This is a genomic window from Pseudonocardia zijingensis (assembly GCF_042657305.1).
Taxonomy (GTDB): Bacteria; Actinomycetota; Actinomycetes; order Mycobacteriales; family Pseudonocardiaceae; genus Pseudonocardia; species Pseudonocardia zijingensis.
The window spans coordinates 1-42,333 of the sequence record NZ_JBHSKO010000042.1; the positions used below are offsets into that span (position 1 = coordinate 1).

General features: G+C 72.9%; 41 protein-coding genes and 1 pseudogene. 13 read left to right on the plus strand and 29 right to left on the minus strand.

The features are described 5' to 3' along the window. Positions 1-189: 189 nt before the first annotated feature. Genes ACFPL3_RS40180 through ACFPL3_RS40195 form a run of 4 tightly spaced genes read right to left on the minus strand, consistent with a single transcriptional unit; the run spans position 190 to position 3,474 of the window. Positions 190-486 (minus strand): hypothetical protein, encoded by a 297-nt coding sequence (locus tag ACFPL3_RS40180; RefSeq protein WP_343943616.1) that lies wholly within the window; start codon positions 484-486, stop codon positions 190-192. Between the two features lie 25 nt (positions 487-511). Further along, the gene (locus ACFPL3_RS40185; protein ID WP_343943617.1) at positions 512-1,783 is read right to left on the minus strand and encodes an MFS transporter; all 1,272 of its coding nucleotides are present in this window, start codon (positions 1,781-1,783) and stop codon (positions 512-514) included. Between the two features lie 56 nt (positions 1,784-1,839). Continuing rightward, positions 1,840-2,592 carry a creatininase family protein gene (locus ACFPL3_RS40190; protein ID WP_343943618.1) on the minus strand — a complete coding sequence of 251 codons (753 nt, stop codon included), beginning with the start codon at positions 2,590-2,592 and terminating at the stop codon, positions 1,840-1,842. Positions 2,593-2,640: 48 nt separating this feature from the next. After that, complete coding sequence (locus ACFPL3_RS40195; RefSeq protein ID WP_343943619.1) at positions 2,641-3,474, minus strand: MurR/RpiR family transcriptional regulator; 834 nt, start codon at positions 3,472-3,474, stop codon at positions 2,641-2,643. Between the two features lie 145 nt (positions 3,475-3,619). Between ACFPL3_RS40195 and ACFPL3_RS40200 the strand changes: the two genes are divergently transcribed. Beyond that, positions 3,620-5,557 carry a WD40 repeat domain-containing serine/threonine protein kinase gene (locus ACFPL3_RS40200; protein WP_343943620.1) on the plus strand — a complete coding sequence of 646 codons (1,938 nt, stop codon included), beginning with the start codon at positions 3,620-3,622 and terminating at the stop codon, positions 5,555-5,557. Between the two features lie 23 nt (positions 5,558-5,580). Here the strand turns inward: ACFPL3_RS40200 and ACFPL3_RS40205 are convergent, their stop codons facing one another. The 6 genes from ACFPL3_RS40205 to ACFPL3_RS40230 form a co-directional block, all read right to left on the minus strand. Further along, positions 5,581-6,381 (minus strand): methyltransferase domain-containing protein, encoded by an 801-nt coding sequence (locus ACFPL3_RS40205; RefSeq protein WP_343943621.1) that lies wholly within the window; start codon positions 6,379-6,381, stop codon positions 5,581-5,583. A gap of 167 nt (positions 6,382-6,548) precedes the next feature. Next, positions 6,549-6,950, minus strand: coding sequence for a hypothetical protein (locus ACFPL3_RS40210; RefSeq protein ID WP_343943622.1), 402 nt, complete (start codon positions 6,948-6,950; stop codon positions 6,549-6,551). Positions 6,951-7,079: 129 nt separating this feature from the next. Continuing rightward, entirely contained in the window at positions 7,080-7,913 is an 834-nt protein-coding gene (locus tag ACFPL3_RS40215) for a universal stress protein (RefSeq protein WP_343943623.1), read from the minus strand. After that, positions 7,910-8,824, minus strand: a complete 915-nt coding sequence (locus ACFPL3_RS40220; protein WP_343943624.1) for a universal stress protein — start codon at positions 8,822-8,824, stop codon at positions 7,910-7,912. Before ACFPL3_RS40220 ends, ACFPL3_RS40215 begins: the two co-directional genes overlap by 4 nt. A 36-nt stretch (positions 8,825-8,860) precedes the next feature. After that, complete coding sequence (locus ACFPL3_RS40225) at positions 8,861-9,835, minus strand: fumarylacetoacetate hydrolase family protein (protein ID WP_343943625.1); 975 nt, start codon at positions 9,833-9,835, stop codon at positions 8,861-8,863. A gap of 18 nt (positions 9,836-9,853) precedes the next feature. Beyond that, positions 9,854-10,549, minus strand: coding sequence for a response regulator transcription factor (locus ACFPL3_RS40230; protein ID WP_343943626.1), 696 nt, complete (start codon positions 10,547-10,549; stop codon positions 9,854-9,856). 122 nt (positions 10,550-10,671) lie between these two features. Here ACFPL3_RS40230 and ACFPL3_RS40235 point away from each other — a divergent pair, with 122 nt between their 5' ends. Then, complete coding sequence (locus tag ACFPL3_RS40235) at positions 10,672-11,895, plus strand: GAF domain-containing sensor histidine kinase (protein ID WP_343943627.1); 1,224 nt, start codon at positions 10,672-10,674, stop codon at positions 11,893-11,895. A gap of 29 nt (positions 11,896-11,924) precedes the next feature. Here the strand turns inward: ACFPL3_RS40235 and ACFPL3_RS40240 are convergent, their stop codons facing one another. Continuing rightward, positions 11,925-13,226 carry an MFS transporter gene (locus ACFPL3_RS40240; RefSeq protein WP_343943628.1) on the minus strand — a complete coding sequence of 434 codons (1,302 nt, stop codon included), beginning with the start codon at positions 13,224-13,226 and terminating at the stop codon, positions 11,925-11,927. A gap of 241 nt (positions 13,227-13,467) precedes the next feature. Here ACFPL3_RS40240 and ACFPL3_RS40245 point away from each other — a divergent pair, with 241 nt between their 5' ends. Further along, positions 13,468-14,376, plus strand: a complete 909-nt coding sequence (locus ACFPL3_RS40245; RefSeq protein WP_343943629.1) for a beta-keto acid cleavage family enzyme — start codon at positions 13,468-13,470, stop codon at positions 14,374-14,376. 28 nt (positions 14,377-14,404) lie between these two features. Here ACFPL3_RS40245 and ACFPL3_RS40250 read toward each other — a convergent pair whose 3' ends face one another. Then, on the minus strand, positions 14,405-15,301 hold the full coding sequence (locus ACFPL3_RS40250) for a PaaX family transcriptional regulator (protein ID WP_343943630.1): 897 nt from the start codon (positions 15,299-15,301) through the stop codon (positions 14,405-14,407). A gap of 181 nt (positions 15,302-15,482) precedes the next feature. Between ACFPL3_RS40250 and ACFPL3_RS40255 the strand changes: the two genes are divergently transcribed. From ACFPL3_RS40255 to ACFPL3_RS40280, 6 genes are read left to right on the plus strand one after another with little or no spacing between them, the layout of a single operon-like run. Further along, positions 15,483-17,063: an ATP-binding cassette domain-containing protein gene (locus ACFPL3_RS40255; protein ID WP_343943631.1), complete on the plus strand. Its 1,581-nt coding sequence runs from the start codon at positions 15,483-15,485 to the stop codon at positions 17,061-17,063. Further along, on the plus strand, positions 17,060-17,950 hold the full coding sequence (locus ACFPL3_RS40260; protein WP_343943632.1) for a branched-chain amino acid ABC transporter permease: 891 nt from the start codon (positions 17,060-17,062) through the stop codon (positions 17,948-17,950). Before ACFPL3_RS40255 ends, ACFPL3_RS40260 begins: the two co-directional genes overlap by 4 nt. Beyond that, positions 17,943-19,073, plus strand: a complete 1,131-nt coding sequence (locus ACFPL3_RS40265; RefSeq protein ID WP_343943633.1) for a branched-chain amino acid ABC transporter permease — start codon at positions 17,943-17,945, stop codon at positions 19,071-19,073. The genes ACFPL3_RS40260 and ACFPL3_RS40265 overlap by 8 nt, the downstream gene beginning before the upstream one ends. Next, complete coding sequence (locus ACFPL3_RS40270) at positions 19,070-20,323, plus strand: ABC transporter substrate-binding protein (RefSeq protein ID WP_343943634.1); 1,254 nt, start codon at positions 19,070-19,072, stop codon at positions 20,321-20,323. The genes ACFPL3_RS40265 and ACFPL3_RS40270 overlap by 4 nt, the downstream gene beginning before the upstream one ends. Before the next feature lie 3 nt (positions 20,324-20,326). Beyond that, positions 20,327-21,934 (plus strand): class I adenylate-forming enzyme family protein, encoded by a 1,608-nt coding sequence (locus tag ACFPL3_RS40275; protein WP_343943635.1) that lies wholly within the window; start codon positions 20,327-20,329, stop codon positions 21,932-21,934. Continuing rightward, positions 21,934-22,728 carry a TIGR03084 family metal-binding protein gene (locus ACFPL3_RS40280; protein ID WP_343943636.1) on the plus strand — a complete coding sequence of 265 codons (795 nt, stop codon included), beginning with the start codon at positions 21,934-21,936 and terminating at the stop codon, positions 22,726-22,728. The genes ACFPL3_RS40275 and ACFPL3_RS40280 overlap by 1 nt, the downstream gene beginning before the upstream one ends. A 29-nt stretch (positions 22,729-22,757) precedes the next feature. Here ACFPL3_RS40280 and ACFPL3_RS40285 read toward each other — a convergent pair whose 3' ends face one another. Then, complete coding sequence (locus tag ACFPL3_RS40285; RefSeq protein ID WP_343943637.1) at positions 22,758-23,564, minus strand: SDR family NAD(P)-dependent oxidoreductase; 807 nt, start codon at positions 23,562-23,564, stop codon at positions 22,758-22,760. Positions 23,565-23,639: 75 nt separating this feature from the next. On the opposite strand from ACFPL3_RS40285, the gene ACFPL3_RS40290 reads away from it, so the two are divergent. Together ACFPL3_RS40290 and ribB are read left to right on the plus strand one after the other, a co-directional pair. Beyond that, a complete protein-coding gene (locus tag ACFPL3_RS40290) occupies positions 23,640-24,080 on the plus strand; it encodes a MarR family winged helix-turn-helix transcriptional regulator (protein ID WP_343943638.1) in 441 nt (146 codons plus the stop codon). Between the two features lie 128 nt (positions 24,081-24,208). Next, positions 24,209-25,246: a 3,4-dihydroxy-2-butanone-4-phosphate synthase gene (gene ribB / locus ACFPL3_RS40295; protein WP_379590847.1), complete on the plus strand. Its 1,038-nt coding sequence runs from the start codon at positions 24,209-24,211 to the stop codon at positions 25,244-25,246. 16 nt (positions 25,247-25,262) lie between these two features. On the opposite strand, the gene ACFPL3_RS40300 is transcribed toward ribB, so the two are convergent. The 16 genes from ACFPL3_RS40300 to ACFPL3_RS40375 form a co-directional block, all read right to left on the minus strand. Further along, positions 25,263-26,111 (minus strand): SDR family oxidoreductase, encoded by an 849-nt coding sequence (locus tag ACFPL3_RS40300; RefSeq protein WP_343943639.1) that lies wholly within the window; start codon positions 26,109-26,111, stop codon positions 25,263-25,265. 19 nt (positions 26,112-26,130) lie between these two features. Beyond that, complete coding sequence (locus ACFPL3_RS40305; protein ID WP_343943640.1) at positions 26,131-27,750, minus strand: long-chain-fatty-acid--CoA ligase; 1,620 nt, start codon at positions 27,748-27,750, stop codon at positions 26,131-26,133. Then, positions 27,747-28,724 carry an NADPH:quinone reductase gene (locus ACFPL3_RS40310; RefSeq protein WP_343943641.1) on the minus strand — a complete coding sequence of 326 codons (978 nt, stop codon included), beginning with the start codon at positions 28,722-28,724 and terminating at the stop codon, positions 27,747-27,749. The genes ACFPL3_RS40305 and ACFPL3_RS40310 overlap by 4 nt, the downstream gene beginning before the upstream one ends. Beyond that, positions 28,721-29,701, minus strand: a complete 981-nt coding sequence (locus ACFPL3_RS40315; RefSeq protein WP_343943642.1) for an NAD-dependent epimerase/dehydratase family protein — start codon at positions 29,699-29,701, stop codon at positions 28,721-28,723. The genes ACFPL3_RS40310 and ACFPL3_RS40315 overlap by 4 nt, the downstream gene beginning before the upstream one ends. 13 nt (positions 29,702-29,714) lie before the next feature. Then, on the minus strand, positions 29,715-30,533 hold the full coding sequence (locus ACFPL3_RS40320; RefSeq protein ID WP_343943643.1) for an SDR family NAD(P)-dependent oxidoreductase: 819 nt from the start codon (positions 30,531-30,533) through the stop codon (positions 29,715-29,717). Positions 30,534-30,561: 28 nt separating this feature from the next. Beyond that, on the minus strand, positions 30,562-31,890 hold the full coding sequence (locus ACFPL3_RS40325; protein ID WP_343943644.1) for an MFS transporter: 1,329 nt from the start codon (positions 31,888-31,890) through the stop codon (positions 30,562-30,564). 18 nt (positions 31,891-31,908) lie between these two features. After that, on the minus strand, positions 31,909-33,099 hold the full coding sequence (locus ACFPL3_RS40330) for an LLM class flavin-dependent oxidoreductase (RefSeq protein ID WP_343943645.1): 1,191 nt from the start codon (positions 33,097-33,099) through the stop codon (positions 31,909-31,911). 29 nt (positions 33,100-33,128) lie between these two features. Beyond that, on the minus strand, positions 33,129-33,926 hold the full coding sequence (locus tag ACFPL3_RS40335; RefSeq protein ID WP_343943646.1) for an alpha/beta fold hydrolase: 798 nt from the start codon (positions 33,924-33,926) through the stop codon (positions 33,129-33,131). A gap of 117 nt (positions 33,927-34,043) precedes the next feature. Next, positions 34,044-34,841, minus strand: a complete 798-nt coding sequence (locus tag ACFPL3_RS40340) for a glucose 1-dehydrogenase (RefSeq protein WP_343943647.1) — start codon at positions 34,839-34,841, stop codon at positions 34,044-34,046. Between the two features lie 10 nt (positions 34,842-34,851). After that, positions 34,852-35,652: an SDR family NAD(P)-dependent oxidoreductase gene (locus ACFPL3_RS40345; protein ID WP_343943648.1), complete on the minus strand. Its 801-nt coding sequence runs from the start codon at positions 35,650-35,652 to the stop codon at positions 34,852-34,854. 16 nt (positions 35,653-35,668) lie between these two features. Next, positions 35,669-36,310: an enoyl-CoA hydratase/isomerase family protein gene (locus ACFPL3_RS40350; RefSeq protein ID WP_343943649.1), complete on the minus strand. Its 642-nt coding sequence runs from the start codon at positions 36,308-36,310 to the stop codon at positions 35,669-35,671. Continuing rightward, positions 36,307-37,503 carry a CaiB/BaiF CoA transferase family protein gene (locus ACFPL3_RS40355; RefSeq protein ID WP_343943650.1) on the minus strand — a complete coding sequence of 399 codons (1,197 nt, stop codon included), beginning with the start codon at positions 37,501-37,503 and terminating at the stop codon, positions 36,307-36,309. Before ACFPL3_RS40355 ends, ACFPL3_RS40350 begins: the two co-directional genes overlap by 4 nt. Further along, on the minus strand, positions 37,496-38,455 hold the full coding sequence (locus tag ACFPL3_RS40360; protein ID WP_343943651.1) for an alpha/beta hydrolase: 960 nt from the start codon (positions 38,453-38,455) through the stop codon (positions 37,496-37,498). Before ACFPL3_RS40360 ends, ACFPL3_RS40355 begins: the two co-directional genes overlap by 8 nt. A gap of 73 nt (positions 38,456-38,528) precedes the next feature. Further along, positions 38,529-39,293, minus strand: a complete 765-nt coding sequence (locus ACFPL3_RS40365; protein WP_343943652.1) for a Crp/Fnr family transcriptional regulator — start codon at positions 39,291-39,293, stop codon at positions 38,529-38,531. Positions 39,294-39,330: 37 nt separating this feature from the next. Continuing rightward, positions 39,331-40,257 carry an alpha/beta fold hydrolase gene (locus tag ACFPL3_RS40370; protein WP_379590855.1) on the minus strand — a complete coding sequence of 309 codons (927 nt, stop codon included), beginning with the start codon at positions 40,255-40,257 and terminating at the stop codon, positions 39,331-39,333. Positions 40,258-40,348: 91 nt separating this feature from the next. Then, positions 40,349-41,221 carry an LLM class F420-dependent oxidoreductase gene (locus tag ACFPL3_RS40375; protein ID WP_343943654.1) on the minus strand — a complete coding sequence of 291 codons (873 nt, stop codon included), beginning with the start codon at positions 41,219-41,221 and terminating at the stop codon, positions 40,349-40,351. A 224-nt stretch (positions 41,222-41,445) separates the two neighbouring features. Here ACFPL3_RS40375 and ACFPL3_RS40380 point away from each other — a divergent pair, with 224 nt between their 5' ends. After that, positions 41,446-42,144, plus strand: a complete 699-nt coding sequence (locus tag ACFPL3_RS40380) for a CBS domain-containing protein (RefSeq protein WP_343943655.1) — start codon at positions 41,446-41,448, stop codon at positions 42,142-42,144. Next, positions 42,141-42,333: pseudogene (locus ACFPL3_RS40385) on the plus strand (AAA family ATPase); the annotation flags it as partial. The gene ACFPL3_RS40380 and the pseudogene ACFPL3_RS40385, both read left to right, overlap by 4 nt.

Here is a 42,333-nt window from a genome sequence, read left to right on the forward strand (position 1 = left end):
TTATCACCGCGGGAGAGCCGTCTAGGGTTGGACACCGACATCCTCCTGTCGTGGTTGGGACACCAAGCCCGAGCACCACAACAGGGGGATGTCCTCGTTTTCAACCACTCAGGCACTTACTAGGCCCCGGGGTGAGTTCAGGCCGCGAGGTCCGAGGAGCAGCCGGTGCACGTCCGGCCCAGGGCGCCATCACACGCCCATGATCGCCGGCTTGGCGCGTTTTCCGACGTGTCTCGTCGGGTTTTGCGCCAAAGCAATGATCATTCCTCCTTTGGAGATCACTAGCGACCATTTGCCCTTGATCGACGCCCCCGGAGCGCAAATCTGGCCCATGATCAGGGAGTTGGCGCATTCCCGTGTCGATTTCGCCCGGGAATGCGCCAAACCCGTGATCATGCCCGCGACACCGGCCGGAGGTGGCGCCGCGCGCCCACCGGGCAGGCCCTGCCTGCCCACGTGAATGCCCCGCACGATGCGCGGCGCCACCGGAGGCCCCAGGCCCGCGGCGCCTCTAGCGCTGCGCGTAGCGCGTGCGGACGACGTAGAGGCCGGTGAGGGAGATGAGCGAGACGATGATGTAGTAGTAGCTGGGGGCGGCGAGCTGTCCGGTGAGGCCGAGCAGCCAGGTGAGGACGAGCGGCGCGATGCTGCCCAGCAGCGTGACACCGAGGTTGTAGGCCACGGACATGCCCGACCCGCGCACCTCGACCGGGAACAGCGAGTTCATCAGCCCGGGGAGCGGGGCGAAGTAGAAGGTCATGATCACGCCGAGCACCGCGATCACGCCGACGAGCACCGGCATCGTGGGGAAGTTGATCACCAGCTGGAAGAGCGGCCACGCGAGCACGAAAGCCGCGACGGCCGCCACCGTCATCACCTTCGCCGGCCCGACGCGGTCGGCGAGGTTCCCGACCAGGGGCGACCCGATCAGGCCGATGGTGCCCGCCACCACGCCGCCGAGGAGCGCCGCGAGGGGCGAGATGCCCAGGTTCTTCACGGCGAAGGTGGGCATGTAGAGGATCATGTAGACCGACAGCGTGGCCACGCCGATGCACGCGGCACCCGCGAGCACCCGGCCGTAGTGGCGGGTCACCATCGTCCGCACCGGGGACGGATCGTCCTGGTTGCGGGCGAGGAATTCCTCGGTCTCGCTCATGCGGGCGCGGATCCAGAGGCCGACCGGGCCGACGAGCAGACCGATGATGAACGGCAGCCGCCAGCCCCACGACTGCAGGGCCTCCTCGCTCAGGCTCGTGGTCAGGGTGAAGCCGAACGCCGAGGCGAGCAGGAGGGCGGCGCTCTGGCTGGCGATCTGCCAGGAGCCGTAGAAGTTCTTGCGGTGCGGCGCGGTCTCGACGAGGAACGTGGTGGCGGTGCCGAACTCACCGCCCGCGGAGAAGCCCTGGATGAGGCGGGACAGGAGGATCACGACCACGCCCCAGATCGGGACCGGTGGTGCGACCGCCATGAGGAAGGTGCCGACCATCATCAGCAGCAGCGTCAACGTGAGCGCGTTGCGCCGGCCGTGCCGGTCGGCGTACGCGCCCAGGACGAGCCCGCCCAGCGGGCGGATGAGGTAGGTGGTGGTGAAGGTCGCGAACGTGAGGATCAGGGCGAACAGCGGATCCGAATCCGGGTAGAACACCGCCGCGATCGTGGTCGCGAAGGTGGCGTACACGATGATGTCGAACCATTCCAGCGTGGCGCCGATGGAGCTGGAGATCACGGCCTTGCGCGCGGCGCGCAGCTGCGCCGGCGTGGCCGTTGCGGTGGGAGCGGTCATGACGGGGATCCATTCTCGAGGTACTGCACATCTGGGGACGGACCCCATCACGAACCTCAACTTCGCGTCGTGAAGTAGTCCACCAAGGTGTCGACCCAAGCGTTCAGATGCCGTTCGCCGCGCTCGGAACTCGCGGAATGCGGGTCGCCGAGGACGCCGTTCGCGGCCAGGCTCGCGGTGCCTTCCCGGAACAGCCGTTCCGCAGTGACGTCGTCGAACGCGCCCACGAAACCGGCCTCGGCATCGTCCATGCGCACCAGCTCGGGGTGGACCGCGAGCATGATCGACGTCTCCCACTCCCCCGCGTGTGCGCCGCTGGCCTCCACCGAGATGCCGTCCTGGGCGGAGACGGAGTGGAACACGTCCATGAAAGCGGCGAGGTCGGAGAACGGGACGAACTCCGTGGCGCCGATCCGGCCGTCACCCTCCTCTGCGAGCCGGGCGAGTGGGCCGTAATTGCCGCCGTGACCGGACAGCACGAAGACCTTCTCGACCCCGTGGGCGCCGAGGCTCGACACGCACGCCGCCACCTGCTCCTGGAACGCGCGTTCCGAGACCGACAGCGTTCCGGGGAACGCCATGTGGTGGGTGGACACCCCCACCGGGAGCGTCGGGCCGAGCAGGACGTGCGGCATCCGCTCGGCGACGCGCCGTGCCGTCTCGGCCGCGACGAGCGTGTCCGTGGCGAGGGGCAGGTGCGGTCCGTGCTGCTCGATCGCGCCGACGGCGATCAGCGCCGAGCGCTTGCCGGCATCCAACGCCGACCGCACGTCCGGCCACGTCATTCCGTACAGGGACTGGGGGTGCATCCGTCACCTTCGAAGAGATGGACAGGTCTTGCATATCAACCGGGTGCCTTACCCCATGACCTCCATCTCCGTCCAGATCTGCTCCGAACGCCGGATCGCCTTCTTGGTGCGTTCCGGATCGACGAGCGCGAGTTCCGTGCAGATCGCGTTGGCCACGACGATCGCCGGCACCATCGTGGGGAAGTAGGCGCCGCCTTCGGACGGCACCGTCAGAACGTGGGTCGCGGAGCGGGTCAGCCCGGTGTTCGGGTGATCGGATACGACCACAACGGTGGCGCCCCTCTTCCGCGCCGCAGCCGCCGCCCGCTTCATCCCCTCGTAGAGCCACCAGAAGTCGAAGATCAGGACGACGTCGTCGCCACCGAGACGCGCGACCGCGTTCGCCACGCCACCGGCCTCGGTCAGGTGCGCGCACGGATATCCCGCCAGCGAGCAGTTGCTCGCGAAGATGTGCGCCACCGCACCGAAACTGCCACCACCCAGCGCGAGACGCGTCGGCGCCGCCGCGAGACGGGCCGCGATCGTCGCGCAGATCTCGGCGTCCACGTCGAGCAGGGCGAGCGCCCGGCGATCGGCTTCGATGGATCGCTGGACCGGCCCGGACGCCGCCTCCCCGGAATGCCGGTCCGCGATCTCCACCAGGGTCAAGCTGCGCAGGTACTGGGCTCGCAACTCGTCCTGCAGCCCCGGCCACCCCGAGAACCCCAGGCCTTGAGCGATCCGCGTGACGTTCGACGCGTCGATACCCGCCATCTCCGCGACCTGCGCAGCACTCGAATACGACGCCCTGTCAGGCTGCGACAGCAACGTCCGGAGGAGCTGCCGACCCGCGGGTGTCGTCCCCCGCGCCTCCAGACCCTGCACCCACCGCTCGACCGACACGGCGGCACGGTAATGCAGGGATTGCTGCGAAGACAAGATGCTATCCGCAAACGCTGCGAACCGTTGCACGGAAGATGAGGGAGATCCCCGTGCCTGTGCCACGATCATCACCGACGAAGGTGCGGCGAGGGCATCGGGGGGATGCGTGGAGCCGATCGAGGCCGGCGGGCCGGAGCAGGCCGGGCGCTATCAACTGCATGGACGGCTGGGAGCAGGCGCAACCGGGACGGTGTACCTCGGCGTCGCGCCCGACGGCGTACAGGTGGCGGTCAAGGTCGTACACCCCGGCCTCGCCCGTGACCCGCAGTTCCGGGCGCGGTTCCGGCGCGAGATCGACCTCAGCCGGCGGGTCGGCGGGCCGTGGGTGGCAGAGGTCGTCGACGCCGACCCGAACGCCGAGCCACCCTGGGTGGCCACCCGATTCGTCCCCGGGCCGTCGTTGGACACCGCGGTCCGCGCGGGCGGCCCGTTCGGTGTCGACGGCGTCCGGGCGTTCGGCCACGTCCTGGCCCGCGGCGTGGAGTCCGTGCACGCGGCCGGGGTGGTGCACCGGAACCTGAAGCCGTCGAACGTGCTCCTCGACGCCACCCACCCCCGGCTGGTCGATTGCGGCTTCTCACCGGCGGCGCTCGAGAATCCGGCGTTCACACCACCGGAGCAGCTCGCCGGGCAGGAGATCACCACCGCCGCGGACGTCTTCTCGTTGGGGTCGGTGCTGTACTTCGCCACAACGGGACGCAGCCCGTCCCGCGAGCCTGACCTGAGCGCGCTGCCCGATCCGTTGCGCGCCCCCATCGCGGCCTGCCTCGCCACCCGGCCGCAGGACCGGCCCTCCGCGTCCGAGGTCGGCCGGCTCCTCGAGCCGCCACACCCCGGACCGGTCGTCGCGCTGCCGCAACCTCCCGCGCAGCCCGCCACGCCGACCCGTTACCCGCGGCGCCGCAACTGGCTGATCGGCGCCGTCGCCGTGGCGACCGTCGCGGCAGTGGCATTCACCCTGCCCGCGGTGCTCTCCGAGCCGGCGCCACCTGCACCACCGCCGCCACCGCCCCCGCCCTCCGCATCCGCTGAAACCCTGCCGCCGCCCCAGGTGCGCGTGATCACGACCCAGCCGTTGTGGGAGCACTGGGGAGATCACGTGTTCGACCCGTCCGGCGAGTACGTCCACCTCACCTTCCCCGCCGGCCTCTCGACGACGAACGGGTGCAGTCCACCAGGGGTGCGCGGGACCTGCCTCGAGATGCGGTCGGCCGTCGGGGTGGAGCGATCGACCCCGATGTTCCTCGAAGGACTGGCGTCGATGGAGAACTCGCTCGCCATCGCCCCGGACGGCCGCCGGATCTTCCTCGCGGCGACGACCCTCTCCGAGAACCAGGTCCACGTCGCGGTCGTGGATCCGCACACCAGATCACTCACCCACCTGATCCCGACCGGCGGCGCCCCCATCGTGCCCTTCCAGAGCCTCACTCACCCCGAAGCCCTGGCGAGCGCCCCGGACGGCACCCGCGCGGCGCTCGCCCGCGGCGACACCGTGACGATCGTCGACGTCGAGACCTCCTCGGCCCGCCCCATCACGATCACCGGGCAACCGGCAGGCGGCGTCCCGAGCTACAACGGCCCCATCTCCGACATCGCCTTCACCCCGGACGGGAAGCAGATCCTCGTCGCCACGGACACGGGGCTCGAGATCATCGACGTCGACGCAGGCCGCGTGACCAGCACCGCGCTGGGCGGGACGGCCGTCGGCGTCGTGGAGGTCGTGCCGGACGGCTCGCGCGCGCTCATCGCGACGTCGACCGACGTCCTCACGGTGGATCTCCCCACGGTCCGGGTCGCCCCGTTGGCACGGCTCGGCGAGCCGGGGGAACTCCCACTCACCGACCTCGCGATCTCCGCCGACGGCCGGAGGGCGTTCGTGACGGGCAAATCGCTGTGGGTCGTCGACACCGCCGAGGGGGCCGTCACGGAGGTGCAGCTCAGCGGCGGGCTGGGCGGAACGTTCGAGGACGTCGACCTGAGCCGGACCCGCAACGCCGGAGCGGTGCTGGACAACGACAACGTGTACTTCTTCGAGTGGATGTGACGGCACGAGCGTTCCGCGGAACGTCAACGGTCGCCGCGGTGCGGCACTCGCCCGACCGCCACGCAGAGGGGGATGCTGACCCACGGACGATCGGCGCGGGCGTCGAGCCGGGTGAAGGCGGCTGACCACCGCTCCAGGTCCTCGGCCGACGCCTGGCCGGCGGCCTGCAACGCCTCGCGCGCCGCCCACGCCGGGCCGCGCCAACCGGCAGGGACCCGCGGCACCGAACCTCCGAAGCGGAACTGCTCCACGACCAGCCCGGCGCCTTCGAGCAACGCGCCGAGCGAGCGGCCGACGGTGACGTCGTTGCCCAGCTCGTCGTGGTAGGCGCGGTAGCGAGCGTCCAGCTCGACCAGGTCGGGATCCGGCGGGTTGATCCACAACGCGGTGAAGTCGACATCGACCAGGTAGACGATGCCTCCGGGCCCGGCCAGGTCACGCAGATGCGCCACGATCGCGGCCTCCCTGCCACCGTTGTGGGAGAGCACGTGGCGGCACATCGCCACGTCGTACTCCCCGAGGGGCAGGCCGGTCGCGGCCGCGTCCCCGCGGGCGACGCGGGCCTGCGGGAGATCCGCGACCTCCGCAGCGGCGACAGCGACCACGTCGGGCGCCTGGTCCACCCCGTCCGCGCGGCCCGCCGCCCCGACCTCGTGGGCCAGCAGCCGCAGCACCGCACCGGGTCCGCACCCGACGTCCGCCACGGCGGCGCCGGCACGGATCCCCGCGGCGGCCCAGATCTCGGCTTCGTCCGACCTCGCCAGCTCGGCCATCATCCGGTAGCGGGTTCGTTCGGCTTCGCTGAGCTTCAACGCGTACGTCACGGCGCACCCCTCACGGTCCGGTTCGGTTGAGACACCGGGACGTTGCTCGCACGGGCTTGCACCGCTGTGACACCCGCTTGCACGGGAGTGGCTCGTCCGCTACGGGTGTACTGCTCGGCGGGGTTCCGCGGAACCCGGCGCGCGGCGCCGGTGCCGGGCCTGCCGGCTCAGTTCCGGTACACGTTCGTCTCCGCAAGGACCCGGCCCCCGTAGCCCGGCTCCCCCACGACGAGTTGCACCTCCACCCACGCGGCGCCGCCCTTGTTGGTCGCTTTGAGGGTCATCGAGTACTTCGCCGAGCGGTCGCAGACGTTCTCCGTCCACCTGGTCTGGTGCAGTTCGATGTAGTCCCACGTCTTGGCGCGGGTGAAGCGGCAGTCGGTCGGAGACACCGACTTGTGCTCACCCTGGACCAGGACGCTCTGGTTGTAGAAGGTCACCGTGCCGGTGGTGTAGGTGTTGCCGTAGGTGATGCGGAAGGACCGCACCGGGTTCGTGGCCGCCTCGGCCGCGGGCGCGGCCACGCTCAGGGCACTCGCCGACAGCAGCACACCGACGGCCGCAGACACCAGTCTCCGCACACGCTTGTTCATGCCCACCCACCCCGGGCCACCGCACCGGCGACCGCGCCTCGAAACCCATGATCGACACGGCATTCGATCACACGGATCCGCAGGTCGTCCACATGCGAACGCCGGTCACACCTCCTGCGGCCGCACGACGGCCATCGGGCAGGCGGCCCGGTGCACCATGGCGTGGCTGACCGAGTCCAGGAACAACCCGACGAGCTGTCCGTGCCCGCGCGACCCGACCACCACGAGCTGGGCCTGCTGCGACAACTCGAGCAACCGGTCCGCGGGGTGGTCGCGGCCCACGATCCGCTGCACGTCCACCCCGGGATGACGCCCGGTCCACCCGGCGAGGCGGTCCGCCAGATCGCGCTCCGCCCGTTCGGCGAGATCCTCCCACTGCGGTGCGGTACGCATGTCGCCGGGCGGGGCACCCCACGTGTGCACGGCGATGAGGGGCACGCCCCGCGCCGCCGCGGCGTCGAACGCGAAGGCGATCGCGGCCTCCCCCACGGGCGTCGCGTCCACCCCGAGGACGACCGGGGCGGCGCGGTCGTGCTCCGCACCCCGCACCACGACGACGGGGCACGCCGCCTGAGTCGACACCCCCACCGTCACCGAACCGGCGAGCACCCCGGTGATCCGCCCGTACCCGCTCCCCCCGACCACCAGCAGGTCCGCGTGCCGCGACTCGGCGGCGAGCACGGCGACGGGGTGGCCCGCCTCGACCTTCCGGTCGACCGGTACCGCGGCTGCGACCTCGGCCGCGGCGCGGGCGACGTCCTCCTTCGCCGGCTCGAGCAACGGTTCGATCGGGAAGCCGAGCACGGGGCGGTCGGAGGTGTTCACCGCGGCGACCAGGCGCAGTCCCACGCCCCGACGGGCCGCTTCGGCCGCGGCCCACCGCACGGCCTCGAGCGCTCGCGGTGAGCCGTCGATCCCGACGACGATCCACCCGCTCACGGCGACCGGCCGTGGTCGCCGGCGCGCTCGACCGAATCGACGACGGCGACCGGCCGATCGGCATCGCCCAGGACCTGCCGGCTCACCGATCCGAGCAGGATCCGGCGCACCATGCCCTTGCCGTGGGTGCCGACCACGATCAGCTGGGCGTCGTCGGACCGGTCGAGGATCGCGTCGGCGGCTGGGCCCTCCACCACGACCTGCTCCACGCTCACCGGCGGACCGCCCGGCTCCCGCGCCTCGTCGAGCGCCCGGGTGAGGGTGCCGGCCGCTTCCGCCTCGACGTCCGCCCGCATCCGCACCAGGAGCTCCGGGTCGGCCACCACCCGCAGCACCTGGTAGGGCACGTCGTAGGCGGCGACGGCCCGCACCGACGTCCCCCGCAACGCGGCCTCGCCGAGCGCGTAGCGCAGCGCCTTCGTGCCGAACTCCGACCCGTCGACGCCCACGACTATCGGGCCCGTCGTCGGGAGCTCGCCGGGTCCGACGACGACCAGCGGGCACCTCGCGTGGACCGTCAGCTGGTTGCTCACCGAGCCGAGCAGCACGCTCGCTGCACTTCCCAGGCCGCGGCGGCCGACGACGAGGGCGTCGGCACCCTCGGACGCCGCCGCCAGCACCGACGCGGGGTGGCCCGCCTGCGAGGTGGTGGTGCAGGTCAGGTCGGGCGCCAGCTCGTGGACGCGGGCCGCCGCGGCGTCGAGCAGCTGGCGGGAGAACTCGATGAACCACTCCACGGGCTGGCTCGCCACGGCGGCCTGGTAGCCGTAGAAGTCGACACCGGCTGTGACGCTGTAGGTGTTGACGAGCTCGAGCTGCTCACCGCCGAGGCGCGCCCGGGCCACCGCCCACTCGAGCGCGTTGCCGCTGGGCTCCGAGCCGTCGATGCCGACGACGATCCGACCGGTCATGGGATGACCTCCTCGCGAGGGCCGCCGGAACCGAACCTAGCCCGCGGACGAGCCCGCCCGCACGTCGCTCGCTCGGCGCGCCGGGGGGATCGGCCGGAGGTCGGCGCCGGCCACGACCCGGTTGCGGATGGTGCCGATGCCCTGCACGGCCATCTCGACCACGTCGCCGATCGCCAGCGGCGGCGGGTCGTTCCGGCTGCCGCGGCGGTTCCACAGCTCCATGAGGCAGCCGTTGCCGCAGGTGCCCGAACCGAGCACGTCGCCGGGGCGGACCCAGGCGCCGCGGGAGGCGTAGGCGACCAGGTCCTCGAACCGCCACGCCATGTTCGCGAGGGTGTCCGAGCCGATCTCCACGTCGTTGACCGACACCGTCATCCGCAGGTCGAACCGGTCGTCACGGCGGTGGGGCTCCAGCTCGTCGGCGGTGACCAGCCAGGGGCCCAGCGTCGTTGCACTGTCCTTGCCCTTCACCGGGCCGAACCCGAGCGCCATCTCGGCGAGCTGCGTGTCGCGCGCGCTCCAGTCGTTGAAGACGAGGTAGCCGGCGATGTGCTCGCGGGCCTGTTCGGGGGTCAGGTCGCGACCCGCGCGCCCGATGACGGCGGCCACCTCCAGCTCGAAGTCGAACAGCTCGCAGCCCGGCGGCACGGGGACGTCGTCGTGCGGGCCGACGACGCCGTTCGGGTTGGAGAAGTAGAAGACCGGGATCTCGTAGAGGCCCGGGTCGCCGGTCGCGTCCGGTCCGCGGCCCAGCGCCATCCCCTCGATGTGCTGCTCGAACGCGATGAAGTCGCGCACCGCAGGCGGGCGCAGCGGCGCGGTGAGCGCGACGTCGGGCAGCGACCTGGTGTCGCCGCCCGCGCGGGCCTGCGCCGCCGCGACCTCCAGTGACGTGGGCGCGTCGGCGAGCAGGTCGACGAGGCCCGTGCCCGGCGGCAGCGCGTACAGCGTCTCACCGTCCAGCAGGCCCACCCGGGTGGTGTCGTGCTCGGTCCAGGCCGCGAACCGCATGTGTCCTCCGTGCTGGTGTCAGGGGCGATCAGGATCAGCGGGCAGCAACCCCTCACGGACGGCCACGACCGCGGCCTGCGTCCGCGAGGACAGCCCGAGCTTGCGCAACACGTTGCTGACGTGGGTGCGGACCGTGCGTTCGGAGATCACCAGCTCGTCGGCGATCTCCTGGTTCGACCGGCCCTTCGCCACGAGCGCCAGCGCCGCGCGTTCGCGGTCGGTCAGCGAGGCGATTCCGGTCGCGGGCGACAGGACCTCCTGCGTGAGCCTGCGGGCCACCATCGGATCCAGGAAGACACCGCCGCGCGCGGCCGCGCGGATCGCCTCGACGATCTCCGTCGGCTTCGCGTCCTTGAGCAGGAACCCGGTCGCACCGCTCGCGAGCGCGGCGTGGACGCGTTCGCGCTCGCCGAAGCTGGTCAGCACGACCACGCGGATCGTCGGGTGCCGCTCGAGGATGCGCGCGGTGGCGGCGACCCCGTCGAGCCCCCGCATGAGCAGGTCGATGAGCACGACGTCGGGGAGCTCGCCGTGCCCGGCCATCGTGGCGAGCTTGTCCAGCGCCTCCTGACCGCTCTCCGCCTCAGCGGCGACCTCGATGTCGTCGTAGCCGACGAGGTAGGCGCGCACGCCACGGCGCACCACCGAATGGTCGTCGACGAGCAGGACCCGGATGGATGCGTTCCGCTCCCTCGCGACGGTCTGGTCGGTCATCATGCACTCCTGCCCGAGCACGGAAGGCGGGCCGACGCAGATCCTTGCCGACGCCGACCCCGCGCGGTAAGACTGGCCGGCCTGGCGCCGGGTCCCGGCGCGGACGACAACGGGTGGGACGGGTGGCCGACCTCGACGAGCCGGACCGGGGCGACGCCGCTCGCCACGGGCAGCGCAGGCTCGCCGCCATCGCGCGAGCCGCTTCCAGCGTGGCCGACGCCGGATCGCTGCGCGTCACGCTCGACGAGGTCGCCCGCGAGGCCGCGCAGGCCGAGAACATCGCGGCCGTGCAGATCCTGCTCGTCGAGGGCGGCACCCTGCGCGTGGTCGGCAATGCCGGGTCCATCGACGGCGAGGGCTTCCCGGAGCGGTTGGAGCAGTGCCGCAGGCGAGGCGCCCAGCCGATGTTCGCCGAGGCGTTCCGCACCGCGCGCCCGGTCGTCGCGGCGCACCGCAAGCGCACCCTGATGGCCGACCCCGCCTGGGAGCCGCTGCACGAGGCGATGGGCGGGTCGGACTGGGACAGCCTCGTGGCCGTACCGCTGACGGTGCGCAAGCGCGTGCTCGGCGTGCTCAACGCCTACTACGCGCCCGGTGCGGTCCCGGACGCGGAGGCCGTCGAGTTCCTCGACGCCATGGCGGACCTCGCGGCCATGGCCGTCGACTCCGCGGACCTGCTGGCCCGCTCGCGGCGCGACGCGGCCGCCTCCGAGCGCGCCCGCATCGCCCGCGACCTGCACGACTCCGCGGTGCAACACGTCTTCTCGATGCGGTTGCAGGCCTCGGCGCTGAGCGAGCAGGTCGACACGGCCGGCGACCCGCAGCTGGTCCGCGCCGTCGCCGACGAGCTCGCCGGGCTCGCCGAGCACGCACTGGCCGATCTGCGCGGCCTGGTCCTGCAGCTGCACCCGGCCGACCTCGTCGAACTCGGGCTGGCCGGGGCCGTGGAACGGCACGCCGAGTCGGTCGCGGCCGCGGCGGGTCTCGAGGTCGACGTCGACGCCGACCTGCCCGACCCCGACCTGCTGCCGGCCGAGATGCAGGAGGACCTGTTCCGCATCGTCCAGGAGGCCCTGCACAACGTGTTCCGGCACGCCGCGGCGACGCGGGCGGTCGTGCGGGTGCGCGTCCAGGACGACGCCGGTCGGGCCCACGTGGCGGTCGATGTCGACGACGACGGGGTCGGCACCGGGGGCCGGGCACCCCGCCCCGGCGCGTTCGGGCTGGTGTCGATGCGGGAACGCGCGCAGCGCTGGGGCGGCACGACGGCGGCGGGCGACGGGCCCACGGGGTTCCGGGTTCGCGTCCGGGTGCCGGTCCCGACCGTGGTGCACGGCCTCGACTGAGCGCTGGGACACGAACCCGGCCTCCGTACTCAGGCGGGTTCCCCGACGCGCTCGGCGCCGGCGACCGGCGCCGAGCCCGTCTCCGGGACCAGCCGCACGCACACCACGGTGAGCAGGCAGCACACCGTCAACACCACCGGCACGACGAGGCTGTCGCCCGGCTTCGCGCCGAGTGCCGCGAAGACCAGCGGCGCGAGCCCGGAGGCGATGCCGGCCAGGCCGAGCCCCAGCGACGCGCCGGTGTAGCGGACGCGCGCGGGGAACAGTTCGGCGTAGAGCGCGGCCATGGGGCCGAACATCGCGGTGTGGACGACACCCTGGCCGACCACGACGGCCAGCAACAACAGCGCGAACGAGCCGGAGTCGATGAGCGGGAAGATCGCGAACGCCCACCCGGCCATCCCCACCGCGCCGGCCACCACCACCGGGCGCCTGCCGATCCGGTCGGACAGCGCGGCGAACACCACCACCCCGACCGCGGCCACCACCGACGAGATCGTCAGCGCGTTCAGCACGGCCGACCGGGTGAACCCCGCGGCCACGGCGTAGGTGATGACGAAGACGGTCAGGGTGCCTTGCGCGACGAAGGCGCCGGCGCCCATGCCGACCGAGATCAGCAGGGCGCGCGGGTGCGCGCGCAGCACCTCGACGAGCGGCACCCGTGCCTTCTCCCGCTCCTGGCGGAAGGCGGGGGTCTCCTCGACCTTGGCCCGCACGAACAGCCCCACGGCGAGCAGCACCGCGCTGAGCAGGAACGGGATCCGCCAGCCCCAGGCGACCAGCGCGTCGTTGCCGACGGCGGCTGCGACGACCGTCAGCGCGAGCGTGGAGAGCACGGTGCCGCTCGGAGCGCCCGAGAGCGTGAAGCTCGCCCAGAGGCCGCGGCGCGAGGTGGCGTGCTCGGTGGAGATCAGCACCGAGCCACCCCACTCCCCGCCCAGCGCGATCCCCTGCAGGATGCGCAGCAGCACGAGCAGGACCGGTGCCCACACCCCGATCGTCGCGTAGCCGGGCAGCAGGCCGATCAGCACGCTGACCGTGCCCATCACCGTCATCGACACGACCAGCGTGCGCTTGCGGCCGATGCGGTCGCCGAAGTGGCCGAACAACGCCGCGCCGACGGGCTTCGCCGCGTAGCCGGCCACGAGCGTGCCGAAGCTGGCGACCACCCCGGCGGCCGGGTCGACGCTCGGGAAGAACACGGTGTTGAACACGACCGCGGACGCAGTCGCGTAGAGCAGGAAGTCGTAGTACTCGATCACGCTGCCCAGGTAGCTCGACGTGACGGCGCGGCGCAGCTGGGTGGGAGGACGGTCGGCGGGTGCGGACATCGCGGTGGCCTCTCTGCCGTGCGTGATCCGGGCGGTGCGAGGCAGAACCTATGTACGCCGGGTCATGCGCCGACAGGCTCGGATGACCGGGCGGCACGGGAGGTCTGCACGACGCGCACCGAGACATTTGTCGCGCCCCGTCCGGAGCCGCCGCCGGGCGGTGGGCGTCATCCGCGCGATCCCAGGACACCGGCGGGCTCCTAGCGTTCCGACCGAGGCCAGAGACCCACCGGAGGACCCCATGTCGACCAGCCCCGGCCAGCCGCTCGTGATCGTCGCCGCGGTCAACGGCGGGATGCAGCGCAGCCGCGACGGCGCCTTCGTGCCCGTCGACCCCGAGGAGATCGCGGAGGACGCGCGGCTGTGCCGCGAGGCGGGCGCGGCGGTCGTCCACGTCCACGCCCGCGACGAGAACGGCGCCAACACCGGTGACGTCGCCGTCTTCCGCGACATCATCACGCGCATCCGCGCACGCACCGACGTCCTCCTGCAGACCACGAACGGCATCGGCGTCCGGCGCGACCCGGCGACCGGGCAGCTGGTCTGGCCCTCCGACGAGGAGCGCCTCGCGCTGATCGACCTCGACCCCACCCCGGACCTCTACGGCGTCGCCGCCGGCACGACCGACTTCTGGCACCCCGAAGGCGGCTACCCGACCGAGACCCCGTACGTCAACTCGCCGGAGTACCTCAAGAAGACCATCAAGGCGATCTACGACAAGCGGTCGACCCTGGAGTACGAGGTCGTCGACATGCACGTCATCGCCCGGCTGGCCCGCTACGCGGACGAAGGCCTCTTCGACCGCGACGCGAAGCACGTGTGGCTCCTGCTCGGCGGCGGGCTCGGCGACGTCGACGCCGACCCCGAGACGCTCGTCTTCATGCGCAACCTCGCGCTCAGCCGCTTCCCCAACGCCGTCTGGGGCGTGCTGGGGGCGGGCCGCGACAACTTCCGGTGGGCCACGCTCGGCATCGCGATGGGGTGCGCCACCGCACGGGTCGGGTTCGAGGACGGCCTCTACCGCGCCGACGGCTCGGTCGCGGGGCGCAACCACGAGCTCGTCGCGGAGCTGGTGCGGATCGCCGAGATCTACGGCCGGCGCCCGGCCACGCCGGACGAGGCCCGGGAGATCCTCGGGCTGAACCGCTGACCCACCGGGAAGTTCAGGAAAGCCACATTCAGGGCCGGAGAGGGCTTGAATGTGGCTTTCCTGAACCTCGGGGCACCGGGCAGGGGCGCCCGAGTTCGAGATCGATCGCCCGCGCGGCCGCGGCCCGCAGGCGGCGGTAGCACCGCTGGTACACCGCGGCGCTGCGCGCGGCGGGCCAGTCCGCGGCCAGGTGCTCTGCGGGCAGGCCCGGGTCGCTGCGCAGGACCCGCAGCCAGTCCGCGCCCAGCAGCGTGATCTGGCCCAGCGGGTCGCCCGGCCCGGGCCCGGCCGACCAGGCCCGGATGAACTCCTCGTGCCGTTCGCGGATCTCGTCGACCGGCCACGCGCGCCGGATGAAGTGAGCCACCCGCACGGCCGACATGGGCGAGGCCGCGAACCACTCCGCCAGCTCGGCGACCTCGTCGAGCCCCGCGTCGGCGAGGACCGCCGCCACGTCGACGGTGCCCGGGGCGATCCAGACCCCGTCGCGGAGCCCGCCGAAACCCGCCCACGTCAGCGTCGCGCGCACGCGGTGGCGCAGGTCGCGCCTGCTCTCCGGCATGGAGTAGCAGAGCAGCGTCCACTCCCCGTCCGGGTGCTCGAACGGCGCCGCGGCCGCCACGCGCCGGCGCGCCCGGCGAACCACCTCCTCGGCCCGGGGGGTGAGCCCGTAGTGGGCCACGCGGCCGACCTGGGTGCGCTCCAGCAGGCCGCGGCGCACCATCCGCGACAAGGTCGCGCGCGCCGCGGCCTCGGCGACGCCCAGGCCGCCGAGCAGGCGGACGAAGACCGCGGACGGGATCGGCGGGACGTCCCGGTCCAGCACGACGCCGCCGAAGAAGCTGAACAGCAGGGCCTGGGGGCGGTGCCCGCCCGGGTGCCCGGCCCGCTCCGCGCGGGGTCGGGTGTCCGCGGCGTCAGCCACCCGCCGAACCTCCCCCTCCTCGACCGTTGCTGCGGCGAGCCTTCCACGCGCTGACGTTAGACACAATCTTGACGTACGTCAGCGTCACTTCTAGCGTCTGGGTCGCTCGGGCCCCCGAGCACGGAGGTGCTCCCTCCGCTCGTCCGCTCGTTCAGCGCAGAAGCCCGGACGGAAGGTCGCCGTGCCCGATCCACTCCTGTCCGTCGAGGACCTCGCAGTCGAGTACGGCGGCGCCGTGCGCGCGCTGCGCGGGGTGTCCCTGACCGTCGAGGCCGGATCGGTGGTCGCCGTCCTGGGCAGCAACGGCGCCGGCAAGACCACGCTGCTGCGGGCGATCTCGCAGTCGTTGGGGAGCGTCGGCGGGCGGGTCACCGCGGGGCGCGTGCGCTTCGACGGCCGGGACCTCGCCGGGCACGACCCCTCCGCGGCGGTGCGCGCGGGGCTCGTGCAGGTGCCGGAGGGCCGTCGCATCTTCCGCGACCTCACCGTGGAGGAGAACCTGCGCGCGGGCGGCTACACGGTGCGCGACGCCCGCTCCCGCCGGGCGGCCGCCGAACGGGTCTTCGAGCTCTTCCCGATCCTCGCCGAGCGTCGCCACCAGCGCGGTGGCCTGCTGTCGGGCGGGCAGCAGCAGATGCTGGCGATGGGCCGGGCGCTGATGACCTCCCCCACGCTGCTGCTGCTCGACGAGCCCTCCCTGGGCCTGGCCCCGCAGCTGGTGGAGCAGATCGGCGACATCATCGAGCAGATCCACGCCCAGGGCACCTCGGTGCTGCTCATCGAGCAGAACGCCACGATGGGCCTGCGGGTCGCCGACCGGGCCTACGTGCTCGAGGTCGGGGTCGTCTCCACCGAGGGCAGCTCGGCCGAGCTCGCCGCCACCGACGACATCCGCGACCGCTACCTGGGAGTCGCGGCCCCCGACTCCGGGCGCGTGGCCCAGGACGCACCGGCTGCCGCTGCGGCGCACCTGCAGCGATCGACGCCGGCGCAGGCTCGCGAGCTGCGCGTCGAGGACCTCACGGTGCGTTTCGGCGGCATCACCGCGCTCTCCGGGGTGTCGTTCACCGTCGCAGCCGGGACCGTCCACGCCCTCATCGGACCCAACGGTGCGGGGAAGTCGACCTGCATCAACGTCCTCAGCGGCGCCTACCGCGCGACCAGCGGCGCGGTGCACTACGGCGACGCGGCGGTCACCGCGCTGCCGGCGCACCGCATCGCCGACCTCGGCGTCGCCCGCACCTTCCAGAACATCTCGCTGTCGCTCGAGGCGACCGTGGCGGACAACCTCCTCGTCGGTCGGCACCGCGTGATGCGTTCCCGCACCTCCGCCGAGGCGTTGCGGCTCCCCCGGGCGCGCCGGGAGGAGCGCGCCGAACGCGCGGCGGTGCGCCGCATCGCCGACCTGCTCGGCATCGCCCCCGTGCTCGACCGGGCCGTGCACACGCTGTCCTACGGCGACCGCAAACGGGTCGAGCTGGGCCGGGCGCTGGCGTCCGAACCCACCCTCCTGCTGCTGGACGAGCCGGTGGCCGGGATGACGCACGGCGAGTCGGTGGTCATGGCCGACACCATCCGAGCCGTCCAGCGGGAGCTGGGGCTGTCGATCCTGCTCGTCGAGCACGACATGCCGTTCGTGATGGAGCTGGCCGAGCGGATCACCGTCCTCGACTTCGGCAAGCGCATCGCCGAAGGCACGCCGCAGGAGGTCCAGCGGGACCCCGAGGTGCTGCGCGCCTACCTGGGGACGGCGGCGGCATGAGCTACTTCATCACCCAGCTGGCCAACGGCCTGTCCTACGGGTTCGTCCTGGGGCTGATCGCGGTCGGCTTCGTCATCGTCTTCACCTCCACCGGCGTGCTGAACTTCGCCCACGGATCGGTCCTGCTGACCGGCGCCTACCTGGTGGCCGTCCTGCACGGCCCGCTCGGCTTCTGGGCCGCCGCCGTCGTGGGGATCGCCGGTGCGGCGCTGCTGGGCGTGCTGATCAACGCGGTCCTGGTGCGCAATCTCGCCGACGCCAACCCCGGCACCGCCGCCATCCTCATGCTGGGCGTCGACATCCTGCTGCTCACCGAGCTGACCCGGCGCATCGGCGACGTGGTGCTGCCGATCGGCGCCCCGTGGGGAGCCGATGTCGTCTCCCTCGGCGGCGTCACCCTCCCCACCAGCCGCGTCGTCGCCGCAGGTGTGGCCGTGCTCGCCTTCGGGTTGCTCTGGTTCCTCTTCGCGCGCACCGGCACCGGGGTGGCGATGCGCGCCGCGGCCGCCGACGGCGACACCGCCTCCCTGATGGGCATCCGCCTGTCACGCACCGGCGCCGCGGGATGGGCGCTGGCCGGGGCGCTCGCCGCGATCGCCGGCATCTTCCTGGCCTCCTTCCCGGCTCCGGGTGTGGCCCCCACGCTGGCGATCAGCGCGTTCGCCGCGATCCCGGCATGGGTCCTCGGCGGCTTCGACTCCGTGGTCGGCGCGATCGTCGGCGGCCTGGTCATCGGGGAGGTCACCGCGCTTGCGGTCGGCTACGAAGCCCAGCTGCACTTCCTCGGCCGCGGCCTCGGCGAGATCGTCCCCTACGTCGTGATGATCCTCGTGCTGCTCGTGCGGCCCTCCGGGCTCTTCGGCCGCGCGGAGGCCGTCCGTGTCTGAGGTCCGCCGCCGGCTCCCCGTGGTCCTGGCCGTGCTGCTCGTGGCGGCCCTGCCGTTCGTGCTCGACGATTTCTGGCTGCAGACCGGCCTGTTCACCATGGCGGCGGTGGTCGGGGGGATCGGGCTGACCCTGCTGGTCGGGGTGGCCGGGCAGCTCTCGCTCGGCCACGCCTCCTTCGCCGCGCTCGGCGCCTACACCTACGCCTGGGCGGTCGGCGAGGTCGACGGCCGCGTCGCCGGGGCCGGCCTGCCCCCGGTGGTCGCCCTCGTCCTCGCGGGTGTGGTGGCCGCGGTGGCCGGGGCGCTGTTCAGCCCCATCTCGGGTCGCCTGCGGGGGATCTACCTGGGCCTGGCCACCATCGGACTCGTCTTCATCGCCCGCCACCTGATGGTCAACGTGGAGGGTGTGACCGGCGGCTTCAACGGCCGCTCCGTGGAGCCGTTCTCGGTGCCGGGCTTCAGCTTCAGCAACAACGACCCGGACTACCTCGCCGTCGCCGGCGTGCAGTTCGAGGGCCTGCACCGGCTCTGGTACCTGTTCCTCGGCATCGCGCTGCTCGCCGCGTGGATCGGTCGCAACATCACGGCCGGCCGTACCGGCCGGGCGCTGGCCAACGTGCGGGACAGCGAGACCGCGGCCGCATCGACGGGCATCCACGTGGCGCGCGCCAAGGCCACCGCCTTCGTCATCTCCTCGGCCTACGCGGGTGTCGCCGGCGCGCTCATGGCCCTGGCCTACGGCCGGATCGCACCGGACCTGTTCGGGCTGCAGCTGTCGATCGACTTCCTGGTCATGATCGTGCTGGGCGGGCTCGGCTCGATCGCCGGGGCCGCCGCGGGCGCCGCCTTCGTCGTCATCCTGCCGCTGGTGCTCACCCAGTACAGCTCCGACCTGCCGTTCCTCGCGCCGCCGGGGGCCGAAGGGCTGGACGCGGCCACGCTCGCCCGGCTGCTGTACGGCGCGGCCATCGTCGCCGTCCTGCTCTTCCTCCGGGGCGGCCTGGCCGGCGCGGTCCGGCGGCTCCGCGACCGGCGCACCCGCCACGGGCCCGCCCCGGGCGACCCCTCGCCCGCACCACCGCACGCCGAGCTCACCACCAGGTCGAAGGAGACCTCGTCATGAAGCACCGGATCCGCGCCGCGCTGGCCCTCGCCGGCTGCGCCGCCGTCCTCGCCGCCTGTTCCACGGAGGACCCCAACGCCGGCGCCGCCCAGGGCGGTGCGGACGGCGTGCGGACCGGCACCGGCGTCACCGCCGACACCATCACCGTCGGCATGCTCACCGACCTCTCCGGGCCGTTCGCGGCCGGCGCCGCGGTGCAGGTCGCCGAGACCCGGGCCTACTACGACCAGGTCAACGCGAACGGCGGGATCTGCGACCGGAACGTCGAGGTCGACGTGCAGGACCACGGCTACGACCCGCAGAAGGCCGTGGCGCTCTACCGCAGCATGGCCTCGAACGTCGTCGCCCTGCAGCAGGTGCTGGGCGGGCCGACGTCGGCTGCCGTGCTGCCGCTGGCCGAGGCCGACGGGCTCTACCTGGGCGGGCACGGCTGGGCCGGCGTCGCCCTGCAGTACGAGAACGCGCAGATCCCCGGAACGACCTACGGCATCGAGAGCGCGAACGCGATCGACTACCTCGTCGACGAGCTGGGTCTGGCCCCCGGCGCCAAGGTCGGTGTCGTCTACTTCGTCGGCGACTTCGGCAACGACTCGCTCGCCGGGGCGCAGTACGCCGCGGAGCAGCGCGGGCTGGAGGTCGTGCCGCAGGAGATCACGCCGCGCGACACCGACCTGACCGCCCAGGCCTCCGCCCTCCAGCAGGCCGGTGTGTCCGCGGTGATCCTCGGCGCCGCTCCCGCCCAGCTCGCCTCCCTCGCGGGCGTGCTCTCCGCGCAGGGTCTGAACGTGCCGATCCTGGGCAACACCCCCACGTTCGGCCCCTCACTGCTGCAGACGCCGGCCGGGCCGGCCCTGGAGCAGAACTTCTACACGGTCACCAGCATCGCGCCGTACAGCCTCGACCAGCCCGGCGTCCAGGCCGCCCGGGAGCTCTACGAGGCCGCGGCCCCGGACGGCGAGACCGGCTGGGAGGTGCCGCTGGCCTACGCGCAGGCCGAGCTGCTCAGCGCCGCGCTCCGCGGCGCGTGCGAGGCAGGCGACCTGACCCCGGAGGGCGTGGTCAGCGCCATGCGCGAGACGGCCGACCTGGAGACCCGGGGCCTGTTCGCCACGCCGATGGACTTCACCGACCCCGCGCAGCCGCCGACCCGCACGGTCTACGTCTCCCGCGCCTCCGCGCAGGCCGAGGGTGGGCTCGAGGTGCTGGGCACGGTCGAGGGTCCGAGCGCGCAGAGCTTCCCGGTGGGCTGAGCGGTGGGCGGCCCCCTGGAGCGCTGCGAGCTGCTCGCCCCACCGGCGCCCGAGCTCGCCGAACGCGTGATCGGTGACGTCCTCGCCCGGGCCGCGCGGCTCGGCCCGGCCGACCCGCTGCTGCGGACCGTGACCCCGCGGGAGGAGCGGGCCTGGACCGCCGCCGGCCTGCTCGCGGACGCCGAGCGGGTGGCGGCCGGGCTGCTGGCCCGCCACGAGCCGGGCACCCGGATCGCCACCTGCCTGGCCAACGGCCCGGAGGCGGTGCTGCTGCAGTTCGGGGTGGCCCTGGCGGGCATGGTCCTGGTGCCGGTGAACCCGCGGTCCCGCGGGCCGGAGCTGGAACACGCGCTGCGGCTCTCCGGCGCTGCCGCCGTGTACGCGGCCGAGGACGCCGGCGGCAACCCGGCGGCCGACCTGGCGGAGCAGACGGCCGCGCGCCTGCCGGGGCTGCGTGCGGTCCACCGCTGCACCGGTGAGTGGCGGGCGCTGCTGCACGACCGGGCCACCGCCCTCCCGACCGTGTCACCGCAGAGCCTCGCGCAGATCCAGTTCACCTCGGGCACGACCGGCCGGGCCAAGGGCGTGGAGATCACGCACGCCGGCATGGTGGCCACGGCGCACGCCTTCCGCGCGCGCATCGGCCTGGCCGAGGGCGGGGTGTGGATCAACCCCATGCCGCTGTTCCACACGGCGGGCAACGTCCTGGGGGTCATGGGTGGGCTCTGGCAGCGCTGCGAGCACGTGGTGGTGCCGTTCGAGCCCGGCCGCGTGCTGGCCCTCGTCCCCGAGCGGAGGGCCACCCTGCTCTCCGCCGCCCCGACCCTGCTCGACCTGCTCATGGCGCGGCCGGAGATCGGTGACACGGACCTGCGCAGCCTTCAGGTCGTGTTCACCGGCGGGCAGACCGTGCGGCCCGGCTTCGTCGACCGGGTGGAGTCGACCTTCGGTGCGCCGCTGATCACCACCTTCGGCATGACCGAGACCTGCGGCTCGGCCCTCCTGTCCGCGCCTACGGACCCCGATCCGGTGCGCCGGACGACGGTCGGCCGGCCGCTCGCCGGCACCGACGTCCGCATCGCCACCCCGGAGGGGGACCCCGCGGTGCCCGGCGAGACCGGGGAGCTCTGGGTGCGCGGGGAGCGACTGACCCGGGGCTACCACCAGGACCCCGCGGCCACCGCGGCCGCGATCGACCCGGAGGGCTGGCTGCACACCGGCGACCTCGCGGTCATGGACGCCACGGGCGCCTGCCGGATCGTCGGCCGGCTGAAGGACATGATCAAGACCGGTGGGGAGAACGTCTCGCCCGAGGAGGTCGAGGAGGTGGTCGCCGGCCACCCGTCGGTGGTGCGCGCCGCGGTCGTGGGCGCGCCCGACGACCGCTGGGGTGAACTGGTCGTCGCCTTCGTCGTGCCCGAACCCGGTGCCCGCATCGATCCGGCCGAGCTGGAGCGCCATTGCCGGGACCGGCTCTCCCCGTTCAAGGTGCCCCGGGCCTGGCGTACGGTCGACGAACTGCCGATGACCGCCTCCACCAAGATCCAACGAGCCGAGCTGCGCCGGATGGCCGCTGCAGACCCCGACCTGCGCCGCCCGGCGGTCCCCTGATGCCGACGCTCCTCGAGGGGCTGCTCGCCGACCTCGACCTGGAGAGCCGCCACCTGGACGACCTCGTCGCCGGGTTGCCGCCCGAGCCGTGGGCGACGCCCACCCCCGCGCCCGGCTGGACGGTGGCGCACCAGATCGCCCACCTCGCCTGGACCGACGAGATCGCGCTGCGCGCGGTGGCCGACCCGGATGGCTTCCGCGCCGCCGGGGACCTCGGATCGAGCTCCGACACCGACGTGGACGCAACCGCCGCAGCCGGTGCCGCGGCCGCACCGGCGGACCTGCTCGCACGGTGGCGGACGAGCCGGACGCTGCTCGCCACCGCGCTCGCCGCGCTCCCGAAGGGAGCCTCCATCCCCTGGTACGGCCCGCCCATGGGTGCGGCGACCATGGCCACCGCGCGTCTGATGGAGACCTGGGCGCACGGCGTCGACGTCCGCGACACCCTCGGGCGACCCACCCCGGTAACGCCCCGGCTGCGGGCCGTCGCGCACCTGGGTGTGCGCACCCGCGACTTCGCCTTCCGCCGGCACGGCCTGACTCCCCCGACCGCGGAATTCCGGATCGAGCTGACCGGCCCCGACGAGGAGACCTGGACCTGGGGGCCGGAGGACGCCGCCCAGCGGGTCACCGGACCGGCCCTCGACTTCTGCCTGCGCGTCGCCCAGCGCCGGCACCGCGACGACCTGGCGCTGCGGGCGGTGGGAGCCGACGCCGACCGCTGGCTCGACCTGGCGCAGGCCTTCGCCGGACCCCCCGGGCGCGGTCGAGCGGCCCGGGGCGCCGCGGGCTGAGCTTCTCCGGGTCGTGACGGCCCTCGCCCTCAGCCGATGTCGACGACCTCGTGCAGGCCCAGCCGGCGGTTGAGGGCACCGGTCAGGCGGGCGACCGCCGCGCGCGGCAACAGGCGCGCAGGCCAGGTCACCACCCGGTAGGTGAATCGGCCCGGGTAGGAGGCCGCGCGCCTCCGCGCGTAGTCGTCGAGCGACCGGGATGCGACGGCCTCGGGCGCGTCGGCGGCCGGATGGACCGTGGCCGAGGTCCCGTCGAAGAACCCGGTCGCCACCGGACCCGGGTGCGCAGCCATGACGTGCACGCCGGTGCCGCGCAGTTCCTCGGCGAGCGCCTCGGTGAAGGACAGGACCGACGCCTTCGTGGCGGCGTAGACGGCCTGGTAGGGCATGGGCTGGAAGGCCGCTCCGGACGCGACGTTGATGATGCCCCCGCGGCCCCGCGCCACCATCTCCTCCGCGAACGCGTGGCTCAGCGCGAGCAGGCCGGTGACGTTCAGGGTCACCGACGTGAGCTGCGGTTCGAGCGGGCGGGTCAGGAACGGGCCCGCGCTGCCCGCCCCGGCGTTGTTCACCAGGAGGTCGACCGCCAGACCGCGAGACCGGATCTCGCGCACGAGGCGCTCCGGGCCGTCCGGCGCGGCGAGGTCGGCGCCCATCACCACGGCGGGCGGGGCATCGGGTCCGATCTCGTCGGCCACTCGCCGCAGGGCGTCCTCCGAGCGGGCTACGACGATGACCTGCGCGCCGCGGCGGGCCAGCTCGAGCGCGTACGCCCGGCCCAGCCCCTTCGACGCGCCGGTGACGAGCGCGGTGGTGCCGCGGAAGTGGGCGACCATGAACTCCTCCTCTTGCTTCAAGGCTTGAAGTAACGCAGAATACTTCAAGACTTGAAGCAAGGCTAGGATGGCGTGGTGGCCGCTCCCGAGCTCACCGCCGTCGTCGCCGCGACCCACGACATCTGGATGCGGACCAACGACCTCATCGGGCAGGCGCTGGCCGGGCACCGCCTCACCCCGGCGACGTTCCAGGCGCTGTGGGTGATCGACCCCGACGAGCCGCCGCCGTCGATGAAGGTGATGGCCGAGCGCCTCTACTGCAACGCCTCCAACCTGACCTTCATCACCAACCAGCTCGCCGATCGGGGCCTGGTCGAGCGGATCGTCGACCCGGACAACCGCCGCTCCCGGCTCCTCGTCCTCACGGCCGAGGGCCGCCGGGTCCGCGACGAGCTGGTCCGCACGGCGCTGGAGAAGACACCGCTCGCGGTGCTGAGCGACGACGAGCTCCGGCAGCTGTCGACGCTGCTGCACCGCGTCATGCGGTCCGATCCCGCCCTGGCTCAGAGGTCCTGACCGCGCCGATGTGCAGCGTCGTCGGCTGGACCGGCAACCGGACGACCGCGGTCACAGCTCTCGGACCCCGCCCCGGCTTACGGTCGCTGCCGGGCGGGCGCCGTCGCTCGTCGGGGAGTGGGGGTCTGATGACGGGGATCGTGCCGGTCGCGACTGCCGCTCCCGCCGAGGCGCGGGTCCGTGATGCTGTCGACGCCATCCGCGCCGGCCGGCCTGTCGTCGTCGTGGACGACGCCGATCGGGAGAACGAGGGCGACCTGATCTTCGCCGCGACCGCCGCCTCTCCTGCACTCCTCGCGTTCACCGTGCGACACACGTCGGGCTTCGTCTGCGTCGCACTGCCCGGCGAGACGTGCGACCGGCTCGGGCTGACGGCCATGCACCACGACAACCAGGACCGCTACCGGACCGCCTACCAGGTCACGGTCGACCTCCGCGGGACCGGCACCGGGATTTCGGCCGCGGCGCGGGCCGCCACGATCGCCGCCCTCGGCGCCCCCGCCTCGACCGCAGCCGACTTCACCCGACCCGGGCACGTCGTGCCGCTGCGCGCCCGGCCGGGCGGGGTGCTGTCCCGCCGCGGGCACACGGAGGCGGCGGTCGACCTGGCCCGGCTCGCCGGTCTCCCGGCGGCCGGCGCCCTCTGTGAGATCGTGTCGCAGGACCGGCCGGGCGAGATGGCCGGCGGCTCCGAGCTCGCCCGCTTCGCCGAGGAACACGACCTGGTGATGATCTCCATCGCCGATCTCGTCGCCTACCGGCGCCGGACGCGGGCCCAGGTCCGTCGGGTCGTGGAGACGCGCCTGCCCACCGAGCACGGCCCCTTCACCGCCATCGGCTATGCGGGCGGGTGGGACGGGGCGGAACACCTCGCGCTGGTGGCGGGGCCCGTCGATCCCGCCGTGCCGGTCCACGTGCACGTCGAGTGCCTCAGTGGCGATGTGCTGCGCTCGAGCGGGTGCGGCTGCCGCCGGCAGCTCGACGAGGCGATGGCCCGGTTCGCGGCCGACGGCCGCGGGATCGTGCTCTACCTCCGCCCGCCGGGTCGAGCCCGCGCGTGCGCGCTGCACGATCCGGAGGCGGACCTCGGCGCCGCGGCGGCGGCGGTCGAGCGGATCCTCACGGACCTCGGCGCAGCCGCGGCGCCGGCCCGGAAGGCCGGATGACGGAGACGGAGACGGATCAGGGCGTGGCGTACGCCCGCTCGTCGATCCACTTCGGATCATCGGGCCGCTTGCCCGCCGACCAGTAGCCCTCGAGCTGCTCGGGCGTCCAACCCCGTTCGGCCAGGAGCCCCTCGTCGATGAACTGACGCCCCGTGCACGTCGCCGGCTCCGAGTGGAGGATCTCCATGAGCGCGTCGCACATGATCCGAGGTGTGCGCCACTGTTCCGGGCGGCCCATCTTCTCCGCCGGCCAGTTCCGGGTGGCGGCCGAGTCGATCGGGGTGGCAGGCCAGAGGCTGTTCGCGGCGACGTTGTCGGCGCGATGCTCCGCGGCGACCCCGAGCGCCAGTCGGGTCATCCCCATCTTGGTGCAGTGGTACATCGCGTAGCCCGGGGTGGGCTCGCTGGTGATCGGCGGGCTGTTCATCACGATGTGTCCCCAGCCGCCGGCGATCATGTGCGGGAGCGCGTAGTAGGTACTCAGGTAGGACGCACGGAGGTTGACCTCGTACATGAGGGTGACGCGTTTCGGGGGTGTGTCGATCACCCGCTCCCACCAGAGCGCGCCGGCGTTGTTGACGAGGATGTCCAGCCGGCCGAACTCGGTCACCGTCCGGTCGACCAGGCGCTCCACGTCGGCTTCCTGCCGCACGTCGGCGCGCACCGGCACGGCACGGCCGCCGCGGGCGATGATCTCCTCGGCGACGCTGTGGATCGTCCCGGGCAGGCGCTCGGAGTCGGTCTCGCTCTTGCCGGACACGACCACGGCCGCACCCTCGTCCGCCAGGCGTAGCGCGAACTCCCGGCCGAGCCCGCGGCTCGATCCGGTGATCACAGCAACACGTCCGTGCAGGCTCCCGCTCATCCCCGTCTCCCTTCCGTGGTCATCCGCGGATGCGCGTGGCCTCGCCGGACCACTCCTTCTCCCGCAGCTCGTACTTCTGCACCTTGCCGGTGGAGGTCTTGGGCAGCGCCGTGACGAACTCGACCTCGCGGGGCGCCTTGTAGCGGGCGATGCGGGACCGCACGTGCTCGAGCAACTCCTCCTCCGCCGGGGCCGTCCCGGGCTCCACCACGACGAACGCCTTGGGGCGCTCCCCCCACGTCGGGTCCGGGACCCCGATCACGGCCACCTCGAGGACGTCCGGGTGGGACGCGACGGCGTGCTCGATCTCGATCGTCGAGATGTTCTCGCCACCGGAGATGATCACGTCCTTCGCCCGGTCGCGCAGCTCGACGTAGCCGTCGGGGTGCATGACGCCGAGATCGCCCGAGTGGAACCAGCCGCCCGCGAACGCCGTGGCGGTGCCCTCCGGGTCGCGGAAGTAGCCCTGCATGACGTTGTTGCCCCGCATCACGATCTCGCCCACCGTGGTGCCGTCGGCCGGGACGTCGTTCATGTCCTCGTCGACGACGCGGACCCGTTCCGCCTGCAGCATCCCGACCCCCTGCCGGGCCTGCAGCGCGGCGCGCTCCTCGGCACCGAGGCGGTCCCACGCCACCTGGTGCTGGTTGACCGTGTACGGGCCGTAGGTCTCGGTGAGGCCGTAGACGTGCACGATCCGGAAGCCCAGCTGCTCCATCTGCAGGATGGTCGTCGGGCTCGGCGGCGCGCCCGCCGTGGTGACGACGAGCGGGCGGTCGAGGGGATGCGCCCGGTCGGCCCGCATGATCGTGGTGAGGACCGTGGGCGCCCCGTTGAGGTGGGTGACCCGGTGGCGGTCGATGAGCTCCCACACCCGGTCCCCGCGCACCTCACGCAGGCAGACGTGCGTTCCACCCACCGCGGCCAACGCCCACGTGGTGCACCAGCCGTTGCAGTGGAACATCGGCAGCGTCCACAGGTAGACGCTGCCGGCGTCGTGCGCGGAGTGGACGATCTCGCCGAAGGAGTTCAGGTAGGCGCCGCGGTGGGTGTAGACCACTCCCTTGGGCCGCCCGGTGGTGCCGGAGGTGTAGTTGATCGAGATCGGCGCCCACTCGTCGTCGACCGCCCAGGCCGGCTCCGCAGGCTCCCGCACCGCGCCGGCGAGCAGGTCGTCGAACGAGACCGCGCCCGGGACCTCGACGGCCGGGGCCGGTCCGAGCGGGTCGACCGCGACCGCGATCGTCCGGACCGTCGTGAGCGAGCGGGCGACCGGGGCGACGGTTCCGGCGTACGCGGCGTCGAGCACCAGCACGCCCGCACCGGAGTGGTCGAGGATGTAGCGGACCTCCTCCGGGGCGAGCCGGGTGTTGATCGCGACCAGCACCGCCCCCGCCAGCGGCACGGCGAAGTGGGCGGCCAGCATCTCCGGCACGTTCGGCATCAGGTAGGCGACCCGGTCCCCGGGGCGGACCCCGGCAGCGCGCAGTGCCCGCGCCCGCTGCTGCACCTGCGCGGCGAACTCCCGGTAGGTCCTGACCTCGTCCCCGTACACGACGGCGGGGTGCTCGGCGAAGACCTCGCCCGACCGCTGGAGGAACGACAGCGGCGTGAGCTCGCTGCTCCAGGTCTCGCTCATCGAGCAGCCATCCTCAGCACGACCTTCCCGACGAACCCCTGCTCCACCCGGTCCTGGGCGGTGGCCACCTCGTCCAGGGGGTACGCCGCCACCGGCAGGGCGGTGAGGGCCCCGGCCGCGAGCGCGTCCGAGGTCCAGCGGATCGCGTCGGCCAGCTGCTCGGCGGACAGCCCGTAGAGCAGCACGAACGTGAGCGTGACGTTCGCGCTCATCAAGGGCCCGCCGGGCAGGGTCAGGGTCTCCTCCGCCGCGTAGGTGGAGAGCGTGCCGCGGGGCGCGATCACCCCCAGGTCGAGCTCCAGGTTGGCGGCCGGCGCGACCTCGACGATCCGGTCGACCGGACCCGCGAGGTCCAGGACCCGTTGCGCGGCGCCCGGCTCGGTGTAGCGGACGACGTGGTCGGCTCCCGCCGCCTCGGCGAGGGCCTGCTTCTCGGCCGAGCTCACCGTGGCCACCACCTGCGCCCCGGAGTGCTTGGCGAGCTGGATCGCGAAGTGCCCCACCGCCCCTGCTCCCCCGGCGACGAGGACGGTCCGGCCCTTCAGCGCCTCCGGCCGGCCGCCCAGGCAGTGCGCGGCGGTGAGGGCGGGCACACCGAGACAGGCGCCGAGGTCGTCGGAGGCGGTGTCCGGCAACGGCACCGCCCGGACGGCGGGCACCACCGCGTACTCGGCGGCGGTTCCGTAGCGGTTGCGATGACCGGCGAGGTACAGCCACACCCGTTGGCCGACGGCGAGCCCGGCGACGCCCTCGCCCACCGCGTCGACGACGCCGGCGCCGTCGTGGTGCGGCACCTGGAACCCGTCCGGGCGCCTGCGGGTGAGCCCAGCGCGGGTCTTCCAGTCGGTGGGGTTGATCCCCGAGGTGGTCACGCGGACCCGCACCTGGCCGGGGCCGGGCTCCGGCCGCTCCACCTCGACGACCTCGAGCACCTCGGCCGCGGGGCCCGGGCGACGGTAGATCGCCGCCCTCATGAGCGACCTGCCTTCACGTGCTCGTGGTAGTGCCGGATCGCGCGTTCCGGGTCGTAGCTGGGCCGCCAACCGAACTCCTCCTCCATGCGGGTGCCGTCGAGGACCATGTAGGCGCTCTCCTTCGCGTCCATGGGGTTCAGGCCCGGCCCGACGTCGAGCACCGCGTCCGGAATGACGCGCCGGATGGCGCCGGCGAACTCGCCGAGCGAGGTCGCCCGGCCGCTGGACACGTTGTAGGCACGGTGCCGCAGCGGTGCCGCGGCGGACACGACGAGTCCCACGGCGTCGGCGACGTCGAGGACGTAGATGAGGTCGTCCCGCTCCTCCCCGCCGTGGTCGAGCACGAACGGTCGGCCGGACGCGGGCAGCTCGATCATCGAGCTGTAGGTCGAGATCTGCTGGCCGAAACCGGCGAGCCCCCCGTGGCGCTGCAGCTTCCCCGGACCGTAGATCGTGGAGAACCGCAAGCTCACGCATTCCAGGTCGGTGGTGCGGCCGTACCAGTTCAGCACGTCCTCGGCCGCGGTCTTGGTGATGTCGTACATCCCCCGGGGCCGCCGGTCGTCGTCCTCCCCGATCGGCTCGTAGGCGGGGAAGCCGCGCTTGCCCGTGGTCGGGCCGTAGACCGCCTTCGAGCTCGTGTAGACCACCCGCCGGGCGCCCGCCGCGGCTGCCGCCGCGCAGACGTGGGCGGTGCCGCCGACGTTCACCGCGATCGCCGTGTGCGGATCGCGTTCGCAGTCGACGAATGCCGCGACGTGGACGACGCACTCCGGCCGGAGGGCCGACACCGCCGCCGTGAGCTGGTCGGCGTCGCAGATGTCACCGACGACCAGCTCGATCCGGTCCGCCACGTCCTCGACGAGGGAGAGGTCCTCGCGGTTCTCGAAGACCGCGACCTCGTGTCCCCGGTCGAGGAGGTTCCGCACCACCCAGGAGCCGTTCATCCCGAGCCCACCCGTCACCACCACCCGCACGGCGTGCTCCCCCTCACTCGGTTTCGCCGGCGAGCCGCCGGAACGACGGCACCATGGGCGCGTACGCGGACATCCCGCCATCGATCACGAGCACATGGCCGTTGATGAACGCCGCCTCCGGGGAGGCGAGGAACAGCGCCGCCAGCGCGACGTCGTCCGGGCGCCCGAGCCGGGGTGCGGCCACGTGGTCCACGAGCACCTCGGTCTGCCCCGGCGTGTACATGCCCTCGGTGCCGGGCGACACGATGGGTCCGGGCGCCACGACGTTGCAGCGGACCCCCCGCTTGCCGTACTCGACGGCGATGGCCTTCGACAGCCCGATCACACCGGCCTTCGCCGTGGCGTACGCGGGGCGCGCGTCCAGCGACAGCCAGCCGACCAGCGAGGACGCGTTGGTGATGCTGCCGCCGCCTGTCCGCAGCATGTGCGGCAACGCGTGCTTCGCGGTCAGGACGCAGCCCATCAGGTCCACACCCAGCTGGCGGGCCCACACCTCCGGATCGCTGTCGGCGACGGCGACGTCCGCGGCGACCACGCTCCGGTTGGAGGCGTAGTTCTGCAGGACGTCGAGCCGCCCGAACGTCCGGACGGTGAACTCGACGAGCTCGGCGACCGAGGTCTCCTGCGCGACGTCCGCGGCGAACGGCTCGGCGATCCCGCCGTCGTCGCGGATGCGTTCTGCGGTGGCCGTCGCGCTGGCCGGGTCGACGTCGGCGGCGACGACCCGGGCGCCTTCCCTGGCGAAGAGCTCCGCCGTGGCGGCCCCGATCCCGGAACCCGCGCCGGTGACCAGCGCCGCCTTCCCGGTCAGTCGCCCCGTGGACGAGCTCATGCGCACTCCTTCCCAGCGATGTCGCACGTCAGGTGGCGGCGGCCGGTCGGCGGGCCACCGAGGCGGAGAAGACGACGACGGTCAGCGTCACGAGCCCGGCCGCGGTCATGTACCAGGCGGGCGCGAGCGTGTAGCCCGTCAGATCGATCAGCAGCGTCGCGACGAACGGGGCGCTGCCGGCGAAGATCGCGGAACCGAAGCCGTAGCCGATCCCGAAGCCCGAGGCCCGGACCTGCGTCGGGAACAGCTCGGCGAACAGCGCCGGGATGGCGCCGCCGAACGCGGCGACCGGGACCCAGAGGATGAGCTGTCCGAGCAGCGCCGGACCGAAGCCCTGGAGTCCGATGACCAGCAGGCTGGGATAGGCCAGGAGGACCGTCAGCACGCAGGCGAGGACGAGGACCGGCTTGCGGCCGTACCGGTCGGAGAGGTGCCCGAACACCGGCACCATGGCGACCCCGACCGTCGTGGCGATGACCACGGTGGTCAACGCCTCCACGGCGGACAGCCCGATCACGGACCGGATGTAGGTGAGCACGAAGGCCTGCACCGTGGAGGCCGCGATGTTGAACCCGACGCAGATCCCGATGACGGTCAGGAAAGCTCGCCCGTGCTCGGCGAACAAGGTGCGCAACGGGCTCGCCGACCGCGCGTTCTCCGCCTTGACCTGCTCGAACTCCGGCGACTCCGCGATGCGGTAGCGAAGGTATAGCCCGATGACCAGCAGCGGGAAGCCGAGCAGGAAGGGGACCCGCCAGCCCCAGCCGTGCAGTGCCTCCGTGGACATCGAGATCGTGAGGACCAGGACCACGAACGCGCCGATGACGCTGCCCGCGGTGGAGGAGAAGAACGCGTAGGAACCGTAGAGCCCGCGCCGGTGTGGAGGCGCGTGCTCGACGAGGAAGCTCGCCGACGTGCCGAACTCCCCGCCCACGGACAACCCCTGCAGCAGGCGAGCGACGCACAGCAGCAGGGGCGCGACGACACCGGCCTCGGCGTAGGTCGGCATCACGCCGATGAGCACCGTGCTGACGCCCATGATCAGGACGGCGACCGCGAGGGGGATCCTGCGCCCGTGCCGGTCGGCGAGCCGCCCGAACACGATGGCCCCCACCGGGCGCATGACGAAACCGACGGCGAACAGGGCAAGCGTGGACAGGATCGCGGCCAACGGGTCACCGGAGGGGAAGAACAGCTGCGAGATGACCGGGGTCAGCGACGCGAAGATGGCGAAGTCGTAGAACTCGAGGGCGTTGCCGGCGCCGGCGGCGACGACGGACCGGCGGGCGAGCGAGGCGGGGGCCGAGGCACCCTCCCCGCGCGCGGCCGCAACCGAGGGAGCGGATCGAGACATCATCGTCCTCCGATCGTGGGGTCAGACCGTGACCCCGTCGGTCACGCGGTCGAGCCGGGGAACGACGTCCTCGGCGAAGCGGCGGATCCCGCGGACGGCGTCCTCGTGGCTCATGTGCCCGGCCTGCCCCATGATCAGCAGGTTGCCGAAGCCGCCGACGTGCTCGTGGAAGCGTTCGATCTGGCCGGCCACAGTGCTCGGACTGCCGGCGAAGACGATGCCCTGCTCGATGAGTTCCTCCAGCGACATCGACGCCAAGTCCTTCGTGGCCGTGCCGCCCTGGCCCCGCAGGAGTGCCGGGTCGTGCACCTCGGCGTGGGCCCGCAGGCCGGCCGCGCGCACCGGGTAGGGCGTGTAGCCGGGCGGGTAGAGGAACTCGGTGGCGACCTTGTTGGAGTGCAGGTACCAGAGCAGCTGGCGGGCACCGTCGAGGCCTTCCTCGTCGGTCCGCCCGGTGTAGACCAGAGCTGCGTAGCCGAACCGCTCGTCCCCCGGTGCGGGCTTGCCGGTCTCGGCGCACCGGTCGCGGTAGGCCTGGAAGACCGCCCGGGTGCCCTCGAACCCCGCCAGGAAGGTGCCGAGCCGGTAGTCGTGGTCGGCGACCCGGGCGGCGCTGCCCGGGTTGACGGCGGTGACCCACACCGGCGGGGTGGGCTGCTGGTAGGGGCGCGGCCAGATGTTCACCTGGCGGTGGTGGAAGAACTCGCCCTCCCAGCTGAACGGGCCGTCGTGGGTGGTCCAGGCCCGGGTGATGAGCTCGATCGCCTCCCACATGCGCTCGCTCATCCGGAACGGCTTCGTGTTGGTCGCCGCGATCTCGTAGGGCACCCCGCGCACGAAGCCGACCTCGAGCCGGCCGTGGCTGAGCACGTCGACCAGCGCCATCTCCTCGGCGATGCGCACCGGATCCGGCCGGTTCGCGACCGGGTTGCCCAGGACCAGGATCCGCGCTCGGGACGTCACCCTCGCCAGCACCCCCGCCACCACGGGCGCGACGGCGTTCATGCACGTCGCCGTCGAGTGGTGCTCGTTGACCATCACGTTCAGGCCGCATTCGTCCGCGACCTGCCACTCCCGGATGTAGCGGTCCCACAGCGCTGCGGCTCGCTCCGGGTCGATGACACCGTTGGGCAAGGTCACCCGGATCGAGTGGTAGCTGTCGGGATCGGGCAGGTCCGGATAGGCCGTTTCGCTGAACTGCCAGTACTGCACCGCGCACTCCCTTTCGTGTCGGCGGAGGGTCAGGCGGCGAACTTCGCGATCAGCCGGGCGACGTCCTCCGGGCACTCGACCTGCGGGCGGTGGCCGGCGTCGCGGACCAGCTCGAACCGTGCACCCGGGATCCGTTCGGCGAGGCCACGCCCGTGATCGGGCTGCACGATGCCGTCGCGGTCCCCCCAGATCACCGTCGTCGGCACGCCGATGCGCCACGTCCAGTGCAGGAGCCGCGGGTTGTGCAGGTAGGGCTCCCACCCGTACGTCACGAGGGCCTCCTCGTTGCGGACCACCTCGAGGACGTCCTGCTCGGGCGCCCGTCCGAGTTCGCCCAGCCCGCGGTTCGCGTCCGCGTAGAGGCGACGGTCCAGCTCCACGTGGGGGGTCGCGAAGAGGTCGACCACGTCCCGGTCGAGCGGCCCGCCGAGCTTGACGCCCAATGAGTCGACGAGCACGAGACGGGAGATCCGCGCACAGCTGCGCACCGCCATTTCCATGGCGACCCAGCCGCCGAACTGCAGGCCGACGAGCGTGACGTCGGTCAGCGCGGACCGGTCGAGCCACTCGAGGTAGATGTAGGCCAGGTCGTCGACGGACGTGCACCAGTCCGGGCGCGGCGACCGGCCGAACCCGGGGTGGCTGGGCGCGACGACGGAGAACTCCTCCGCGAGCGCATCGAGGAATGCGATGTCCTCCACGGACCGCTCGGCGCCGGGCAGGACGAGGGCGACACGGTCACCGCTCCCGGCGACCCGGGTGTCGAGGTGGACTCCACCTCCGAACTCCACGCCGCTGCCGGCGTCCACAAGGTCCAGCGTCTGCACAGGGCCTCCACGAGTTGCTGGTGCCGGGGTCGAGGCCTCCGCTGGGGCCCCGTCGCGTCCGATGCCAGAAGTCTGGCTCCGCCGCGCGGCCGTGACTGTGACCTGGGTCGGACGACCTCAGCTCGCCGCGCGCGGGGCGGCGGTGCCGGTGGCGCTGCGGCCGCCGTCGACCACGTACTGGGCACCCGTGGTGTTGGAGGCGAGATCGGAGCAGAGGAACAGCACGACGTTGGCGACCTCCTCCGGGGTGGAGTAGCGGCCGGTGGGCTGGGCGGCCCGGTTGCGGGCGGTGAGCCCGTCGGGGTCCTCGGGCGCGATCTGCTCCTCGAGCCTGCGCATCGCCACCGTGTCGACCGGGCCGGGGCACACCGCGTTGACCCGGACGCCCTGGGGCGCGACCTCGCCCGCGGCCGCCTTGGTCAAGCCGATCACGGCGTGCTTCGACGCGACGTAGGCGGGCGCCGCAGGGGTGGCGAGGATGCCCGCGACCGACGCGGTGTTCACCACCGCCCCCGCGCCCTGCTCGATCATCTGCGGCAGCACGTGGCGCAGGCCGAGGAACGCGCCCTTCACGTTGACCGCCATGACCGTGTCGAAGTCGGCCTCGTCGTACTCGGCGGTGGGCGCGACAGTGCCGCCGATGCCGGCGTTGTTGAAGAAGCAGTCGATCCGGCCGAACTCCTCGACGGTCCGGCGTACGTACGCCTGGACGTCCGCGGATCTGGTGACGTCCGCGCTCACCGCCAGCGCTGTGCCGCCCGCGCGCCGGATGGTCTCGGCCGTCTCCTCCGCCGCCGCCGCGTCCCGGTCGACCGCGACGACGGCAGCCCCGTACCCGGCGAACGCCACGCACGCCGCGCGCCCGATGCCGCTGCCGCCGCCGGTGACCAGCGCGACCTTGCCGGTGAAATCCATCGTGATCCCTTCAGTAGTGCACCGATCCCCGGTTCCCGGCGGCGACGCTCACCGCATCGCCGGTCACCGCGGCCGCGCGGGGTGAGCAGAGGAAGACGACGACGTCCGCGACCTCCTCCACCGCGACGAGCCGGCGCAGGCTGGTCGTCGCGCCGAGCCGGCCCCGGACCTCTTCCTCGGTGAGCCCGGTGGCCGCCGCGCGAGCGGCGACGAGTGCGGGCGTGCGTTCGGTCTCGACCGGACCGGGGTGCACGGCGCAGACCCCCACGCCACCGGCACCGAGCTCGTCCGCGAGGTTGGCGGTGAGGGCCGCGACGGCGACGTTGCGGATCGTCCCGGAGACGGATCCGGTGCGCCGGGCGTTCAGCCCCGAGATGTTGACGATCCGTCCCGCGCCTTGCGTCGTCATGTGCGGTGCGACCGCGCGAGCGCACCGCAGGTAGCCGAGGACCTTGGTGTCGAAGTCCGCCGCCACCTCTGCGTCGGTGAGGTCGGCCAGCGCCGGGGCGGCCCCGGTGGCGGGCTCGGCGGCGGCGTTCACCAGGACGTCGACGCCACCCCAAGCGGCGGCGACCCCGTCGACCATGGCACGCACCGAGGCGTCGTCGGTGGTGTCCGCCGGGACGGCGCGCACGTCCGCGTCCGGCGTCGCGAGCCGGAGCGCGTCCGCGGCGGTGTCGAGGCGCTGCTCGTCCCGCGCGACGAGCGTCACCCGGGCCCCTTCCGCGACGAGCCCCCGGGCAACGGCGAGCCCGATGCCGCGCGACCCCCCGGTCACGATCGCCCGCGCGCCACTCAACTGCAGGTCCATGTGTCGTCCTTCGCTGTCATCGGCCGGCGGTTCGGAGGGAGGCGACCGTCGCCGCGATGGCCGGTCCCGGCGCGCCCCGCAAGCCGGCCAGCACCCGCTCGACCGCCGCGAACGGGTCCGCGCTGCACCGGTCGACCAGGCGGTGAGCGACAGCCTCTTCCGCGGTCCACCGCTCGCCGCCGTAGAGCAGGAGCCCGGCCGGGCCCGGCCCGACGACCTGCACGAGCCGCCGCACCGAGGCGTCCTCGTAGCCGAGCCCGTTGCGGAGCGCGGGGATGCCGAACCGGGAGGTGGGCGAGCAGATCCGGACATCACAGGCGAGCGCGAGGCTGCAGCCCGCGCCGAAGCACGCGCCGTCGATCGCCGCGAACGTCGGCCTGGTCAGGTCACGCAGCCGCCCGACGGCCCGCTCGCCCAGGTCGCGAAGCCCCTCGACGCGGCCCGGATCGCGCAGCTCGTCGAGGTCCGCACCGGCGCAGAAACTGCCCCGGGTGCCGCGCAGCACGACCGCGGCCAGGTCGGGCACCGCGTCGATCGCCTCGAGGTGCCGCAGGAGGGCCGCCCACATCGGCGAGGTCAGGGCGTTGCGCTTCGCGGGCCGGTCGATCGTCAGCCAGGCGACCCGGTTCTCGACCTCACACCGGAGCAGGTCGCTCATCCCGGTGCGCCGCCCACCACGCGGTCCCGGCGCAGGGCGTCGATCTCCGGCCCGTCGAACCCGATCTCCTCGAGGAGCGCGAGCGTGTCCTCCCCGATGGCGGGCGCCCTCCGCCGGGCCCGCGGGGCGCCGTCCGCGACGAGGGGCGTGTTCACGATGCGGCGGTGCCCGAACCGGTCGGTGTCGCCGGGGAACATGCCGCGCGCCGCGTACTGGGGGTCGTCCAGCATCTGCGGGACGTCGTTGACCGGGCCGCAGGGCACACCGGCCGCGCGGAGCCGCTCGATCCAGGTGTCGCGCGGGGCGGTGGCGAACCGGGCCTGCAGGAGCGCGGCGAGTTCCTCGCGGTGCACGAAGCGCGCGTACTCGTCCTCGAACCGGTCGTCGCCGGCGAGGTCGATCCCGAGCACGGCGCACAGGTCCTTCCACGAGCGCTCGGTGGCCCCGATGACGAGCACGGCGTCGTCACCACAGGTGAAGGCCTCGTAAGGGGCGGTGAGGCGGTGGGCCGTGCCGAGCGGGCCGGGCGCTGTGCCCGTTCCCACGTAGTCCGCGACCTCCCACAGCGACCACCCGGCGATCGTGTCCGCGAGGGAGACGTCGACGTGGGCCCCGCCGTACCCGGCCCGGGCCCGGCCGAGCGCTGCGAGCACCCCGATCGCACCCCACATCCCGGTGCCGAGGTCCCCGATGGGATAGCCGGCCTTCGCCAGGTCCCCGCTCGGGGTCCCCGTCACGCTCAGCAGGCCGCCGTACGCCTGCGCGACCAGGTCGATGCCCTTCGCGTCCCGCATCGGCCCGAACTGCCCGAAACCGGAGATCGAGCAGTACACCAGGTCCGGGCAGTCGGCCTTGAGGTCGTCGTAGGACAGGCCCTGCCGGGCGAGCGCGCCCACCCGGAAGTTCTCGACCAGGACGTCCGATCGCACGGCCAACGCCTTGACGACGTCCCGGCCGCGATCGGACTTGATGTCGACGGCGATGCTGCGCTTGTTGCGGTGGATCAGGTCGAACGGCAGCGGCGCCTGCTCCTCCCCCACCAGCCGGCGCCGGAGCGGGTCGCCGTCCACCGGCTCCACCTTGACGACCTCCGCGCCGAGGTCGGACAGGATCGTGGTGCAGTAGGGGCCGGCCAGTGCCCCGGTGATGTCCAGCACTCGGACCCCGCTGAGGAAGTACCGTTCGTCAGGCATCCGATCGCTCTCCTTCCGGCGACCGCACGACACCCCTCAGGACGGCGATCTCCTCGGCCAGTTGGCGTTCGCTCACCGCGGCCCCCCGCACCGCCGACGACCCGTGGTACGTGCCCGGGAACAGGTGCACCTCGACCCCGACCCCGGCGGCCAGCAGCGAACGCGCGAAATCGATCGCCTCGTCGCGCAGGGGGTCGAACTCCGCCACCGAGATGTACGCGGGCGGGAGCCCGGCCAGGTCCGTCGACCGGGCGGGAGCGGCGTACGCCGACACGTCGTCGGCTCCCCGCTCGACGAGACCGAGGTACGCCGACCAGCAGACCTCCACGTCCCGCCGGGTCAGTGCGGGGGTGTCGGTGAACCGCATGCCGCTCTCGGTGGTGAGCCGATCATCCAGCACCGGCGAGGCGAGGAACAGGAAGCGGACCGGCGGCCCGTTCCGGTCCCGGGCCAGCAGCACACTGGCGGTCGCCAACGCCCCACCCGCGCTCACCCCGTGCAGGACGACGAGCGAAGGGTCGATCCCCAGCTCGCGCGCGTGCTCGTGGATCCAGACGAGCCCGCCGTAGACGTCCTCGAGCGGCACGGGGAACGGCCACTCCGGCGCCAGCCGGTAGCCCACGGAGACCACGGTGGCCCCCACCTCGCGGGCGATCTCCAGGTTCCGGAGGTGGCTCGTCTCGAGATCTCCCAGGATGAAGCCGCCGCCGTGGACGTGGAACACGACACCGCCGGCCGTCCGCCGATCCGGTCGGTACACGCGCAGCGGGACGGCGTGGTCATCCGCACCCCTGCAGGTGTGGTGCTCGACGGTCACCCCGGTGTCCCCGGCAGGCCGGGGCGGCACCCGGCTCGCCGCGATCCGGCGGGCCTCGGCCACGTCCGTGCGGTCCACGCGCGGGAGGGCGGCGGCAGAGGAGGCCAGCTCCGCGTCGACGGGATGGGTGCTCACATGGCCTCCTCGCTGGCGCTCGTCGGCCCCGTTCGCTGCGCTGCTGTGCCCAATGGTGAGCTCGCAAGCTCGCTCACGTGTCCCCCGGTCCCCGTCGCGGGTCCGGCCAGCCACCCAGCGGCGTCGACGCGAACGACCGCAGCAGGCCAGGGTCCTCGATCCAGATCTGGCGGCGGGAGCGGCGGATCGCGCCGGTGTCGCTCAGCTTCTTGAGGGCACGGGCGACCACCTCCCGCACCGAACCGATCGCGCTCGCGAGCTCCGCCTGGTCGGTTTGCACGAGCAGCCCTTTGACCGTGGGGGTGGCCATCTCGAGCAGGTGCCTGCTCACCCGCTGCTGGACGGACCCGAACAGGTTGTCCTCGAAGTACGCCACGGTTTCGTACGTGGACTCCGCGAGGTACACGGCCACCCGGTAGGTGAGTTCGGCGTGGGTCCGCATGAGGCGCCGGAACGTGGTGGGGTTCAGCAGGGAGACCTCGCACGCGGTGACGGCGTGCAGCGACGCGGGCGCACCATGCGTGAGCATGGCCGGAACCGCGGTGATCTGCCCGACGGTCATGTACCGCGTGGTGACCTCACGCCCGTCCCACGACGTGATCTGTGCCCGGATCCGGCCGCTGTGGATCAGCGCGACCAGGTACTCCCCCTCCTCGGCCCGGCAGATGCACACGCCGGCGGGGTAGTGCACGATCCGGCTGTCGGCCAGGAGCGCGTCCCGGATCTCCCGGCTCTGGCCGCTGAGGAAGCTCTTCGACCACGCCGCCAGTGCCGCAGCCGACGGACCGGCGCCGCGGCCGTGCACGTTCAACCCGCGCCTCGCCTCGTCACGTCCCACCCCATTCCTGAGCACCGTTGCCCTCCCGGCGAGGCCGCTACCCGGCAACAGACTCGGTCCGATCGAGGTCGAACTGCAAGACGGCCCGCGACCGGGGATCCCGCTCCGGCCAGGAGCCCGCCTGGACGCACCGCACGAACCGGCGGACGAGGTCGTTGAACCGCCCCGGGTCCTCCAGGTTCGGCACGTGGCCCGTGTTCGGGAGCACCTGCAGCCCGCAGGCCGGGACCGTTCGCTTGAGCAGCAGCCCGGTGGACAGGCAGGCCTCGTCCTCGTCCCCGACCACGACCAGCAGGGGGACCGGCAGCGCGCCGAGTTCATCCGTCAGGTCGTGCAGCGCGGGGCGCCGCCCCTGCACCTCGAGGATCGTGTGCACGAGACCCTCGACGGAGTGCTCGGCGAATTGGTCGATCATCTCCTGCCACACCCGCTCGTCGCGCGCCCTCAGCTGGATGCGGCTGGGCCCCTCGGCCATCCGGCTCCCGACGAAAGCCGCTCCGCGGGCGCGGAGCCGGCCGGCGACCTCCCGCGTCTCGGCCAGGTAGGCCGGACGCGTCGCCGGGTCCGAGCCGGACCCCACGCTCACCGCCGTGATCGATCGGACCCGGTCCGGGTGGAGCAGCCCCAGCTGCAGGGCCGTGTACCCGCCCATCGAGAGGCCCACGATGTGCGCGCTCCCGATGCCGAGCGCGTCGAGCACCGCGACGGCGTCGGCCACCGCACACTGCCACGAGTAGCCGGACGGCTCGGCCGGCACGTCCGATGGCAGGTAGCCGCGCGCAGCGTAGGCGACGCAGCGGTGGTCCGAGCCGAGGTCGGCGACCTGCCTGGCCCAGCTGCGGTGGTCGCCCGCGTACTCGTGGAGGAACAGCACCGGGCTGCCCTCCCCGGTGTCGGTCACGTGCAGCCGGACCCCGTCCGGCGTCTCGACCCCCGTTGTGCGTGCGGGCTCTGCTGCATCCACACCGATGCCCTCCCTGCTGAACTGGGACGATCTGCGCTGCGACCATGCTGCCGCCGACCCGTCGCCGAGTCTGTGACCCAGGTGCACGCGTTCACCACCGCGCCGCCACCGGGATGATCCGTTCACCGACGATCTCCAGGGGGGTGATGTCCATCGCGTGCGGCACCCGGCTGTGCGCGTGCGTGACCCCGAGCCGCGCCAGCCGTTCCAGTTCACCGAGGAGCGCCTCGACGTTCTCGCCGTCCGGGCCGGGGTCCATCGGGAGCACCACGGTCTTCTCGATGTCGTCGTAGTCGCGCCCGACCGCGGCGCAGTGCTCGCGGAGCACGTCCAGCTTGCGCTCGAGCTCGGGCGCCGCGAACAGGTTGCAGGCCTGCGCGTACCGCGCGACCAGTCGCAACGTCTTCCGCTCGCCGCCTCCCCCGATCATGATCGGGGGGTGCGGCCGCCGCAGCGGCTGCGGGACGTTGAGGGTTCGCTCGAGCCGGTAGTGCTCGCCGTCGTACGGCCCGTCCTCGTCCGCCCACATCTGCAGGCAGATCTGCACGGTCTCCTCGAGCCGCTCGAACCGCTCGGCCGTCGACGGGAACGGCAGACCGAGCCCGCGAGCCTCCTCCTCGTACCAGGCCGCGCCGATGCCCAACCAGGCGCGCCCGCCGCTGAGCACGTCCACCGTGGTGACGCACTTCGCCAGCAGCGCCGGCTCGCGGAACACCACCGCGGTGACCCACGTCAGGAGGTCGATCCGCGACGTGCACGCCGCGAGGTAGCCAAGCGTCGTGTACGCCTCGAGCATCTCGCTCTCGGCCGAACCGTTGGCGGGGATCTGCCACAGGTGATCCGCCACGGAGAGCCGCGCGAACCCGGCGTCCTCCGCGGCGGTCGCGACCCTCCTCAGGTCCGCTCCGAGCGCGGACGCACCGCCCGGCCGGCTGAAGTCCGAGACGTGCAGACCGATCCTCATGGGCGACGATGCCTCCGACTCCCGGCACGTCCACGTGCCCCGATCGACGACGGTTCCTGGATTCTGCATGCTCGGCACGGCCGGGAATGTGACCTGGATCCGCGAACCCGACGTGGCTGCACCAGGGGCGGAAGACCCGCTGACCGGGCACAGGACCGGGGTCCCCCGGAACCCGGACGGACGGCCCTGGCCCGCAACGCGGCGGCCCACGGACGCTCCTGCTCATGAAGACATCGACCGTCGCGGACGTGATGACCCGCCGCGTGCTGACGGCCCGTCCCGCGATGCCGCTCAAGGAACTGGCCAGGGTGCTGATCGAGCACCGTCTGAGCGCCCTGCCCGTGCTCGACCCGGACGACCGGGTCGTCGGGGTGGTCTCGGAACGCGACCTGCTGTCGAAGCAGGCCCGGCCCCTGCCCGGTCGGCGGCACTGGTGGCAGCGCCGCCGGGTCCGGGAGGAGATCCGGCGCGCCGGGGGCGACACCGTGGGGCAGGTGATGACCCCCTCCCCCGTCACCGTCTCACCGTCCGCGCGCATCACCGAGGCGGCCCGCCGCATGATCGAGCACGGGGTCAAGCGCCTGCCCGTGGTCGACGACGACGGGAAGCTCGTCGGCGTGGTCAGCCGCGCCGACCTCGTGCGGGTGTTCGTGCGGTCCGACGACGAGATCCGCGACGCCGTCGTGCAGCAGGTGTTCCGGCAGGTGCTGTGGGTCGACCCGACCGAGGTGGAGGTCTCGGTCACCGACGGCATCGTCACGATGACCGGCACCGTCGAGCAGCGCAGCACCGCCGAGATCGCGGAGCGACTCGTCCACCGCCTCGACGGCGTCGTCGACGTCGTGTCCGCTCTGGAGTTCCGGTTCGACGACGGCGGTGTCGAGGGCCGCCGGGCCCGGCCCGCGTACGGGACCGTGGGGTGACGGTCCCCGCGACCGAGGCGGCCGGCGTGCAGGCCGCCGAGGTGCACGAGACCCACATCGGCGTGGTGCTCCTGCTCGGCGAGCGGGCCTACAAGCTGAAGAAGCCGGTGCGCACCCCGTTCCTCGACTTCGGCAACCCGGACCTGCGCCGCGCCGTTCTGCAGCGCGAGCTGGAGCTCAACCGCCGCC

Excerpts from the sequence above, each read along its gene's own strand:
- ACFPL3_RS40220 (WP_343943624.1), bottom strand. The coding sequence starts at position 8,824 with ATGACCGGTCGGATCGTCGTCGGCATCGACGGCTCGGAGCCCAGCGGC.
- ACFPL3_RS40340 (WP_343943647.1), bottom strand. The coding sequence starts at position 34,841 with ATGGATTTCACCGGCAAGGTCGCGCTGGTCACCGGCGGCGGCAGCGGC.
- ACFPL3_RS40305 (WP_343943640.1), bottom strand. The coding sequence starts at position 27,750 with ATGAGCGAGACCTGGAGCAGCGAGCTCACGCCGCTGTCGTTCCTCCAG.
- ACFPL3_RS40185 (WP_343943617.1), bottom strand. The coding sequence starts at position 1,783 with ATGACCGCTCCCACCGCAACGGCCACGCCGGCGCAGCTGCGCGCCGCG.
- ACFPL3_RS40240 (WP_343943628.1), bottom strand. The coding sequence starts at position 13,226 with ATGTCCGCACCCGCCGACCGTCCTCCCACCCAGCTGCGCCGCGCCGTC.
- ACFPL3_RS40260 (WP_343943632.1), top strand. The coding sequence starts at position 17,060 with ATGAGCTACTTCATCACCCAGCTGGCCAACGGCCTGTCCTACGGGTTC.
- ACFPL3_RS40230 (WP_343943626.1), bottom strand. The coding sequence starts at position 10,549 with ATGACCGACCAGACCGTCGCGAGGGAGCGGAACGCATCCATCCGGGTC.
- ACFPL3_RS40325 (WP_343943644.1), bottom strand. The coding sequence starts at position 31,890 with ATGATGTCTCGATCCGCTCCCTCGGTTGCGGCCGCGCGCGGGGAGGGT.
- ACFPL3_RS40350 (WP_343943649.1), bottom strand. The coding sequence starts at position 36,310 with ATGAGCGACCTGCTCCGGTGTGAGGTCGAGAACCGGGTCGCCTGGCTG.
- ACFPL3_RS40245 (WP_343943629.1), top strand. The coding sequence starts at position 13,468 with ATGTCGACCAGCCCCGGCCAGCCGCTCGTGATCGTCGCCGCGGTCAAC.
- ACFPL3_RS40320 (WP_343943643.1), bottom strand. The coding sequence starts at position 30,533 with ATGAGCTCGTCCACGGGGCGACTGACCGGGAAGGCGGCGCTGGTCACC.
- ACFPL3_RS40310 (WP_343943641.1), bottom strand. The coding sequence starts at position 28,724 with ATGAGGGCGGCGATCTACCGTCGCCCGGGCCCCGCGGCCGAGGTGCTC.
- ACFPL3_RS40300 (WP_343943639.1), bottom strand. The coding sequence starts at position 26,111 with ATGAGCGGGAGCCTGCACGGACGTGTTGCTGTGATCACCGGATCGAGC.
- ACFPL3_RS40225 (WP_343943625.1), bottom strand. The coding sequence starts at position 9,835 with ATGCGGTTCGCGGCCTGGACCGAGCACGACACCACCCGGGTGGGCCTG.
- ACFPL3_RS40345 (WP_343943648.1), bottom strand. The coding sequence starts at position 35,652 with ATGGACCTGCAGTTGAGTGGCGCGCGGGCGATCGTGACCGGGGGGTCG.
- ACFPL3_RS40355 (WP_343943650.1), bottom strand. The coding sequence starts at position 37,503 with ATGCCTGACGAACGGTACTTCCTCAGCGGGGTCCGAGTGCTGGACATC.
- ACFPL3_RS40375 (WP_343943654.1), bottom strand. The coding sequence starts at position 41,221 with ATGAGGATCGGTCTGCACGTCTCGGACTTCAGCCGGCCGGGCGGTGCG.
- ACFPL3_RS40190 (WP_343943618.1), bottom strand. The coding sequence starts at position 2,592 with ATGCACCCCCAGTCCCTGTACGGAATGACGTGGCCGGACGTGCGGTCG.
- ACFPL3_RS40270 (WP_343943634.1), top strand. The coding sequence starts at position 19,070 with ATGAAGCACCGGATCCGCGCCGCGCTGGCCCTCGCCGGCTGCGCCGCC.
- ACFPL3_RS40380 (WP_343943655.1), top strand. The coding sequence starts at position 41,446 with ATGAAGACATCGACCGTCGCGGACGTGATGACCCGCCGCGTGCTGACG.
- ACFPL3_RS40285 (WP_343943637.1), bottom strand. The coding sequence starts at position 23,564 with ATGGTCGCCCACTTCCGCGGCACCACCGCGCTCGTCACCGGCGCGTCG.
- ACFPL3_RS40280 (WP_343943636.1), top strand. The coding sequence starts at position 21,934 with ATGCCGACGCTCCTCGAGGGGCTGCTCGCCGACCTCGACCTGGAGAGC.
- ribB (WP_379590847.1), top strand. The coding sequence starts at position 24,209 with ATGACGGGGATCGTGCCGGTCGCGACTGCCGCTCCCGCCGAGGCGCGG.